Genomic DNA, 49,230 nt, shown 5'->3' with positions numbered 1-49,230 from the left:
TCAAAAAATGATGCTATCCATGCAACTAAAACATATTGAAACGCTAGATGAAAGTATTAAAGAATTGGATAAAGAAATAGCAGACCGTATGCGCCCTTTTGAAGAAGCCTTGGAGCTATTAGACACCATACCCGGTGTTAATCGGCGCAATGCAGAAGAAATCATTGCTGAGATTGGAGTAGATATGAGTCGCTTCCCATCCGCGGAGCATCTTTCATCTTGGTCAGGAATGGCTCCAGGGCATAACGAAAGCGCTGATAAGCGAAAATCAGGAAAAACCCGTAAAGGAAACCAACATCTGCGAACAACACTTGTACAATCAGCTCGCTCTGCCGCCCGCCAAAAAGATACTTATCTTGCGTCTCAATACCGTAGAATCTGTTCCCGTCGTGGTTCTAACCGTGCTGCAGTAGCTGTAGGACATAGCATTTTAATAATTGCCTATCATATTCTCAAGAAAAAACAGCCGTACATTGAATTAGGTGCCAACTACTTTGAACAGCGAAGTAAAGATGCTGCAATAAAAAGAGCACTTCAACTTTTACAAAACGCAGGAATTGAAATAAACCTTGAAAATATAGTTGCTTAAGATCAGTTTAAAAGTAAATCCTTCTTTACAAATGCCTACTATAAAAAACCTATAGAGTAGGCCTTGGGATCTCTTTGTCTCTATTCGAAGTAGTTGACATAAATTTTTGAAGTGAGTTTTCGGAGTAGGACACGGAGAAAATTTTTTATTCAATTCTTCGCGCGATGAATATCGCGCCTCTGTGCCCTCCGTGGTTGAATAACGGTTTTCATGTTTTGTGGTGCCAATTTATTGGCATGAATATCTTAGCGGTTTTGGCATGGTTTGCGGTTTTTTCCATCATAGAATATTTTCCCAAGCGGTGTCAAGGGGGAGCAGAGGCGGGATCAATTTATTAAGTTATGTAAACTATTTTTTATCGGTTTCCTAACAAATTTTTGCAGGATATTAAGAAAAGAGCGTTGAAATGAAAGGAGAATTTCGGATGCTATTTTGTATGCTCTGGGGTGAAAAAGTTGGGCAAAATTATTGCCATTGCCAACCAAAAGGGCGGTGTCGGCAAGACGACCACGTCGGTAAACCTGAGCGCCTGCCTGGCCGAGCTGGGGAAAAAGGTACTGCTCGTCGATATCGACCCGCAAGGCAATTCGACCAGCGGGCTTGGGGTCAATAAGGCCAGTATCAAGCACTGCGTCTACGATGCCCTGATTAACGACGTTCCGGTCGAGACCCTGCTGCTGCCGACCGAACTGCCTAATCTAATGCTGCTGCCGGCAACCATCCAATTGGCCGGCGCCGAAATTGAGCTGGTCTCGCTTATGTCGCGGGAGACTAAGCTCAAGCGGGCCCTTGATAAGGTGAAATATAAATATGACTATATTATCATTGACTGTCCGCCGTCGCTGGGACTCCTCACCATTAACTCCTTAACGGCGGCTAACTCTGTCATTATTCCCATCCAATGCGAATTTTACGCTTTGGAAGGGTTGACCCAACTGATGAATACGATCAGCTTGGTCCAGAAAAACCTTAACCCCGTCCTTACGCTGGAAGGGGTAGTGCTGACGATGTTTGACGCCCGGACCAATTTATCGATTCAGGTTGTGGATGAAGTTAAAAATCATTTTCGCCATAAGGTGTATCAGACGATTATTCCCCGTAATGTGCGGCTAAGCGAAGCTCCTAGTCACGGCAAGCCGGTTATCAAATATGATCCCAAGTCGAAAGGAGCGGAAGTTTATTTTGATTTAGCGAAAGAGGTGATTGGCGATGACTAAGGCCCGTGGCCTCGGACGCGGTTTGGACGCTCTTTTCCCCGCGGCGCCGGCCAGCGATGATGAACCAGTCAATGAAATTGCCATAAAAGAAATTACTCCTAACCGGTTTCAGCCGCGGCGCACTTTTGATCCTGAGGCGCTCGAAGAACTGGCCCAATCAATCCGGCAGTACGGGGTTGTGCAGCCCATTGTCGTTCGCAAAACCATGAACGGATATGAGCTGGTAGCGGGCGAGCGGCGGTGGCGGGCTTCCCAGATGGCCGGACTGAAGACCATTCCCGCGGTTGTACGGGATTATACCGACGCGGAAATGACGGAAATCGCCCTTATCGAGAATCTGCAGCGCCAAGACTTGAATCCTATTGAAGAAGCGAACGCTTACCGGCGATTAATGGATGAGTTTGGGTTGACGCAGGAGGAAGTGGCTCGCAAGATTGGCCGCAGCCGGTCGCTGATCGCCAATATGGTGCGGCTTTTGAATCTGGCTCCGGCGGTGCAGGACCATGTTTCACGTGGAACATTGACGGTGGGCCAGGCCAGGCCATTATTGGCTTTGGATAAAGAGGAATTGCAAATTGAGGCGGCGGAGATGATTATCGCCGAAGATTTATCGGCGCGCGATGCAGAGGAATTGGTTAAACGTCTCAGCAGCGCGCCGCGCAAGAAAAAACAGTCGCAGCCAGAGAAAAAGGAATTTTTTGTGGCGGAAGCCGAGGATCGGTTAAAATTGCTCTTGGGGACGCAAGTAAAAATCAAGCCAGGTAAGATGAAGAGCAAGATTGAAATTGAGTTTTACAGTATGGAGGATTTGGATCGTATTCTCGATATTTTGTCTGAAGCGCACCAACAGGCGGCAGTAACCCGCCGCCAGGGACCAATCGTTGTATAAGAATAATTGTTTCATGTGAAACATTGGTAAGGGAAAGGGGCAAAGAGAAAGTAATAAAGGAAAAGTGATAAGGGGAGAGAACCGCGGAGATATTCACGCCAATAAATTGGCACCACAAAAGCATGAAAACCGTTATTCAACCGCGGAGAGAGCGCGATATCCCTCGCGCTAAAGATTAAAGTAAAAAATATTCCTCCGTGTCCTCTGCGGTTTTAATCACTAAATTTCTATTGGTAAAATCGGCCAAACAGGGAATAATAAGGAGGATATTTATGCAAGACACACCACGGGGAGCAAGAATGCATATCGCCATCTTCGGACGGCGTAATGCCGGTAAGTCCAGTCTCATTAACGCTTTGACCAATCAAAATATCGCTCTCGTCTCTGATGTGCCGGGGACGACGACTGACCCTGTCTACAAGGCTATGGAAATACTGCCAATCGGACCGGTGGTCATTATTGATACGGCCGGCATCGACGATGAAGGTGAACTGGGAGCGCTCCGCGTTGAACGCACGCTGCAAGTTCTCAATAAGACCGACCAGGCCCTGGTGGTAATCGACCAGGCAGCAGGGGTTTCCGAGTGGGAAGAGCGGTTGGTTGCCGAACTTAAAAAGCGGCAAATTCCGGTCATCGGCGTGGTGAATAAGATTGATACCGGCCAGCCGGCGGCAGCAGAAACGCTGGACTGGGCCAAACGGTTAGCGATACCGATGGTAGCCGTAAGCGCTAAAACCCGGCAAGGGGTAGAAGAACTCAAACGGCAGATGATTAAACATGCACCGGACAACTGGGAAGGACCGCCGATTCTTGGCGACCTTATCGCCAGCGGCGATACCGTCGTACTGGTAACGCCCATCGATTCCGCGGCACCCAAAGGCCGGCTTATTCTGCCGCAAGTGCAGGCAATCCGAGATGTTATTGACCAAGACGCCATCGCGGTGGTGGTCAAAGAGACGCAGCTGGCCGATGCCCTTGCCAATTTAAAGCAGCCACCGCGGCTTGTTGTCACCGATTCACAGGCCTTCAAGCATGTGGCGGCCGTTACGCCGGACGAAGTGACGCTCACGTCCTTTTCCATCCTGTTTGCCCGCTACAAAGGCGACCTGGAGACACTGACGGCCGGCGCCAAGGCGATTGACAGGCTTAAGCCGGGCGACCGCGTTCTTATCGCTGAAGGCTGCACCCATCACCGCCAGAAAGATGACATTGGCACGGTGAAAATACCCCGCTGGCTGCAGCAGAAAGTGGGCGGCGAGCTCAAGTTTGAATGGGTGAGCGGCGGTAATTTTCCGACCGATTTAGAACAGTACCAGCTGATTGTTCATTGCGGCGCCTGTATGCTCAACCGGCGGGAAATGCTGTACCGCTTGGCCGTAGCCCGAGAAAAGGGCGTTCCCATTGTCAATTACGGCGTCCTGATTGCCTATGTCCACGGTATATTGCCCCGGGCGCTCATGCCGTTTCCGGCCGCGCGGCGGGTTTTGGAAGATAAGTGAATATAAAAAAGCACAGACGCTCCTTCTTAACAAAACCAGATAATCATGCCAATAAATTGGCGCCACAAAGCATGAAAATAGTTATTCAACCGCGGAGAGCGCAGAGAGCGCGATTTCATCGCGCTAAAGTAAAAATACGCTCCGCGTCCTCTGTGGTTTTATAATATAAATTCAAGCGCGACAACTGTCGCGCGCGTAGCCCTTTGCGTTCTTTGCGTCCTTGGCGGTTTAACGCTTTTCAGGGTAGAGATAAAAGTATTTTAAAAAACAACGACAAGTGAGTTAACGGAAAGAGAGTTTGCTATGATCTATCTTAATAACGCGGCAACCAGTTGGCCTAAGCCGGAGGAGGTTTACCAGGCGGTAGATGCGTGCCTGCGTCACCTGGCCGGCAATCCGGGCCGGGGCGGCTACAGCGCCGAATACCAGGCTGGCCGCGTCCTGTACGAGGCCCGCGAAGAGTTAGCTAACATGTTTGGGGTCGCTGATCCCAGTCGGATTGTTTTTACCCACAATGCCACCGATGCGCTCAACATGGCCCTTTTTGGGTATTTACGCCCAGGTGACAAGGTTGTCACAACTTCGATGGAACATAACGCTGTTGCCCGGCCGCTGCGGCAACTTGAAACCATGGGGGTTGACTTGACCATTGTCCCTTGCGACCAGACCGGTCAGCTTGATTTGGCCGCCATGGCCGCCGCGCTGCGGGAAGGGGTGCGGGCGGTGATCATGTGCCATGCATCCAATGTTACCGGTACGATCATGCCGGTGGCCGCGGTTGGTGAGCTGGCGGCCCGCTGTGGCGCCGCGCTTATTGTTGATGCGGCCCAGACCGCCGGGGTGGAAGAAATCGACGTTGCCGCGCAAAATATCGCCATGCTGGCCTTTACCGGCCACAAAAGCCTCTTGGGGCCGCAAGGAACCGGCGGTCTCTATATCCGGGAAGACATTGACCTTGTGCCGCTTCGCTACGGCGGGACAGGCAGTCTGTCTGAACTTGACCAGCAGCCTGAGTTTCTGCCCGACCGGCTGGAGAGCGGCACACCCAACACGCCGGGGGTGGCCGGATTAGCCGCTGGCGTCCGGTTTATCCGCCGGGTCGGGCGGGAGGTCATCCGCGCTCGCGAAGGACAATTGATCGAGGCGCTGCTTGGCGGGTTGGCTGCCATCCCGGGCGTGACGGTGTATGGGCCGCGGCAAACCGCAAAGCAAACGGCTGTTGTTTCCTTCACCGTAGACGGCCAGGACTCTGGCGAAGTGGCTTATCGGCTGGAAAATGAATATGGTATCATCTGCCGGGCCGGGCTGCACTGCGCGCCCTGGGCTCATCAGACGATTGGCACGATTAAGACCGGGACTGTCCGGTTCAGTCCCGGCTATTTTACGACCGAACAAGAGATTGAGGATGCCCTCCGGGCTGTCCGAAAGGTTGCCGCAAAGGGGTGAGCTGATGAAAGGTACGATTGTCAACACCGTCGCCGTGCTGGTCGGTTCGGGCGTAGGCCTGCTGCTTAAACGGGGCATCCCTGTGCGGTATCAACAGACCGTCATGCAGGGGCTGGCGTTGGCGGTGCTGCTCATTGGATTACAGATGGCGTTTAAAACACATAATATAGTGGTTGTCATTCTCAGCATGGTGCTCGGCGGCATTGTGGGGGAGGCAATCGACATTGACGAACGGCTTAACCGGCTGGGCGACTTTGTCACCGCCCGGTTGGGCAGCGAATACGGCAACGCCGGCCAAGGCTTCATAACGGCCAGCCTGGTGTTTTGCGTGGGCGCCATGGCGATTGTCGGATCCCTGCAGGATGGTCTGACCGGCGATGCCACAACCCTATATGCCAAGTCAACGTTGGATGCCATTTCGTCGATAGTCTTTGCCTCCAGCCTGGGTATCGGCGTTGCCTTATCCAGTATCGTTATTTTAGTTTATCAGGGAGGATTGACCTTGTTGGCCGGTTCGCTGAGCGCCGTGTTGTCGGAAAGTGTTATTGTGGAGATGACGGCGGTGGGCGGAGTGTTGATTGTCGGTATCGCTCTGATGATGTTGGAGATAAAAAAAATCAAGGTAGCTAATCTGCTGCCTGCCATTCCGGTCGCGGCCATCTTGACGCTGCTATGGCCGGCTTAGTATCATCGCAGGAGTGAAGATTATGGATTTAGCCTTTTTAAGCGGTTTGGTAATGACCAATTTGCATTATATCCTGCTGGCCATTACCGTGATTATTTTAATTGCCCTGATTTTCTTTATAAACATCAATATCAAACTTAGCCGCCTTAACCGGCGTTACCAAAAGCTCATGCAAGGCATGGAAGGGGCCAATATTGAACGGCTGTTGTTGGCCCATATTGATGAAGTGCGTGAGACGGTAGAAAAAGTCAATACGCTTGCCGCTCAGTGCCGCCACCTGGATGCCGTTACCAAGACCTGCATCCAGCGGGTTGGTATTGTCCGTTTCAACGCGTTTAATGACACGGGCAGCGACCTAAGTTTTGCCATCGCCCTCCTCGATGCCCAAGATAACGGGGTCGTTCTGTCCAGTATTTTTGGCCGCGATGATTCGCGCGTTTACGCCAAACCGATTGTCAACGGTCAGTCAAGCTATTTCCTGACCAATGAAGAAAAAGAGGCGTTGGACAAGGCCCGGACAGTACGGGTAAAAGAATAAAGGAGGAGAGAATATGTTGAAGGAACTGGTGCGGAAAAACCGCAGCTACCGCCGTTTTTACGAAGATGTTCCCGTGAGCCGCGAGGTGTTACTGGAGCTGGTGGATCACGCCCGGCTGTCGCCGTCAGGGGCGAACCGGCAGGCCATCAAGTATGTGCTGGCGAGCGACAAGGCCCTCAATGAGCGCATTTTTGCAACATTGGGCTGGGCGGCGTATTTACCCGATTGGCCGGGGCCGGCGCCGGGCGAACGGCCGGCGGCTTATATTGTTATGGTGGAGGACAAAACCATTAATTTGGCGGCGGTAGCAGACATTGGCATTGCTGCCCAAACGATCATGCTGGCCGCCGTGGAACGGGGCTTGGGCGGCTGTATGATTGCCAATATTCAGCGCAAAGCCCTGAAAGAAGTGTTGGCGCTGCCCGATCATCTTGAGATCGTCCTTGTCCTCGCGCTTGGTCGACCGAAGGAAGAAGTGGTGATTGACGAGATTGCACCCGGCGGGGATATCAAGTACTGGCGGGACGAACGGCAGGTTCACCATGTACCCAAGCGCAAATTGGCCGAGATTGTTATAGGTTGACATAATACAAACTGCCGTCCAACGATGGACGGCAGTTTGCTATATAGCTTGGTATTTTTGCTATAGCAAACAGCAGCGGTTTTTAATCGCCAAGATAATCTTACCGATTAATCGGCACCACAAATAATGAAAAACTATTTATAACTATTTATAACCGCAAAGATATCCATGCCAATAATTGGCATCACAAAGCATGAAAACATTGAAGTTTAACCCCACAGAAGGACACAGAAAGCGCGTGATATCTATCACGCGCTCTGTGTCCTCTGTGGTTCCCTATATTTTCCAACTTGAAGTCACTGATTTTTCAGGGTAGCGCACGAAGAGTGCGATAGATATCGCACTTTGAATTATCAATTAAATTTAAAATATTCTCTGTGTCCTCTGCGGTTCCAATATTCACCGTATGATTTTATCCGTTTTCATGGTAGGACACAGAGGCGCGATATTCATCGTGTTAAAGTTTAAAAAATATCCTCTCCGCGTCCTCTGCGGTTTCATATATCATCCCTTTTTAAGTTCCGATTTCCAAGGTAGTACACCAAGAACGCGGAAGCTCCGCAAAGTAGTTTTTTGGCGCGACATGCGTCGCGCTCAGTATGCCAATTGCGTCCTTAGCGGCCTTTGCGGTTTTGCCAAAAAGACGCGTCAGCGCTTATGTTTTTTAGCAACATTTTTATGGTAATTTGTGGAAAAAAGAAGGATTTTTATAAGAAAAGTTGAATTATATTCCAGCTTAGTATCTCTGTAAATTTTTAGCGAAAAAGAGGTGATGCCGTTGGCTAGCATACCGAACTGGCCCCGCCAGCCAGACCGGAGAGAGTACACCATTATGATAGTACCCCATCACGGGCAAGCCATAAAAAGCATTCGGATCCCTATCCGCGCGGTAAAAATTGCCGCCGCCATTCTTTGTTTGTTTTTGGTGGCAGTAGTCGGAGGGGTGATTAATTATCGGCATACCGTTAACGCGGCCCAGGCCGAACGGGCCGAACTGGAGCGGCTGCGCCAGGTCAACGGCGCTCAGCTAGCCCAAATTGAACAGCTGGCGAAAGCGACGGCCGCCCTGCAGGAGGACATGAACCGCCTCAATCAACTCGATGCGGAAATCCGCCGTCTGGTTAATACCGAGGAAACAGGACCTTCCCGTTCCGGCGTCAGCCGTCCTACGGCCGGCCATGGCGGTCAGGGTGGTCCAGTGGTGAAACCACAACTTAACGAAATTGCCGCGGTTGTGCACGACCTTCAGCAGGTCGCCAAAGCGCGGGAGCAGAGCCTGGAGACTCTAAGGGACCGTTTGATTGAGCGCAACGCCCGCCTGGCGGCAACGCCGTCGATTTGGCCGGCCAGCGGCGAGGTTACCTCTCGCTTCGGCTGGCGTAGTTCGCCTTGGGGTTGGGGTAGTGACTGGCATCCCGGCATTGACATTGCCGGTGATTATGGCATGCCCATTGTCGCTACGGCCGATGGGGTGGTGACTTACAGCGGCTGGTACGGCGGTTATGGTAAAATGGTGGAGATTGACCACGGCAACGGGATTGTCACCATCTACGGCCACAACAGCCAGAATTTGGTGGAAACAGGTCAACGGGTAAAGAAAGGCGAAATTATCGCCTATATGGGTAGCACGGGCATAAGCACCGGACCGCATGTTCACTATGAAGTTCGTGTCAACGGCACCGCGGTTAATCCTGCCAATTTTTTATAGTATGAATGAGGGGAGTTAAAGGCATGTTTGGCGGCAGTAATAAAAAGGCGGCGATTGAACAGGTCGAAACGATTATTGGCAAGGAAACGTGTATTAAGGGGACGATTACGACCAAAGGCGCGGTCCGTATTGATGGCCAGTTCGAAGGCGAAATACAGTCCCTCAGTGATTTTTTGGTCGGCGAAACTGCCGTTATCCGGGCGCAAATCAAGGCGCGCAACGGAACCATCGCCGGCACGATCAACGGCAATCTTGACATTGCGGAAAAATTGGAGCTGCTATCTACAGCCCGGGTTTACGGCGATATTAAAGTTGGAACACTGATTATCGGTGAAGGCGCCGTGTTCAAGGGCGCTTGCGAAATGCGCCGCGCTGGCGAAGAAGCCGCGGCAACCAAGACCAAGTAAATAGCAAAAGATTGACAGGCATGAAAAAAGCGCCTCTGCAAACACTATAAAAAAATGCAGGAGGTGCTTTTTATGTTGCGGTTGGTTTCGGTCGAAACCGGACTGGACGACATCAAAGCACATTTAAGTACCTGCGGCTATGAAGTGGTGGACATGGCCGACTGTGTGCGTCCTGTCGAAGCCGTGGTTTATACGGGCGAGCCCGGCGCCCAAGCGGCGGCCGGCAAGTTGGCGGAAAACACGGTGATGGTCAACGCCGCCGGTCTTACGGCGGAGCAGGTGGCCAGCGTCCTGGCCGAACGCCTCGGCTAAGTCCCTGCTTCCACCTTTTAACTATTTACCGCTTACTACGCTCCGTTTCCCCGTTTACTTCATACCTCATACTTCATACCTCATACTTTATTAAAAATACGGAGGTGCAAAGGCGTGCAAGGTATCGGTGTAATCGCAGTGGAAAAAAGTCTCTCCAACCTGGTCGATATTTTGGAAAGTGAAGGCTATGAAGTAGTAGACCTGGACGAGGCCAGTCTCCATGGCGTCGATGCCATTATTGTCAGTGGCGCCGATATCAACCTTATGAACATCCAGGACACGGTAACCGAGGTGCCGGTCATCAATGCCGCCGGCAAGACGCCCGAGGAAATCGTGGCTGAACTCGAGCGCCTGTAATTAGTGCGTGAGAGCTTCGCTATCTAGCGGAGCTCTCAATCTTATGTGTGCGCCTGTGCATAATTAATTGGTTACCTGTTGGATAACTTTGGCGCAATTAACTTTTTCTTCCGCCCAGGCCGAAGGCCAAGCCGTGGGCGATAATATCGGCCATCTTGATTACCAAATTGAGGCGGGTGCTCTGCAAGACCAGGTGTTCCATGAAGCCGCCCACGTTGACGATGCCGGTTATATAAGCGTCGCCGACGGGCGGCAGTTCTTTGTTGACGGCGGCACCAGGCTTCACGGGTCCGCGGCCGAGCGAGACGCAGCCAACACTTTCCAGCCGGCCCAGGCAGGCGTCGACGGCGATGACAAAGGGGTTGGCAAAATTGACTTCGATAAACTTAATCATCGCCGGAAGGTTGGTGGCATGGACCGGATCATCAAGCGTCCCGTAAATATACGGATGGTGGTGCAGCGTCTTCAGTTTGCTGCCGGTCAGCGGGCCGAGCGCATCGCCGGTCGAGCGGTCGGTGCCGATGCACAATATGACAACTTCGCGGCCGGCGGCCTCGGCTTCCTGGACATAGCTGCTAACCGTAGCCGCAACATCATGCAGGGCGCTGGGCAGGTAAATATTGAATTTTAATTCGGAGGGCTGCTTGGGAAGGTTGAACAGGTTATTCAGCATAAATACTCCCTGACAACTTTTATTTTACTATGATTATGCGACAAAATTGGCCGTCTTATTCGTGGTGGGCGGCAGAATAAGGAAAAACAGGATAATTTGGAGAGGGGCGGCAAAGTATAGTACAATGGAAAAGGAAAAGACAGACTAGGGAGGAACATATGCAGGAAAAACTTAAACTTATTCCGGCAATTGATCGGTTGCTGGCCGAAATGTATAAAGATCCAGCTGTGGCTGAATGGCCGCGCGACCTCGTCGTCACCGCCTTACGGGAGGCGGCGGCCCAGGCGCGACAGCGCCTGCGCGCCGGCGAGGACTGCGATATTAGCGTAGCGGCCTTAATCGCTGCCGCCTGGGCGCGGCTTAAGCAGACGGGCGGCCGGAGCCTACGCAAAGTAGTCAATGCCACCGGCGTGGTGCTGCACACCAATCTGGGCCGGGCGCCCCTCAGCGCACGGGCGGCATCCGCGGTCCGGGATGTCATGGAAGGGTACTGTACGCTCGAGTACGACCTGGCCACCGGCCAGCGGGGGACCCGTTACGCCCATGTTGTCGACCGGCTTTGCGCATTGACGGGCGCCGAGGACGCCCTCGTGGTCAACAACAACGCCGCGGCAGTACTGCTCGTCCTGTCGGCCCTGGCCAGCGGACGGGAAGTTATCGTCAGCCGGGGCCAGCTGGTAGAAATCGGCGGTTCGTTTCGCATTCCCGAAGTGATGCAGCAGGGCGGGGCCATCCTGGTCGAGGTCGGCACCACCAACAAAACCCACTTGGCCGATTTTGCCAACGCGATAACCGCGAATACGGCGGCTATCTTGAAAGTCCATACCAGCAATTACCGCATTGTCGGCTTTACCGCCCAGCCGGATACGGCTAAGCTCGTCAAGCTCGCGCATTCCCGCGGCATCCCGGTTATCGAGGACCTGGGCAGCGGGACCCTTGTTCCGCTTGCCGCCGGCGGCTGGAATGAGCCCACGGTGCGCGAATCCATCGCGGCCGGTGTGGATATTGTTACCTTCAGCGGCGACAAACTGCTCGGGGCCGGCCAGGCCGGCATTATCGCCGGCCGGCGCCGGTATATCGAAATCATGAAAAAACACCCGCTGCTGCGGGCGCTCCGCATGGACAAACTATCGCTGGCCGCCCTTGAAGGTACGCTGATTGACTATACCGTCGGCGATCCGCTCCGCGACGTGCCGGTGCAGCGCATGCTGCGCTTATCCCGGGACGAGCTGGCGGAAAAAGCGGCCGCCCTGAAAGAGCGGCTGACGCCGCTTCATGCCTATGGCTGGGACATTGACCTGGTGGAAATTTCCGCCCAGGCCGGCGGGGGATCGCTGCCAGCCGTCGACCTTGCCGGGTGGGGCGTAGCCGTCCGGCCGCAAGGGCTCAGTACCGCCGCCCTGGAGCGGTACCTGCGGCAGTGGCGGGTGCCCATTGTCGCCCGCATTCAGGACGACCAAGTCGTTTTTGACGTCCGGTGTCTGACCGACGAAGACGCTGGCCTGATTTGTCAGGCCTGTCTGGAAGTGGCGAAAGGAGCGGGACAATGAAATATATCATTATCGGCACCGCCGGGCACGTTGACCACGGCAAGACGGCGCTCATCAAAGCGTTGACCGGCACGGACACCGACCGGCTCAAGGAAGAAAAACTGCGCGGCATCTCTATTGATTTGGGTTTTGCCTCCCTGCCGCTGGCTGACGATATTGTCGCCGGCGTTGTCGACGTACCGGGCCATGAACGGTTTTTAAAAAATATGTTGGCCGGAACGGGCGGCATCGATATGGCCATGCTGGTGGTGGCCGCCGACGAAGGTGTCATGCCCCAGACGCGCGAACACCTGGCCATGCTCCACCTGTACGGCATCAGCCAGGGCGTGGTAGTGCTGAATAAGATTGACAAAGTCGATGCCGAATGGCTTGACCTAGTGGCCGAGGACGTGCAAAACTTGCTCACCGGCACCTTCTTGGCCGGCGCGCCGCTGTGCCGGGTTTCGGCGGTTACGGGCGAGGGCTTGGCCGAGTTGCGGGCCGTATTAAGACAGGTTGCCGAGCGGCTGCCCGGCCGGGACAATGACGCGCCGTTTCGGCTGTGGATTGACCGCGCCTTTACCGTGAAAGGTTATGGCGTCGTCGTCACCGGTTCGGTGCTGAGCGGGACGGCGAAAACCGGCGACAGCCTTACCTTATATCCGGCGGGAATAATGGTGCGTGTGCGGGGGCTCGAATGGCACGGACAAAAGGTGGAACAAATCCATGCCGGCCAGCGGGCCGCCATCAATCTCGCCGGCGTCGACCTTGGTGCGGTGGGGCGGGGGATGTGTCTCAGCTCACCTCGCCATGGCCAGGTCAGTGACGTCTGGGACGTAAAAGTTACCTGGCACAGTGAGGTGGAAAACGGCGCCCGTATCCGGCTGCATCTTGGCACCGGTGAGTCGATCGGCCGCATCTACTTTTTCCGGGACGCACCGAAAGACTATGCCCGGCTGGTTTTGGAAAGTCCCGTGGGAGCGGGGGCCGGCGACCGGGGCATTCTGCGTCTTTATTCACCGCAGCACCTGTTGGGCGGCGTGATCGTAGTCGCTCCCAGCCTGAGCAAGCGCCAGCTCGGCCAGGCGCGCCTGGCCCGGGCCGAAGCGCTGGGCGGCGATGTGGCGAAGCTGGTGTATGCTGTGCTGGCCGATAGCGGGTTGCCCCTGGAAGCCGGGGAATTGGCGCGGCAAGCCGGGTATTTGTCGGAAAAAACGCTTGATAGAGCGCTGGCGGCGCTGGTGGCCGGTGGCCGGATTGTCCAGCAGGGCGCCTACTATCTCACCGCCGAGCAGTTCGCGACGCTGCGGGAAAAATGCCATAGTCTCCTGGCGAGCTATCATGCGGCGCAGCCCGACCGGCCCGGGATGGCGCGGGAAGTGCTGCGCCAGCAGCTTGGCCTTGACGAAAAAGCCTTTAATCACCTGGTGGAGCATTGGCAGGCAGCTGGTTTTATTGTAGCCGGGGGCGCCGAGGTGGCCCTGCCCCACCATGCCGCGCGTCACCGGGACTGGAAACAAGACCTGGCGGCCAAAGTTGACCAGGCGCTGAGCGCCTGCGGGCCGATATCCATTGATACGGCCATGTTGGCCGCGAAGCTGAATTTGCCGCCGGCTAAAGCGGAAGCAGCCATGGAACTACTGCAGCGCGAAGGGCTGTTGGTGCGCATCGGCGGCGACCTTGTCCTTTACTATAAAGTGGTGCAGCAGGCGCTCGATGCTCTCAGGCGCCATTTTGCCAGCCAGCCGACGATCACCGTCGCACAGCTGCGCGACCTTTTGCAGACCTCCAGAAAAGTGGCGCTACCGCTCATGGAGTATTTCGACTTGCAGAAATATACCATTCGTGATGGCGATGTCCGCCGTCCGGGGGCAAAGTTGCATAAATAATCAGACGATGTATACATATGCAACATATTGACAAGGAAAAATGCTGTTTTTATAATAAAAATACACAGACAGGTATCCTATAAAAATACAAAAGTATATTGGGAGAGTGCCTAGGGTTCCGCGCCAAACGGCGGACTGGACCGAGCGGCACAGGTGCAGCGTGGCGCCAGCACTACACCGTGGGTATAAAAGACCCTGGCGGAAGGTCCCGGATAACCGGTATCTTTTGCCAGGGTCTTTTCCTTGCTATATCAGAAAGTATAAGTTTTTAACCGTGAAGAACGCAGAGTACGCGAAGATAATCATACCAATAATTTGGCACCACAAGCGATGAAAAGTAAGCTTTTGAACTAATCTCTCGCGCGACAATTGTCGCGCGCGTAGCCCTTTGTGTTCTTTGCGTCCTTTGCGGTTTTTACGCTTTCCAGGGTAGAGCAAGTTACGCAAATGGTAGACGGCGCGGGCGTTCTTCGCGCCCTTCGCTTTCACTAAAGGGCGCGGTTGCGCTTTTTAGCCTGTCTGTTATATTTTGCCATGTAATGAGGTGGTGGGAGAATGCTGGGACGAGACGAACGGATACCCTCAGGGTGTGCAATTGCCGGCTTTATTAACGAGGATGGCCGGCGGGAAAACGGCGAGCGCATCCGCAAATTTATCGCCAACATGCGGGAACGCTCCAACGGCCTGGGCGGCGGGTTTGCCGCTTACGGCATCTACCCGGAGTACAAAGACTATTATGCCCTGCACATGATGTATAGTTCCCGCAAGGCGCGGACAGAAACGGAAACCTTTCTGGCAGAAAAAGTCGTGGTGGTTAAGGATGAACCCATCCCCACGCGCAAAATTCCCGAAATCGGCGATTCGCCGCTGTTGTGGCGGTATTTTGTAGAAATTCCGCCGCTGCGCCGCCGGGAAATTATTCATGAAGAGTGTTATATCACTGACATCGTGATGACGATAAACTCAACTATCGACGGCGCCTTTGTCGCCTCAAGCGGCAAGAACATGGGCGCTTTCAAGGCTGTCGGTTATCCCGAAGACGTGGCCCGCTTTTACTGTCTGGAAGAATATGAAGGCTATATGTGGACTGCCCACGGGCGGTTTCCCACCAATACGCCGGGTTGGTGGGGCGGCGCCCATCCGTTTAGCCTGCTGGACTGGTCGGTCGTGCATAATGGCGAAATATCCTCCTACGGCATCAACTACCGCTATCTGGAGGAACATGGTTATAGATGCAGTCTCATGACCGATACCGAAGTAGTGGTTTATGCGTTTGATTTATTAGTGCGCAAACACGGCCTGCCGGTGACGCTGGCGGCCAAAGTGCTGGCGGCACCGTTCTGGAAGGACATTGACAAAATAGGCGATGACGACGAACGAGAGCTCCTGCGGACGCTGCGCATCGTCTATGGCAGTCTGCTGCTCAATGGGCCTTTTTCCGTCCTGGTGGCCCGCAGCGGCGAATTGATCGCCCTTACCGACCGCATCAAGCTAAGGCCCATGGTGGCGGCGCGGCAGGGGGCGACGTTATTGGTGGCTACCGAGGAAGCGGCTATCCGCGAAGTATGCTCAAGCCCTGACCGCATCTGGATCCCGGAAGCGGGCACGCCAATCATCGGCCGTTTGAAAGGAGGCGCTACTCATGCATAAACTGCCGGCAGAGTTCAAAGTGCATATTGATGAAACTTGTGTGCGCTGCGGCCGCTGCGCGCGCGAGTGCAGCTTCGGCGCCCTTAAATTCGAGGGCCGCGTCATAGCAGACCACAAAAACTGCGTGGCCTGCCATCGCTGCGTGACCACTTGTCCGGCGGAAGCCATCACTATCACCAAGAATCCCTGCGCTTACAAGGAAAATGCCTTATGGCAGCCATACCACCTGCATAATATTTACAAACAGGCCAATACGGGCGGAAAACTACTGACTTCCACCGGCTGCGACAAACCTTATCCCGTGTACTGGGACCATATTCTTCTCGACGCTTGCCAGGTAACCAATCCGTCCATCGACCCGTTGCGCGAACCGATGGAGCTCAGGACGTATTTGGGCGGACGGCCCGATCGGGTAAGGCTGGCGACCGACGGGGGAAAAGTGCGGCTGGTCGAGCCGCTGCCGCCGCAAATCCGCCTGGAAACGCCCATAACTTTTGGCGCCATGTCCTATGGGGCGATCAGCCTCAATGCCCATAAGGCCCTCGCTGCTGCCGCCAAACAGAGCGGCACGCTGATGAACTGCGGCGAAGGCGGCCTGCACCGCGACCTTTACGCCTATGGCGAGCATATCATCACCCAGTGCGCTTCCGGCCGTTTCGGGCTTCATGCCGACTATCTCAATGCCGGGGCGGTTATTGAAATCAAAATCGGCCAAGGCGCCAAGCCAGGCATCGGCGGCCATCTGCCGGGAGAAAAGGTAAGCGCCGCGATCAGCGAGACCCGCATGATTCCAGAACAGTCCGACGCCCTGTCGCCGGCGCCGCACCATGACATTTATTCCATTGAAGACTTGCGGCAGCTAATCTTTGCCATCAAGGAAGCTACCCATTACCGAAAACCGGTGGCGGTCAAAGTTTCGGCCGTCCACAACATTGCCGCCATTGCGTCCGGTATTGTCCGCGCCGGCGCCGACATCATTTCCATCGACGGGTTCCGCGGCGGCACCGGGGCGGCCCCGACCATGATCCGTGACAATGTCGGCATCCCGATCGAGATTGCGCTAGCCGTTGTTGACGAACGCCTACGGCGCGAGGGCATCAGAAATCGGGCTTCGATCATCGTGGCCGGCGGCATCCGTAACAGTGCCGATGTGGTTAAGGCCATCGCCCTTGGCGCCGACGCCGTGGCGATCGGCACGGCAGCCTTGGTCGCCCTTGGTTGTCATGTGTGCCAGCGCTGTCATACGGGCAAGTGCGCCTGGGGCATCGCTACTCAGCGCGACGACCTGGTCAGCCGCTTGGATCCAGAGATTGGCGCCAAGATGCTGACCAACCTGCTTAGAGCCTGGAGCTTGGAAATTAAGGAAATGCTCGGCGCTCTTGGGGTCAACGCCCTGGAATCGCTGCGCGGCAGCCGGGAACGCCTGCGCGGCGTGGGCCTTGATGCCCAGACGCTCGACATTCTTGGTATAAAACCGGTGGGGAGGTAATAGCTATGAACATAAGGGTGGTGGATGCGCATAAGTTGGGTTATCGGGAACTGAATAACGAGATTCGCGCCGCGGTGGCAGCCGGCGCCACTACGATAAAGGTGGAGGGCGCCTGTGGCCAGCGCTACATCGGCACCGGCGTGAACGCACCGGTAAATATCGAGATTTACGGCACGCCGGGCTCGGATTTGGCCGCTTTTGGCAACGGGCCGCGCATCACCGTCTACGGCAACGGCCAGGAAGCGGTGGGTAATACACTCAATGCCGGGGAAATCGTAATCCACGGTCATGTCAATGATGTCCTGGGTGTTTCGATGCGGGGCGGGCGCATTTTCATTCGCGATTATGTCGGTTACCGCGCCGGCATTCACATGAAAGCCTACCGGGAGATGAAGCCGGTCATCGTCATTGGCGGCGCCGCCCAACATTTTCTCGGCGAATATATGGCCGGCGGCGTCATCCTTGTTCTGGGCCTGGGGGCAAAGGATCGCCCGCCGGTCGGCGATTATGTCGGGACAGGTATGCACGGCGGGGTTATTTATATCCGGGGCCGCGTTGATAGCGACTGCCTGGGTAAGGAAGTGAGCGTTCTGCCGCTGACCGATGCCGACTGGGATACCATCCGGAATTTGGTAGAGGACTATTGCCGCTATTTTGGCGGCGATACACAGGCCATACTGGATGCGCCGTTCGTGAAGCTTGCGCCGGTGACCCACCGCCCGTACGGGCTGTTGTACGTGCCCTAAATTTAAATTGACGGCGGGTGTATAACGTCCCGCCCCGGCGAACATAATAAAATTTTACACTATTACACTTGACATGCCGCAAAGAGTCCTCGTATAATTATTCACGGGGAACAAATATCTGCGAGGAGTGTACCTTAGGGTTCCGCGCCGGTAGCGGCGGGCAGGTCCGAGCGGTACAAGTGCCGGCGCCGAAGACCAGGCATACACCGTGGGTAGAAAAGACCCTAGCGGAAAATCCTCCTGGAGCAGGAGTTTTTCTGCCGGGGTTTTTCCTTTATGAATATGAGCAGTTGTAAGCAGCGTAGCACCGGCCAAGGCGCAAAAGGAGGCGGTGGCAGACCTGACCTGGGCGAACGCAAAATTGCGGACTAATGTTAATAATTTTAATGACTTACGACGAGGAGGATTGCAAACGTGAAGAAGAAATGGCTGTCCTTTACGGGGCTGGCGGTGGCGCTGACGATGGTTGCCGGTCTTGTCGCCGGCTGCGGCGGCTCGTCCACGACCAGCAGTGATGCAAAAGAAATAAAGGTTGGCGGTAACCTTGAACTCACCGGTGGGGTCGCTACTTTTGGCAACTCCGTGGCCAACGGTGTAAAACTGGCGTTTAAGGAAGTAAATGCCGCCGGCGGCGTGCTTGGTAAACAACTGGTTTTCATCGCGGCCGACAATAAGTCGGAACCGTCCGAGTCGACCAATGCCATTACCAAACTGATCACCAAAGATAAAGTGGTCGCGGTTATCGGCGCGGTCGCCAGCACTAACACCCTGGCAGCGGTCCAGGTCGCTCAGGATAACAAGATCCCGCTGATTACACCAACTTCCACCAACCCGCGCGTGACGGTGGAAAACGGTAAGGTGCGCGAATGGGTCTTCCGGTCCTGCTTCATTGATCCCTTCCAAGGCTCGGTCATGGCCAACTTTGCTAGCAAGTCGCTTAATGCCAAGACAGCCGCGATTTATACCGATAACAGTTCGGACTATTCCAAAGGTTTGACGGAAGTGTTTGAGCAGACCTTTACCAAAAACGGCGGCAAAATAGTGGCCAAAGAAGCCTTCCTGCAAAAAGACCAGGACTTTAAAGCAGCCCTAACCAAGATTAAAGCCGCTAACCCGGATGTTATCTTTATCCCGGCGTACTATGAAGAAGTGGGCAAAATCGTGAAACAGGCCCGTGAACTGGGCATTACCGTACCGCTTCTGGGCGCGGACGGCTGGGATTCGCCTAAACTTGTCGAAATCGCCGGCGCCGCTGCCCTCAACAACGTCTACTTCAGCAACCATTACTCGCCGGAAGACAAAGACCCGCGCGTCGTGAAGTTCGTTGAAGCGTACAAGAAAGAATACGGCCAAGTGCCGGACGCCTTGGCGGCGCTCGGTTATGACGCCGCCATGCTCCTCGTCGACGCCATTAAGCGGGCCGGCAGCGCTGAACCCGCTAAAATAAAAGACGCGTTGGCGCAGACCAAAAACTTGCAGCTGGTATCCGGCGTGATTTCGCTTGACGCCAACCATAATCCGGTTAAGAGCGCGGCCATTATTGAACTGAAAGACGGGAAACAAATCTTCAAGGAAAAAATCAATCCTTAAGGGTGAGAAAATAACATAATCAAGCAGGAAAAAGCCTAAAACTGACGAATAAAGAAGCTCATACGGAAAATTTAACAAAACAACAAGAACATTAAATGCCAATTCAAACGAAAGACCACATAACCAATGGGGGTTAGGGGGGAGCCTAATCCCTATTCTTATGAAAAATTGTCATTTGCGGATGTTACAATTGGCGGGGTGTACCTTGGATACGTTTAACTACCGGATTTATGAGGAGGGGAGCACATGGAATTCAGCTCATTTTCCCAGCAACTTGGCCAGCAGCTTATTAACGGTATCTCCCTCGGCAGCATTTATGCCTTAATTGCTTTGGGCTACACCATGGTGTATGGTATCATCCGCCTGATTAACTTTGCTCATGGCGATATTTATATGCTGGGCGCTTATGCCGGTTTTTTTGCTACGACCGTATTTAAATGGCCGTTTATCCCGTCATTGGTTTTTGCCATGGCTGTTGCTGCCGCGGCCGGTATCATCATCGAGCGGGCTGCTTACCGTCCGCTGCGCCATGCACCGAAAATCGCCGTACTTATTACGGCCATCGGTATATCGCTACTGTTAGAGTACGGCGGCATCTTACTGGTGACGCCGCAGCCACGCACCTTCCCGGCCGTTTTCCCGGCCGAGCTGTATCATTTTGGTGGGCTGGTGGTCAATAACCAGCAGATCGTTATCCTTACCGTTTCGTTAATTCTAATGGTCGTACTGACCTATGTCGTTAACCGCACCAAAGTGGGCAAGGCCATGCGGGCGGTATCTTACGATACCGATGCGGCGCGCCTGATGGGTATCGACGTGGATCGCATCATTTCGGTGACCTTTGCCATTGGTTCTAGTTTGGCTGCCGCCGCCGGCGTGCTGGTAGGGGTGTATTATAACTCGATCGACCCGCTGATGGGTATCATGCCTGGTCTTAAAGCTTTCGTGGCCGCCGTGCTGGGCGGTATCGGCATTATTCCCGGGGCAATGTTAGGCGGAATTATTATGGGCATCATCGAAGCGTTGGTTAGTGGCTTCATTTCCTCCACTTTCCGCGATGCCGCAGCCTTTGCCATTCTGATCATTATTCTGCTCTTTAAACCGTCCGGCCTTTTAGGCAAAAATGTGCGCGAGAAAGTGTAGGTGAGAGAGATGACCATACTAGGTATGAACGCAAAAAGAAAGACCGATCTTGTCAGCCTCGCGGCGTGCCTAGGCCTTTATGCGGCCGTGCAGGCCATGATCGAGTTTGACATCATCGGTTCTTTCTGGTTGCTCAATATTATTCTTATCTGCATCAACATTATTCTCGCCGTCAGTCTCAACCTCATCAACGGCTTTACCGGCCAGTTCTCGATCGGACACGCCGGCTTTATGGCCGTTGGCGCCTACCTGAGCGCCGTGCTTACCGTCAAGTTCCAGGTTCCGTTTATTCTCGCCATTCTGGCCGGTGCCGTGGCCGCCGGGGTGCTCGGATTTGTCATCGGCCTGCCGACCCTCAGGCTGAGCGGCGACTATCTGGCAATTGCCACCCTGGGTCTGGGGGAAATCATCCGCATCACCATTTTGAACATTCCCTATGTGGGCGGCGCCTCGGGCTTCATGGGCATCCCCCGTTATACCAGTTTTACCTGGGTGTTTTGGGCCATGGTATTCACTGTTTTTGTGATCAAAAATTTAATCAATTCCAGCCACGGCCGGGCGTGCATTTCCATTCGCGAAAACGAAATTGCTGCCGAAGCCATGGGGGTTGACACCACGCGGTACAAGGTGCTGGCGTTTACGATCGGCGCGGCTTTTGCCGGCATTGCCGGCGCCCTCTTTTCCCACTACTTTTATATCGCCCATCCGGCATCGTTTACCTTCATGAAATCCTTTGATATCTTGACCATGGTGGTTCTCGGCGGTCTCGGCAGCCTTACCGGCTCCATTACCGCCGCCATATTGCTTACCTTTGTCTCGGCCGCGCTGGCCGGCTATCCCGAGTGGCGGATGGTTATTTACTCGCTGCTCCTCATCGCCCTGATGCTTTATCGGCCGCAGGGGCTGTTCGGCAACAAGGAACTCAGTCTTAAGGTATTTGGCAAACTGCGGGGAGGTGGCGTCCGTGGCACTGCTCAAGACAACTAAACTGACCAAAGTATTTGGCGGCCTGCGCGCCGTCTCCAACGTCAACCTCGAAATCCATCCCGGTGAGCTGGTTGGACTTATCGGCCCTAATGGCGCCGGCAAAACGACGGTGTTTAACCTGCTCACCGGCGTTTACGAGCCGACCGAGGGGGAAATCGAATTTGACGGCAAAAGCGTGGTGGGCCTGCGCCCCTTCCAGATAACCCAACGCGGTATTGCCCGCACCTTTCAGAATATCCGCCTGTTTGCCGACCTTACGGTGCTGGACAACGTAAAAATCGCCTATCACTTCCATGTGCGCTACGGCCTGGTCGAGTCCATCCTGCGCCTGGGGCGCTACTGGCAGGAAGAAGCGGAAATCGAGGCCAAGGCGCTTCGGTTTCTCGAAATTTTTCAACTGGCTGATAAAAAAGATGAAATTGCCAAAAATCTCTCCTACGGCGAGCAGCGCCGTCTCGAGATTGCCCGGGCGCTGGCCGCCCAACCAAAACTGCTGCTCTTAGACGAGCCGGCGGCCGGCATGAACCCCCAGGAAACTCAGCAGCTTATGGAAATGATCCGCTGGATTCGCCGCCAGTTTAACTTGACCATTCTGCTGATTGAACACGACATGAGCTTGGTCATGGGGGTGTGCGAGCGCATCTATGTGCTCGATTACGGCAGCGTTATCGCTCATGGCACACCCCAGGAAATAAAGACCAACCCGCGAGTCATCGAGGCTTACCTCGGCGAGGAGGTGCACTGATGCTCAAGCTCGATAATATCAGCGTATACTATGGCGCCATCCATGCCTTAAAAGGTATAAGCGTCGAAGTTAAAGAAGGCGAAATCGTCACTCTTATCGGTGCCAACGGCGCGGGCAAAAGCACTACCCTGCGGACCATTTCGGGCCTGCTTAAGCCTAGGGCGGGGCAAATCCTGTTTGAAGGCAAGAATATTGCCGGCCTGCCGGCCCAGGACATCGTCAAAATGGGTATTTCTCAAGTGCCGGAAGGCCGCCGCATTTTTGCCAATATGACGGTGCTGGAAAACCTGGAACTGGGCGCTTATACTCGCAAAGACAGCGCCGGCATTGCCGCCGACCTGGAGAAGGTGTTTGCCCGTTTTCCTCGCCTGGCCGAGCGGCGCAGCCAGATTGCCGGTACCCTGTCCGGCGGCGAGCAGCAGATGCTGGCCATTGGTCGTGCCCTGATGAGCCGGCCGCGCCTCTTATTGTTAGACGAGCCGTCCATGGGTTTGGCGCCTCTGTTGGTTAAGGAAATATTCGCGATTATTAAGGAAATAAATGCAAGTGGCACTACCATTCTGCTTGTCGAGCAGAACGCCCATATGGCCCTGTCCATTGCCCACCAGGCCTATGTCCTGGAAACCGGCCGCATTACCTTGGCCGGCAAGGCCGCCGATTTGGCGCAAAGCGAGGCGGTGCGCAAGGCCTATCTGGGCGGCTAGCAGGGCCGAATTGGCAAGCATATTTCGATAGATGAAAGGAGCGTGCAGTGTATGTTTGTGGCCAAACGGATGACTCCCAATCCCGTTACCATCAGCCCTACGGCGACGGTGGCCGATGCCTCCGAACTGATGCGGACCCATAAGTTTCGCCGTTTGCCGGTGGTGGATAAGGGGCGGCTGGTAGGTATTGTCACCGACCGCGACCTGCGGGAAGTCTCTCCCTCGCCGGCGACAACGCTCTCTATCTTTGAACTCAATTACCTGCTCGCCAAGATGCAGGTCAAAGAGGTAATGCGCACCAATGTTATTACCATTCGGGACGATGCCACGATTGAAGAAGCAGCCCTGCTAATGTATAACAACAAAATCGGCGGCCTGGTGGTGGTAAACGCGGCCGGCGCGGTGGTGGGCATTATCACCGAAACCGATATTTTTAAGACCTTTGTTGATGTTATGGGGCTACCGGAAGGAAAAACTCGCCTGACCATCAACGCAACCGACACGGTCGGGGTGATCCATGACATTACCGAAGTGTTCAAAGAACTGGGCATTAACATTGGCAGCCTGGCCTGTTATAAAAATGGCGACGACAAGGCCGAGATCGTCATCCGTGCCGATGTGCGCGATGTGACCGAACTTGCCGCTCGCCTGGAGAAGCTGGGCTTTAAAGTAGCCCATGTGGCAAAAATTGGCTGAGAACTTCTAGCGCTTCGGTCTTTACACATTTCCTCCGCCGTGTTAATATAATACAACAGGAACAGGCGGCTGCCGCGAGGCAGTGCAGCCGGGCGTTTGCAGCAGAAAGGCTCTGCGGGACCTGCACCTTAAGGGGGGCAGGTCTTTTTATTTTAACCGCAAAGATAATCATGCCCATAAATTGACACCATAAAGTAGGAAAACCGTTATTCAACCGCGGAGAACGCAGAGAGCGCGATATCCATCGCGCTAAAAAATAATTTTTCTCCGTGTCCTCTGCGGTTAAATACTAACTTAATCCTTTGTGGTTGATAGGTTGATAATAGACGGGTCTTTTGTGGAGGGAATGACGTGGGAAATGCGGAAGCGCTTAAACAGCGCACGGCGCGGCTGTCGGTAATTTCTAATACGCTCTTAGTGCTCCTGAAACTAGTCGTAGGTTTCTATAGCGGCGCGGTCAGCATTATTTCTGAGGCCGCCCACTCGGGGGTTGACCTCTTAGCCGCCCTTATTGCCTATTACGCCGTCCGCAAGTCGAGCCAGCCGCCTGATGCGCAGCATGCCTACGGGCATGGCAAATTCGAAAACTTGTCGGCGGCGGCCGAGGCCTTTCTCATTGTGTTGGCCGCAATCTGGATTATGTATGAGGCGGTGGAAAAGCTCACCGCCGGCCACGCGCCGGCCTATCTGGAATACGGCATCGCCATCATGCTGGTTTCGATTGGCGTCAACTATGTCGTGGCGACGCGGCTGATGAAGGTGGCGCAGGCGACTGGCTCCCAGGCACTGGAGGCTGATGCCATCCACCTTAAGGCCGATATCTGGACGTCGGCCGGGGTGCTCGGCGGCCTGGCGGTTATAAAAGTGACCGGTTTTAATTGGCTAGACCCGGCAATTGCCTTGGTTGTCGCCGTGATTGTCCTCAAAGCAGGCTACACCATGACGAAAAAGAGTTTGAACGAGCTGACCGATGTCAGTTTGCCGCCGGAGGAAGAAGAACTCATTGGCAATATTTTGGCCAGCCATCCCGGCGTCATTGCCTTTCACCGCCTGCGTACCCGCCGGTCGGGCTGTATGCGCCATATTGACGTCCACCTGGTGTTGCACAAAGACATGCATCTGGAGCAGGCCCATGCCGTGTGCGACGAAATTGAAGCGGCCATTAGAAATGTCTTTGGCTCGTGCGATGTCGTCATTCATCTCGAGCCGTACGGCTATCATGAAGAGTATGGCGCCTGACTGCGGCGGGCCTGGTCATAAGCCAAATTGCGTTTATACAGCAAAAACCCCCTGGGGAGATTAGCGGTGGTCTACCCAGGGGGTTTTGCCGTGGTTATTTTGCCAGCTTCAAATGCTCAATTTCGGCTTCATGCCGAATAGAACGGGCGGTCAACTAATTGCTGTTTTAGCAGCTCTTCCATATTTCACCCGCTTCTTATGTATTTAGCCGTTTTAGTCCTTATATTTATAATAGCACATTGCTGAGCGTTTGTCCGGTTAATTGGCTAAGTTAGGACTAACCCTCTTAGGCGGTACAGGACGATGATGTCCAAAATCTCTTGGTAATCGGACGGGAGGGCATAGCGGTCAAAACTGTTAATGACCGCGGTTTGGATTAAAAGCGGGTTAGCCGGGAAGATAAGACCGGCGGCGGGCGAGCCAAGCGCCGCCAGGTTTTGGATCAAAAAAACTTCCACGATATCGTGAATGTCGGCTGGAAGGGCCATCGGTTTTCTCCTTTTCGCAGCAGCTTTTATGAAGCGGCGTTACCGCTTTTTCGGCTTGTCGCCAGAATGCAAGTTGAGCAAATGGCGGGGGCGCAGGCGGCTTTTCGTCGGCTCGGGATCAGGCACGGTGTTAGCTGCCGGCTGCGTTTGGTGGGGAGCGGCTTTCGCAGCCGGCGCCGGCTCACGCGGCGAGAGCTGCTGTTCTTTGATGGTGCCGCCGGCAATCTCTTCAGTAAATACTACCTCGGCAATATCGCTGTTTGGCGGCGCTGCCGCCGGCGGCTTTGATGCCGATGGCTTCGGCGTGGGGGTGGGATAAACAACCGGATTATAAGGCAGGCAAGGTCCGTCCTGGCAATATTGCTGTAACACCCGGCGCACCGCTTCCAAAATGACGACCTGTTCTGCCGTGCAGTGGGGCGTAGCGGTGGCGGAATCGCGTGTGGCGAGCAGGCGGAAAAGGTCGACCGGCGCGCACGAGACGGTAAGGAACTGAGCGCTAAAGGCAATTTTACAGCATAAGAGTTCAATCAGAATGTCAATCAGGGTGCCGGTATTGTCATAGCGCCGGACGGCCCGTTCGAAAACATCGGGGCAGACGCCGCTCGTGCGGCGGATTTCCTCGGCGGCGCCGACCAGCAGCCGGTAGGAGCTAACAAGCGAATTAAAATTGGGAACAATAGCATTGACGTCCGCTAAAATTAAATCAATAATCGACGATGGGGGGGTTTGGCTGGCGCTGCTCATCTTCTTCGCCTCGCTTGCCGTATAATGCTGTATCATTATATGCGTAACTTGCCGGTTTGGCGAAACGTAGCAAAAAGGATTTTACCGGGCGAAGTATAAATAAAATATATAAGAAAGCATAGTTATATTTATATATCTACCCTGGAAAGTGGCAATCGGAAAGTAGAAAGTGGAAAGTAGAAAGTAGAAAGTGGAAAGTGGAAAATTGGTAAAATTGGTTTTCATTTCACGCGAAAGGATGATTGCTTATGGCAAAAGCCGACCGCATAATGCTCACCCATTATACCAAAAGCGGCGGCTGAGCGGCCAAAATCGGGCCGGGAGCCCTGGCGCAGGTTCTGCGTCAACTGTCGCCGCCGGATGACCCGCGGCTACTTGTCGGCGTCGATACGGCTGATGACGCCGGTGTCTATAAATTAAGCGACGATATTGCCCTTATTCAAACCATTGACTTTTTCACCCCCATTGTCGACGATCCGTATACCTTCGGCCAAATTGCCGCCGCCAACGCCCTGAGCGATGTGTATGCCATGGGCGGCCGACCGCTGACGGCGATGAACATTGTCGCGTTTCCGACGTGTTCCTTGCCGCCGGAAGTGTTGCTTTCCATCCTCCAGGGCGGTCAGGACAAGGTGCGTGAGGCCGGGGCCGTTATTGTCGGCGGGCATACCGTCGATGATGCCGAGCCCAAATACGGTCTCAGCGTTACCGGCATTGCCCGTCCTGACCGGATTTTGACCAATGCCGGCGCGAAAGCGGGAGATCTTTTAATCCTGACCAAACCGCTGGGGACGGGGGTGCTCGCCACGGCGGCCAAGGCCGATATGTTTGCCGAAGGGGTACGGGCGGCGACGGAAAGCATGGCCGCCCTCAACCGCTACGCCGCGGAGGCGGCGACAAGGTACTCGGTAAACGCCTGCACCGACATCACCGGTTTTGGCTTGCTCGGCCACCTCTATGAGCTGGCCAGCGCCAGCCGGGTGCAGGTCACGGTCCACAGCGCCGCCCTGCCGCTTTTGCCTGAGGCGGCGGCCGCGGCGGCGATGGGGTTTGTGCCGGCCGGGGCCTATGCCAACCGTGATTATCTTAAAACCGTGACGTTTGCTGATGCAGTGCCGGAAAACATACGCGATCTCTGTTTTGACCCGCAGACATCAGGCGGGCTGCTCTTCAGCCTGCCGGCGGCGCCCGCCCAGGAGCTGCTGGCCGCGCTCCACGAACGCGGCCTGGCCCATGCGGCCATCATCGGCGAAGTAACCAAGGAAGGAAGTGGCGAAATCTATGTCGATTAGTGTTGATGCGCGGGGGCTGGCTTGTCCCCAGCCGGTAATTGCCACCAAAAAGGCGCTTGACAGTATCGAGCAGGGGATAGTTACCACCATTGTGGATAACGCCGTCGCCAAAGAAAACGTGATTAAGTTCGCCACGGCGAACGGCTACGGTGTCCGGGTAGAAGAAAAAGACGGCCATTATTATCTTGCGATTACCAAAGGGCAGGGGACTCAGGCTGCCGGACCGGCCTCGTCCCCGTCCCCGGCGGCTGCCGCGGCAGGCGGCCCGGTGTATCTTTTGACCAACGCCGCACTTGGCCATGGCAGCAGCGAGCTGGGCGATGTGCTGATGAAGTCTTTTCTGTTTACCCTTACGGAGAAAGAGCCGCTGCCGCGGGCGGTGCTGCTGATTAACAGCGCCGTCCGGCTCGCCGTCGAAGGTTCGCCGGTGCTGGACCACCTGCGGACGTTGGCGGCGAAAGGTGTAACCGTGCGGGCTTGCGGCACCTGTCTCGACTATTTCGGCCTGAAGGAAAAACTGGCTGTCGGCGAAGTCACCAATATGTATACAATAGTGGACGAAATCACGTCCCACCGGGCAATTACCTTGTAGGCGGTGAATAACTACGTTTAGCGAATATGACCGGTTAATCACCTTTGATTCCGTACACCATGCCCTCCGGGCCGAAAAAGTTCTCACCGCGGCCGGCATCGCGGCCGCGGCGGCACCGACGCCGCGGGAAGTATCGCTAAGCTGCGGCCAGTGCTTGCTGTTTGCCGCCGCCGACGAAGCGGCCGTGTTGGCGACGCTGGCCGCCGCCAAGGTGCGGTGGTCGCGGCTATTCAGTCGCGACGCCGGCCGGAGGGTGTATGAGCTGCTGCACGAATACAAGTCGTCGGTAGCAGGAGGTAGCCTGTGAGCGATTTTTTATCATCGGCCTTTTGGCTGCAAATGGGCGGCAAAGTCATGCGGATTGCAGCCATCATTTTTACCGTCAGCCTAACTGTGCGCTTTGCCCGCGTTGTTATCGACCGGTTCTTTTTGGCCCAGGCGGGGCTCAAGTCGTTTAACGTGGATGAAAAGCGGGCGCGCACGCTGAGCGGCCTGGTTCAGAGCATTGCCCGCTACAGCCTTTACTTTATCGCCATCGTTCTGGTGCTGCAGGAATTCAGTATTGACACCACCTCGCTGATTGCCGGCGCCGGTATCGTGGGCTTGGCCCTCGGCGTGGGCGCCCAAAGCCTGATACGGGACTTTATGACCGGGTTTTTTATCATTCTCGAAGACCAGTACGCTATTGGTGATTATATCGAAATTGGTAACATCGCCGGCACGGTGGAGGAGATGGGCTTCCGGGTAACGAAACTGCGGGACGGCAACGGCGTGCTGCACATTATTCCCAACGGCCAAGTTTCCCGGGTAAGCAATCACACGCGAGGGACGATGCAAGCCGCCGTTAATGTGCCGGTGTCATATGAGGCCGACCTCGCCCAGGTGATGGCGCTGCTCAATCAGGCCTGCACCGAGGTTGCCGCCAAGCTGCCGGAGGTAATTGAGGGGCCCAAAGTGGTAGGGGTGGTTGACCTGCGCACCTATGACCTTGTTATTCGCCTGGTGGCCAAAACGGTACCGCTCGAACAAGTGAAAGTGGAAGCGGCGCTCAGGCAGCGCATCAAGGAGCTCTTTGACGCCGCCCAGGTGCCGCCGCCGGCGGCGCCTGCCATCCGTGACCTGGCAGAGCAGGGGGGAAAATGATGATTGTCCGTTATCAGGTCGGCGATATTGTGAAAATGAAAAAAGCGCATCCGTGCGGCTCAGACCGCTGGGAAGTCCTGCGGACCGGCATCGACTTTCGCATCAAGTGCCTGGGCTGCGGCCGGCAGGTCATGCTGCCCCGGCCCAAATTTGAAAAAGCCGTAAAAGCGATTATCCAGCCGGCGGCAGGCGGAGAAAGTTCATGCCCGACATCGTCGTAATCGCTACCCATGGCGAGTGGGCCAGTCTTACCCGCCAGCTGGCCGCCGGCGACAGTGCCGTAAGCGTTGTCCAGGCCCGGTTAGCCGCCGGGGTGGCCGCCGCCCGGCAGGCCGTGGCCGAAGGGGCGAGGGTGCTGATTAGCCGCGGCGTAACCTGCGGTATGATTGCCGCTGCCCTGCCCCAGGTACCGCTGGTGGAGGTAAAGTTTACCGGTTTCGATCTTTTGCGGGCATTGCTCGAAGCGCAGGCGGCCGGCGGGCCGGTGGCTATCGTCGACCGGCAGGAAGTGCTGGCCGGGCTGGCGGCAATTGAAGAAATTCTTGGCGTGCCCGATAAAGCCCGGAAGATTGCCATTGACGACTACCGGCAGTACCGGGCCGGGGTCGATCAGGCGGTTCGGGCGGGAGCGGCCTGTATTATCGGTAACCAGGCAGTGGTCGACGAAGCCGAAGCCTATGGCCTGCGCGGCATCCTGCTGCGGTCCGGGCCGGAGGGCATCCGCCACGCCCTGGAGCTGTCCCGGCAGATGCTCACTATCCAGCGAATGGAAGAGGCCAACGCCCGCCGGATTGAGACGATTATTAATTCGGTCGATTATGGCATTATCGCCGTCGACAACGCCGGGGCGGTGACGGCGCTTAACCGGGAAGCCCGCCGCCTGCTCGCGCTGGCGCACGGCGCTCCGGATAACCACCCTTTGCTGGTCAAGTTGCGCCGCCATGGCCAGCTGGGCGAGCGGCTTACCGGGTCGGTCGAGCGTCTGGAGGACGGGCGCGAATTGGTAATTAATTACTTGCCGATCACCATCGGCGGCGAAACGGCCGGAGCGGTGGCCACGCTGCAGGAACTGCGCCAGTTCCAGGACATCGAACGGCGGACGCGGCAGGAGCTGGCCCGGCGGGGCCGCCTGGCGCGCCATACCTTTTTGGAACTGGAGGAAACTGCCGCGCCGGCAATGCGGGCGGTTATCGACGAGGCCCGCCGCTTTGCGGCCGTCGATGCCACGATCCTTATTCAGGGGGAAACCGGCGTCGGCAAGGAATATTTCGCCCATGCCATTCATGCGGCCAGCCCGCGCCGGTACGGCCCGTTCGTGGCCGTCAACTGCGCGGCCATCCCGGCGACGGTGCTGGAAAGCGAGCTCTTCGGCTATGCCGAGGGAGCCTTCACCGGCGCGAAAAAAGGCGGCAAAGTCGGGCTTTTCGAACAAGCCCACGGCGGTACGATTTTTCTGGACGAAATCGGTGAAATGGCGGAAGAACTGCAGGCCAGGCTGCTGCGGGTGCTGCAGGAGCATGAAATATACCGTATCGGCGACGACCGCGTTATTCCTGTCGATATCCGGGTCATCGCCGCTACCAACCGTGATCTCCGGGCGATGGTCGCGGCCGGCCGCTTCCGCGAAGATTTATATTACCGCCTCGACGTGCTGGCCCTGGAAGTGCCGCCACTCAGAGCCCGCAAGCAGGACATCCCGCTCTTTGTCCGCAAATTCATCGACGAATTTAACCATAAATACCGCCGTGCTGTCCAGGGGATTGACGACGAGGGGCTGGCGCTCTTGGCTGCCTATGACTGGCCGGGCAATGTTCGCGAGTTGCATAATGTCGTTGACCGGTTGATGGCGCTGGCGGCCGGTCCGGTAATTACCGCGACTGAGGTGCGGCAATGTCTCGAGCGTCGCCTGCGTTCTTCCGACCGGCCGGCTGCGCCGGGGATGAAGGCGGCCGAGGCGGCCGCCATCCGGGACGCCCTGGCCCGTGCCAACGGCAATAAACAACAGGCCGCCCGCTTGCTCGGCATTGGCCGGTCGACCTTATGGCGCAAACTGCGCGAACTGGGAATAGCGGACGACATTTCAAAATGAACAGCATCGTTTCAAAATGAAACGATGCTGTTTTCGTGTTGTCCACTCGGACTACGGCTGTTCTCACCGGAGTTGCCCGCCCATGCTGCCTACTAAGAGGAAAGTTGGGTGGTTTGAAAAGTTGGTATGAAATTTGCATAGGAAGGGTGGCAAAGGTACTAAATATAGCGATGGTGAAAAGGAGTGGACGTCATGAAAATAGCGATTGTCGGCAGCGGCAAAGTGGGTGCGGCGATTGGCTATACGGCCATGCTGAAAGGGCTGGCGCACGAAATCGTGATGGTTGACGCCGCCCGGGACAAAGCCCACGGTGAAGCTCTCGACATGCTCCAGTGCCTGGCCTTTGCGCCGCCGGCGCGGATCCGCCATGGGGAGATGGCGGACACGGCCGGTGCGGACATTGTTGTCATTACCGCCGGCATCCCCCGCAAAGCCGATGAGCCGCGGGTGCTGCTCCTGTCCCGCAACGCCGCCCTCATTGCCGACCTGGTGCGCCAAGCTGTTCATTATAGTCCCAATTGCATTATTTTTATGGTAACCAATCCGCTGGATGTTATGACCCAATTGGCCTATCAGGTATCTGGCTTACCGGCAAACCGCGTTATTGGTATGGGCACGGTGCTGGATACCGCCCGCTACCGCTCCTACCTGGCGGTTGCGTTCGACGCCGACGCGCGGGACATTGATGCATATGTAGTGGGCGAACATGGCGAAACGATGGTGTGCCTCACTTCCCAGATTACGGTGCGCGGCGTGCCCCTTACCGCTCTGCCGGGTTACGACCAGGCCAAACTGGCCCCAATTATTGAAAATGTTGTACAGGCGTCCAGTCAGGTAATCGCTCTGAAAGGCGGCACCGTTTTTGCCCCAGCCACGGCGGCTTGCGCCGTTCTCGAGGCCATTGTCCGCGACAGCCGGGCCGTGCTGCCGGTCTGCACCTACAATCCGCAGTACGGGGTGGCGTTAAGCCTGCCTACCATTGTCGGCCGCGGCGGCGCCGGTCCGGTTCTGCCCCTCGCGCTGACGGCGGCGGAGCAGGAGCAGCTGGCGGCATCGGTAGCCAATATCAAAAAATATGTTAAGGAAATGGAACAGCTCCTGTAAAAAGTGCGAAAATTCTTCCCTGTTGACGCCGGCTGCTGCTGCCGCTTATAATTTAACCAGAATAATTTAACAGACAGGATACAGGACTGGCGGATTAGTGGAAGCAACCACGTGGACTGTATCCGAAGAAAAGCCGACCGCCTGGGCAAAAATTAGCCCAGGCGGTATTTATTTTTGGGGGTAAATGTATGAGGTATGAAGTATGAGGTATGAGGTATGAGGTATGAGGTAAAGGGAAAGAGGTAGGAGGAGTGATAGCAATGGCAGTGAATGCATGGCAGGGGTTTCGACCTGGACGGTGGACAGAAACGATTGATGTACGCGATTTTATTCAGCAAAACTATACACCTTACACCGGGGATGGCGCTTTTCTCGTCGGGCCTACTGCGCGGACGGCCGCATTGTGGGACAAATGCTGCCGCCTGCTGGCCGCAGAACGGGCCGCTGGCGGCGTGCTCGCCGTCGATACCGGGAAGGTTTCCACCATCACGGCCCATGCGCCGGGATATATTGACCGTGATCTGGAAATAATCGTTGGCTTGCAGACCGATGAGCCGCTTAAGCGCGGCGTCATCGTAAACGGCGGCATCCGGATGGCCGAACAGGCCTGCGAAGCCTATGGCTACCGGCTTGATCCGGCCATATCCGCAATCTATCATGAGCATCGCGTTACCCATAACACCGCCGTCTTCCGCGCTTATACCGAGGAAATGAAGCTGGCGCGGCGGGTGGGGATTATCACCGGCCTGCCTGATGCCTATGGGCGGGGCCGCATCATCGGCGACTACCGGCGGGTAGCCCTGTACGGCACGGATCGCCTGATCGCCGCCAAGCAAGCTGACCTTGGCCGGCTGGCCGCCGTGCCGATGACGGAAGAAGTCATCCGGCTCCGCGAGGAGGTCGCCATGCAGATCGCCGCCTTGGAGGACATGGCCAAAATGGCCGCCGCCTACGGTTTTGACATTACCCGCCCGGCGCTTGATGCGCGTGAAGCGGTGCAGTGGCTGTATTTCGGCTACCTGGCGGCCATCAAGGAGCAGAACGGCGCCGCCATGTCGCTCGGGCGCGTGTCTACCTTTCTTGATATTTACCTGGAACGGGACCTAGCGGCCGGCCGCATCAGCGAAGCCGAGGCGCAGGAGCTTATCGACCAGCTGGTGATTAAACTGCGGCTGGCCCGCCAACTGCGCACACCTGAATACAATGAACTATTTGCCGGCGACCCACTGTGGGTGACCGAGGCCATCGGCGGCATGGGCCTGGATGGCCGGACGCTGGTTACCCGCACTTCTTTCCGCATCCTGCAAACACTGTATAATCTGGGACCGGCGCCTGAGCCAAATTTGACGGTGCTGTGGTCAACAAACCTGCCTGACGGCTTTAAGCGGTTCTGTGCCCAAGTATCGCTGGACACGAGCGCTATTCAGTACGAAAACGACGATATAATGCGACCGGTCTATGGTGACGATTATGCCATCGCCTGCTGCGTGTCGGCGATGAAGGTAGGCAAGCAAATGCAGTTCTTCGGTGCCCGGGCTAACCTGGCCAAGGCGCTTTTATATGCTATCAACGGCGGCCGCGATGAGCTAACCGGCGAGCAGGTGGGGCCGGTCCTGCCGCTGCCGCAGGGTGAATATCTCGACTACGACGAGGTGCGGCAAAACTTTTCGCGTGTCCTTGCCTGGCTGGCCGGCCTGTATGTCAATACCATGAACCTTATTCACTATATGCACGATAAATATGCCTACGAAAGCGCGCAGATGGCGCTGCATGACACGGAAGTGGAGCGGTTGATGGCCTTCGGCGCGGCCGGCTTGTCGGTGGTGGCTGACGGTTTGAGCGCCATCCGGTACGGCAAAGTGAAAGCCGTGCGCGACGACCGCGGCCTGGCGGTAGATTTTGTCATTAGCGGCGACTATCCCTGTTTTGGCAACGACGACGACCGGGTGGATGCCATCGCCGCCGAGATCTGTCGCGAATTTATCGACAGGCTGAAGGAACATGCCGCCTATCGGGGCGCTGAGCATACCCTGTCGATCCTTACCATTACCTCTAATGTCGTTTATGGCCAGAAAACGGGGACAACACCTGACGGCCGCCAAGCCGGTGAGCCTTTCGCCCCCGGCGCCAATCCCATGCACGGGCGCGACCGCCGCGGGGCGCTGGCCGCTATCCGGTCGATTACCAAACTATCGTATGACGACTGCCGGGACGGTATTTCGTATACTTTCTCTGTCTTGCCTCCCGCCTTAGGCAAAACGGCGGCCGCGCGGCGGGATAACTTGGCAGGCATCCTCGACGCCTATGCCGCGCAGGGAGGACATCATATTAATATCAATGCCTTGGACCGCCGTGTTCTGGAGGACGCTATGGCCCATCCCGAAAATTATCCCCATCTCACCATCCGCGTCTCGGGGTATGCCGTTCACTTTACGAAACTGTCGCCCCGGCAGCAGCGCGAAGTGCTGGAGCGCACCTTCTATGAACGGTTGTAAGGAGGTAGTCATGCCGACCGGCATCTGCCATTCCTGTGAACCATGCGGCGCCGTCGACGGACAGGGTATCCGCTATGTCCTGTTTCTCGCCGGCTGCGCCTTGCGCTGTAAATTCTGTCATAACCCCGATACATGGCAGCCGACCGGCCGGCCGGTCACCGTTGACGCGGTGCTGTCCGACCTGGCCCGGTATGAGGCGTTTTACCGCTTTTCCGGGGGCGGGGTGACGGTGAGCGGCGGCGAGCCGCTCTTGCAGGCCGACTTTATAGCCGCTCTGTTTCGCGCCTGCCGCAAGCAAGGTATTCATACCACGCTGGATACAGCCGGTTTTGCGGCGCCGGCCAAGCTGGCGCAGGTGCTGCCCTATACCGACGCCGTCTTGTTCAGTATTAAGACGGCCATCCCGGACAAGCATGTGTGGCTTACCGGGAGGCCGCCGGGACCAATTCTGGAAAATTTGCGCGTTGCCACCGCCCGCGTACCGGTGACGGTGCGGTATGTCGTCATCCCCGGTTTAACCGACGGGGCGGCTGATTTAACGGCGTTGGCCGCCTTGCTGCATGGCCTGCCGCGGCTCGTCGCCGTGGAACTTTTGCCCTATCATACCCTTGGCCGGGCCAAATGGGAGGGCCTTGGTCGCCGCTATCCTTTGGACGGCATCGCGGGCGCCCGGCGCGAGCATATGCTTGCCGTGCAGGCAGCCTTAACAGCGCAAGGAATTAAGGTAATCGAGGCAGAATACTAACAGGAAATTATATTGGCCGGAGGTATGCATGCTTTCCCAATTATTGCTCGGTTTATCCACCTTTATTACGGGAATCGTCCTGGTGGCTATCGGCACCGATTTCGGCCGCATTATTAACGTCACCGTCGGCGTTATCGCCGGGTCGGTGTTTATTCTCCTTGGCATGGCCCGCCTGAAATACGTCTGGGTCAACTGGCGGCACAGGGAGAGATAGAAACCTTGCCAATACCCGCCCGAATGGTCTAAAATATATAGGTTACAGCGAGCATGGAAAGTGGAGGGGAACCGCGGAGGCGCGGAGAGAGATAATTTTTGCTTTAGCGCGATGAATATCGCGCCTCTGTGTCCTCCGTGGTTGAATAACGGTTTTCATGCTTTGTGGTGCCAATTTATTGGCATGATTATCTTTGCAGTAAGGTGGAGTTTACATGAGCACCAATTTGGAAGTAGGTATTGTTGGGCTGCCCAACGTGGGCAAGAGCACTTTGTTCAACGCCATTACCAAGGCAGGGGCGGAAGCGGCCAATTACCCCTTTTGCACCATTGAACCCAACGTGGGTGTGGTGGAAGTGCCGGACGAGCGGCTGTGGACGCTGGCCGAGATGTATAAGCCGCGCAAGACAACACCAACCGCCATGCGGTTTGTCGACATCGCCGGTCTGGTCAAGGGTGCATCCCAGGGTGAGGGGCTTGGCAACAAGTTTTTGTCCCACATCCGTCAGGTCGATGCCGTGGCTCAGGTGGTACGCTGCTTTGCCGATGCCAACATCACCCATGTCGAAGGAGCGCTTGACCCCTTGCGCGATATTGAGATTATCAACACCGAGCTGTGCCTTGCCGACCTGGAGACGGTGGCAAAACGATTTGAGCGCACACAAAAAATGGCCAAAGCCGGTGATAAAAAAGCCCAGAGCGAGTTTGCCGTCCTTGAGCGCCTGCGGACCGGGCTGGGTGAGGGCCAGCCGGCGCGACGGCTGGGCTTAAGCGAAGAAGAACAGGCGTTGGTGCGCGATCTCAACTTGCTCACCCTCAAACCGGTGCTATTTGTCGCCAATGTTAGCGAAGACGATGTAGCCGCTCCGGACGCCAACCCCTATGTGCAGGCGGTTAAACAGTATGCCGCCGGGGAAGGGGCAGAGGTGATCGCCGTTTCGGCCAAACTCGAGGCGGAAATTGCCGAGCTGCCCGACGAGGAAGCCAAACAGTTTCTGGTCGAGCTGGGCCTTGCCGAGTCGGGGTTGGACAAGCTCATTAAGGCCGGGTATAAGCTGCTGGGCCTTATCACCTTTTTCACCGCCGGCGAACAGGAAGTGCGGGCGTGGACCATCCGGCAGGGCACCAAGGCGCCGCAGGCGGCCGGCAAAATTCATAGCGATATCGAGCGCGGCTTTATCCGGGCCGAGGTAGTGTCTTATACCGACCTCATGGCCGCTGGCAGCTACGGCGCGGCCCGAGAAAAGGGCCTCATCCGCCTGGAAGGTAAAGACTACGTGATGCAGGACGGCGACGTGGTCTATTTCCGGTTCAACGTGTAAGAGGTGCAAAACCGCCATTTCCCGGGCAATATTTCGCCTGAATTTCCAATTTCAGACGGTGAAAGACCAGACCTCCTGCAGCAGCTTTAAGGCTGCGAACAGGAGGTCTTTGTCATATAATACCGTCCGAAACTCAGGCGGAGGTTCTGCAGTGGGCAATTGGCTAGCCAATCGCCCGGTGAGCAGTTTACCGGCGCTGCAGGCTGTCAAGGGCCAGGTGGCGACCGGGTCGGGCTCCGGTTGGGACAAAATTCCCAAAAATGGGACTTATTGCCCAAAAAAGGACTTGTCAAGGCCTGGAAGCTATAGTATGATAAAACAAAAGAGGTAGGTTTTCGACATATTTCGATATACATAAGTTGGGCAAACCCGGCGAAAGCCGGGGACGCAAAGCCATGGGTCTAAGGACATTGGGTGTCTATGATCGCCAGGTTGCCAATTAGCATTAGAGCTAATTGTTTGTATATTATGCAATGATGAAGCGATTATAAGCTGGTTGGCAGGCGGACAGCCTGCATTTTTGCTGTTTTTCGCGGACAACCTGGTTTCATTGCTTTCGCTATTATTTGGCGTATAAATTTTGCCGGGAGGGAAGCGCAATGGCCGGAACAGGCGGAAACGGCGGCTTAGAGACGGCAGGCAACATTGCCGAACGCGATATTTATGATGAGGACGGCGTCTTGCTGGTGGCCAAAGGCAAAGAAATAACGCCGCAGGTCTATCGGCGGCTGCTCGAGCGCAAAGTGGCACTCGAGCGAAGGGGGACCGAAATTACGTCCCCCCCCCCCCCCCGCGCATGCAAACGCACGATGATGGACTAGTAGTTGCTGCAGTCACTAGGCTAACTGAAACTATACACGGGTTGGACCAGGACTTGATCGCGGCCGCGGCGGCGCGGGTAGGAGCGTTTCTCGAAACCGCCCGCCACAGCGTTTGGGGCGTACACTTGGGCGCGCTGGTCGGGTATGCCGGCTGGGTTTATTCCCATTCTTTGAATGTGGCGCTCTTGGCGATAATGATTGGCGAAAGACTGGGGCTGGACAGGCAGGCTGGTCAGGCGCTCGGGCTTGGCGCGCTGCTCCATGACATAGGCATGGTGCTGGTGCCGCCGGAAGTTCTCAACCGACCTGGCCGGCTGCGGGCCGAGGAGTGGCTGCTGGTAAGGCAGCATCCCCGCGTCGGCTGCGACATGCTCAGACCGCTGGCGATGGAAGACTCGGTCTTGACAATTATTGCCCAGCATCATGAGCGCTACGATGGCAGCGGGTATCCGGCCGGGATACGGGGAAGCGAGATCAGCTTGCTGGCCGGTATCGTGGCAATTGCCGATGCCTTTGACGCCGTGACGTCGGAGCGGAGCTATCGACTCAGGCTGGAACCACGCCAGGCCTTTGCACTGATAAAAAAGGAGCAGCACCTGTTTTTGCCGGAAGCGGTGGCGGGGCTGGAGAGAGTCCTGCCACCTGCCTGGCATAGTGCGTCAGGCGGGCAAGAAGAATAGGTATAAATAATTTATAGAGAGGAGCGAGAGAAAGCGATGTTGCCGGAATGCGACAGACAAGCGCCTGACGCGGAGTGGGCAGTATGGACATGGCATCTTGACGATGATGTGTTCGTTTTCGGATCAGGCTGCAGCCTGGTTGGCGGAGAAATCTTGCGCGCCGACCTGCTGGCGCTGCTGCCGCCGCCCGAGGCGGCGCGGCTCAATGAGCATCTGGATGCTGCCGCTGATGGCGGCAGCATCAATATTGCCTTTACCGCCGCCGGCCGCCGCTGGCGGCTGCGGGGACAGGCCGCGCCGCCAGCGGCGGCCGGCAGCAGAATGGTTACCGGAATTATTGAGGCCACGGCGGCGGACGACAAGCTGGGGGAAAGCGATGCGGCCGGGGCGCCGGCCGAACGCCAGGCGGCGGTAAATAGCTGGCTGGCAGTTGTGAACAATGCGCTGACCGATTTGGTAAAAGATGCGGTGCTAACCGTTATACTCACAATGGTTCTGGAGGCCGCCGCCAATATTTTTCGGGCCAGCGGCGGGCAGTTCATTCTCTGCGGTCCGGACGGGCCGAAGGTGGTGGCGGCAGCCGACGTGGCCGCCGGCGTCCAACCGGAACCCAGTCTGGTGGAGCAAGTGTGCCAGAGCGGCTCAATCCGGTTTGATTGCGGTGGCGACGGCGGCGGGGTAACGGTTGGCATTCCGGTCTTTGACACGGCTGTTAATGTACACGGCATAATTGTCTTTTATGATTGCAAACTTCAACATGGTGAAAAAAGCGAGGCTATTTACCTCATGGGCCAATTGGCAGCGCTGGTCGCGTTGATTATGAAAAAGGTGCAGCTGCAGGCGCAGTTGGAACAGGCGCAGGCTAAGTGCCACCAGGCGGAAGCCGAGCTGCAGCAGCAACAGCGGCTGGTGGCGACGGTGTTTGAAAGCCTGCCGGGCTATGCTTTTTACCGCGATGTTGACGGCCGCTATCTTCTTGTCAACCAGCAGTTTGCCGCGGCGCTGGGTCTGCGGCCGGACGAAGTGATCGGGCGGACTATTTATGAACTGCATGAGCCGGCGCGGGCGCAGCGGTATGCCGCCGAGGACAAGCAACTGATTGACGGCGAGCTGTCGGTATGGGCCGACGAGGAGTTGATTGCCAGCGGCGGCCGCAAGCTCATCGTGTATATGCAGAAAGTGCCGGTGCGGGACGAAGCTGGCAGGGTGACCGGCATTATCGGCCTGGCGGTGGACATTACCGAACATAAGCAGTTGGAAGTGAAGCTGACCGAGGCGCTGGCCGCAGCGGAAGCGGCTAATCAGGCCAAGGACCAGTTTCTGGCCGCCATGTCGCATGAGTTGCGCACGCCGCTCAATGCCATCATGGGGTTTTCCGAAGTCTTGCTGGACCAGCATTTCGGGCCCCTTAACGATAAACAGCAGGTCTATGTTAACGATATTCTAGACAGCGCGCGGCATTTATTGGAAATCATCAATGACGTGCTCGACCTGGCCAAACTTAATGCAGGGAAAACCAACTTCTATCCCGAAACGGTCGATATTGCGAAGCTGCTGCGCCAGACGCTGGGCATCATTAAAGACCGGGCGGCGGCCAAAAACATTGCGGTGGAACTGGCGGTGGACGCCGGCGTCCCGCCACAAGTCCAGGTGGATGTCCGCCGGTTCAAGCAGATCATGTACAACCTATTGTCCAATGCCGTAAAGTTCACGCCGGATGGCGGCGCTATCAAAGTGGAATGCCGCGATGCCGGCGAGTGGTTGGAAATAAGCGTGGAAGATACAGGCATCGGTATCGCCGCCACGCATGCCGAACACATTTTTGAACCGTTTTACCAGGTAAGCGGCAACCTGACGGCCAAGACACCTGGCACCGGCCTGGGACTGGCGATCACCCGCCAGCTTGTCGAGCTGCACGGCGGCCGTATCTGGCTTGAACGCAGCGAGCCGGGCCAGGGAAGCCGGTTTACTTTCGTGTTGCCGGTCAGGCAGGACGGCGGCGAGTGTGGGGTGATAGTTCGTGAACGCTAAAGCGAAAATCCTGGTAATCGAAGATGACGCGCGCAGCGCCCGCCTGATGGAAGCCCTCCTTATGCCGGCCGGCTACGAAGTGCAGACAGTCGGCAGCGGTGCCGAAGGGCTGGCGGCAATAGAGACGTTTAAACCCCATTTGGTTCTCCTCGACATCATGCTGCCGGACATCGACGGGTTCGAAGTGCTGCGCCGGCTGAAGGCCGAACCGGCCGGGCAGGCCGTGCCGGTAGTGATGGTAACCGCCCTGGCGGATGCCAAGAGCCGGGCCCGCGGGTTTGAGCTGGGGGCGGATGATTTTATTATCAAGCCGGTCGAGAAAATCGAGTTGTATGCCCGGGTGCGGTCGCTGCTGCGCATTAAGGCGTATTATGACCAGCTGCAGGAGCAAAACCAGCGACTGGCTGCCGAGGTCGCCGAACGCACCCGCGAGCTGGAGCAGGCGCTGGAACAGGTGAGACATGCGTCGCTTGAAACTATTTACCGGTTGTGCCGGGCGGCCGAGTACCGCGATGAAGACACCGGCCAGCACCTGCGGCGCATCAGCCACTATGTCGCCGCGATCGCGCGGCAGCTCGGCCTTGATGCTAAGACCTGCGACCTGCTGCATCACGCCGCGCCGCTGCATGATGTCGGCAAAATCGCCATTCCCGACCATATCCTGCAGAAACCCGGGCCGCTTAATGAATACGAGCGGCAGCTGATGCAGCAGCACACCGTCATCGGCGCCCGCATCCTGGAAGGGTCGGAACTGGAGCTGATTGAGACCGGGCGGATTATCGCCTTGTCCCACCACGAGCGGTGGGACGGCGCGGGTTATCCCTATGGTCTGGCCGGCGAGGCCATTCCCCTGGCCGGGCGCATTGTTGCCGTCGCTGATGTTTTTGACGCCTTGCGGCAGCGGCGGCCCTACAAGCAGCCGCTGCCGCTCGAGCAGGTGCTGGTCATCATGCGGCAGGAGCGGGGCCGGCATTTTGACCCGGCAGTAGTGGACGCATTTTTGGCCATATTGCCGGAAATTCGCGAGATTGAAGGGCGTTACAGCGAACTGTTGCCGGATGACCGGCTGGCATGAACCCCTGCCGCAATGACGGCGGCCGAACGGGTATTAAGCCGTGGGTCAAGGCAGGCAGATGAATAGTGTGGCTGGCGGGAACAAAAAAATTAATGGCTTTTCCCCCCGAATTGAACAGGCGGACGCGATTTTGGAGGTAGTGTGATGGCTAAGGTATTGATAGTTGATGATTCAGGCTTTTCGCGACGTATTCTCCGCCGTATTCTAGAAGGAGCGGGGCATGAGGTAATTGAGGCGGATAACGGCATGGCGGCCCTGGAGACGTATTTCGTCAATAAGCCGGATTTGGTAATGCTTGATTTGACGATGGACGGCATGTACGGCCTCGAGGTGCTGGAACGGATTAAGGCGCTGGATAGTGCGGCTCGGATAATTATCGCCAGTGCCGATATTCAGGAGTTGACGCGCCAAATGGCGCTTAAAGCCGGCGCCGCGGCCGTGGTTAATAAGCCGTTTACGCCTGACAAGGTTATGACGGTGGTCAGCGAGGTCCTGGGGAGGTGAGCGAGTTGCTGCTTACACAGAAACAGGAAGATGCTGTAACCGAAATCATTAATATAGCGTTTCATCGAACAGCAGCTGCTCTCTCTGAGATTATCGGCCGCCGGGTGCTGCTGGACCGGCCGCAGTTGCGTCTCGAGACGGTCGGGCGGCTGGCAGAGGTGCTGAAGGAAATGGTCGGCGAGGAAGTAGCTACCGTTCAACAAATTTTTGAAGGTCCCTTTGCCGGCAGCGCATTGCTGCTTTTTCGTCGATCTAATGCCGTAGCGTTAGGCAGATTGTTTGCCGGTGAGGAGCCGAGAACGCCGGATCGAATTGATGAAATGACTGCCGAAGTTTTGACTGAGGTGGGTAATATTCTGCTCAATGCCTGCATCGGCATGCTCGGCAATTTGTTCAAAGTTCAGGTGTTTTTTTCGGTGCCGCGCCTCCGGTTGGAATCGCTGGACGCGCTGGTGAAGACGCTGGTTATTGGCGGTGAAGAACTGCGGTATGCCGTGGTCGTATTTACACGCTTCCATGTCGCTGACGCGACGGTGAACGGATACATAATAATCGTACTGGGGATAACCTCCCTGGAAAATCTGCTCGAAGGCATTGACCGTCTAGAGCAAGAGATCGTCTAGAGGTTGGGATGATTATGCAGGACTGGAGCAAGGCCAAGCTAGCGTGGCTCGAGACGAGCGCTGATTTTGGACTGATCATTACTGACCGGAATTTCATAATCTGTAGCTGGAACTATTGGCTGGAAATGCATTCAGGTATCAGCAGCAGGGCGGCGGTGGGCAAATGCTTATTTGAGCTTTTTCCCCAGCTGCGTGAACGGGGGATTGACGGCAAGTACCGCGAGGCGCTGACCGGCCGCACTATAGTACTGGCCCAGCGGTTTCACAGCTATCTGCTGCCATTGCCGGCGGTTAACGCGTCACGTGACGGCGCAATGATGCAGCAGACTGCGCAGATAATGCCGGTTAGGGATGAGGCGGGACAGGTCGTCGGCACGCTTACGGTTATCCACGACGTAACTGAACGGGTACGCCGCGAGGACGAGCTGCGCCAGCAGATTGCCGAGCTGGAAACAGTGCAGCGCATTAGTGCCAGTATTCTGTCACTTGATTTGCACGAATGCTTGCAAATGCTGGCGACCAAAATTCGCAGTATGCTACGCACGGATTTTGTTGCGGTATTCCTCTGTGATGGCGACGACTTGATCTTGAAAGCCAGCACAGGGCTGACAACCGCGGCTGTTATTTGCAAATCTGGCTGTCGGTGCTTGGCGGGACAAGCAGCAGCGCGGCGCCAGGCGGTTCTATCGGCCGACCTGGCCGGCGACGGGCTTAGCTCCTTAAGTGACGGCGGCGTTTCCGGCATGGCGGTACCGTTGTTTGCCGATAATCAACTAATTGGCGCTCTTACGGTGGAAGCGGCGGTCAAAGACGCATTTTCGTCTAACCAACTGCAGCAGCTGGAGCGTTTGGCGGCTTTGGCGGCGGTGGCAATTAGCCATGCCAAGATGTATGATATTACCCGCGTTTCGGAAGAACGGTACCGGGTTTTGGCCGAGGAACTGGCGGCAAATGTAAGAACATTGGGAAAACGTAACCAGCAAATGGTGTTGCTGCAGGAAGTCGGGCAGGCGGTACAGCGTTGTACAAGTACCGACGAAGCGTATCAAGTAGTTGCCGCCTATGGTCCCCAATTGTTTCCGGGCGTAAGCGGCGGGCTGTATGTTTATGAGGAGGACCGGGATTTTTTGCGGCTGGCAGCCGTCTGGGGCGACTATCCGCCGGAACTGGCCGGGTTTGTTGCGCGGCGTTGTTGGGACGAGGGGCGGATTGACTATTGCCGTTGGGGCCGGGACTGTGCGCTGTTATTGGCCAGCCGCGGCGACAGTTCCTGGTGCATCCCGCTGATAGCAAATGGCGAAAAGACCGGCGTCATCAACCTGGTGGCGCGCTCGGCTAGCGGCAGCGCGCCGGTCTGGCCGGAAGACGACAGCAACTTTGCCGTTACGGTGGCTGACCACTTGGCTTTGGCGCTGGCTAATTTGCGGCTAAAAGAAAAATTGTACGAGCAGGCGATTCGTGACCCGCTTACCGGACTGTACAACCGGCGCTATATGGAGGAAGTGTTGGCGATGGAGCTGGCGCAGACGGAGCGGACCGGGGGAACGATCGGCGTTATTATGCTGGATATTGATTTTTTCAAGCGTGTCAACGACAGCTATGGTCATGAGGCAGGCGACGTCGTCCTGAAGCGGCTCGGCCGGTTTATTGCCGAAAGCGTCAGGAAAGGCGATATTGCTTGCCGGTTTGGCGGCGAAGAATTTGCCGTCATTTTGCCCAACACGTTGGCCGAGGCGGTCTGCCGTCGGGCCGAACAACTCAGACAAGGGTTTGCCGGGCTGGCGATTATTTATCGCGAAAAAATAGTAGGCCCGCTGTCGTTGTCGGCCGGTGTGGCGGTTTATCCCGGCGACGCCACTAGCGGCGAGGACTTGGTGCGGCTGGCGGACAGCCGGCTGTATCAGGCGAAGCAGGCTGGCCGCAATCGGGTCGTTGGCCCGGCGGGGTGGCAAGACTGCTGTTGTTGGTGACGGCAGCCTTAACGATTGTCAGAGCGGACATAAAAAAGCAGGCCTTGGGCTACGACGGCCGGACCGCTGGAGCCAAGGCCTGCTTAATTTTGTTTTATGCTTTTACCGTTTGTGTCGTCTGGTTTTCATCAGCCGTAGACTTGTAGGTAAGCAAGCTGACGCTGACAAAGACAATCATGTTAACCACCAGGGCCACAAACCCGGCATTAAGGTTAAGTCCGGCAATGGCGAAGGGGTCCATTTTGTTGAGAATTAACGAGAAGACAATAACTTCGCCGACAATAAGGCCGGCATATGCCCCGATCTTGGTCGCTTTTTTCCAGAACAGTCCCAGGACAATCATGGGGAAGAACTGGGTTACGCCTGAGTAGCCGGTGAGCAGGAGATTGACCAGCATATTAGGCTTGTAGATCGCCAGGTACAAAGCTATGGCCGTAAGGATAAGAACAACTATCCGGGCTAAGCGGCCCATTTTTTCCGGGCTTGTGTCTTTGCCGATGGTTTTACCGTAAATATTGCGGGTAAATAGCATGGACGTAGATAGTAGCAGGTCGGCCGCGGGAATCATGCAGGCCAGGGCGCCGGCGCCGCCAACGAGGCCTAAAGCCCACCCGGGGAATACTTTTTGAACAATGGTCATAAAGGCCATATCCGGCGTTTTTAGTGGCGGCGTAATCACCAGCAGGGCAGTAAACCCAATCAGCATGGGGAAAATAAGACAATACTGATATAGCGGCAGGTATACGGCGTTGTGCCGCAGAACGTCGGGGTTCTTGGCGCTGAAGCTGTTGGCCGAGAAATGGGGCCACATATAAAACCCTAAGCTGGTTAAGACGAGGGTGGACATTACCCAGCTGACATCCAGGTTTTTCGTACCCCCTGGCAAAGCAAGAAAGCCCGGTTTGGCCGCGTCAAGCGCCTCAAACATGCCGCCGACGCTGCCAAAGTAGTGGATGGGCAGGTACAGCCCGAAAAAGACCACGGCGACCATCATGACAACGTCTTTGATAACAGCCGTTGCTGCTACGCCGCGCAGACCGCTGACGTAAACAAAGGTCGCCACCATGGTAAAGGCGATGAGCATTGCCGGAACGCGGGTAATCTGGCCGTAGGAACAAGTCTCAATAATGAGGCCCAACCCGGTGAGTTGCAGCTGCAGGTAAGGCAAAAGAAACGCAACGCCAATGCAGGCGGTCAAAATACCCAGCGGTCTGCTCTTATATAAATGTTCCACCAAATCCGGCTGGGTCATCAGGCCGTATTTGCGTCCCAGCGGCTGAATAGCCGGCAATAGGTAGTAGCCTACCAGATACGCCAGCGCGCCATAGCCGAGTATGTAAAAAGTGGGGCCGCCGCGGGCATAGGCCCAGCCGCTTGCGCCCAGAAACGCAAAAGCGGTGTAAATTTCGCCCGCCAGAATGAACCAGTTGAGCCACCGGCCGAAGTTACGGCCACCTACCGCCCACTCTTCGAGGTTCATTTTTTGCTTCATCCCGGGGATCATGCCGACAATTGTTGCGCCAATAACAAAAGTGAAGATGACAACAAGAGCAAGTAATTCGTTTGACATACTACACCAACCTTTCGCCGGTTACTTAGGTTAGATTTCGGAATCGTTTTTGTTCTTATCAAGGCGATAAAGGGCACTTATGCACAAAAACGCGACGACAATTCCGGCAATCAGCCAGAAGGCCAAAAACGGCAGTCCCAAGACAAAGGGCTTCACCCTGTTAACAAAGGGAATCATGCCAATAGTCCAGATAAACGGAATTAACGTCAGAATTACTTTAACCGAGTTCATACCTGCAGCTCCTTTCATGCTAATTTTATACAGCCAAAAGCGACGCGCTTTGGTACTATATTTTTATTCCAAATAGCGCTAAAATCCTGCCGCCGGTTGTTAATTTTGAACAGGTTGCAGCTAAAAACCGGGCCAAAAATGCAATTGCTTTAAACCAAAGTCCATGTCGGATAGGCACGGGTTTATTACGGAAAAACTTTCTCCGTGCCGCTTGGCAGCCATCCTCCCGTTTATGGGCGCCGGCAAAGCCGGTCCGGCTAATAAGGCGGACGCTTTATGAACAAGCGCGGATAAATAAAGGGCCATCACCGGAAAGCCCTTGATTACGCTGCCGGATAATGGTATAATATATCAGTCTAGGACAGGGCCTGGACGCAGGTTTCAATTTTACATTGCAAACCTTCCCTGCCCCTACGGGGGCCACTAGTCCATAGGAGGAGGTGATTTTCGTGAGAAAATACGAAGTCATATTCATTGTGAAGCCGCTCGACGAAGAGGCGACCAACGCGGTGATTGCCAAGTTTGAGAACCTCATTAAAAACAACGGCGGCAATGTGGAGAAGATCGACCGGTGGGGCAAGCGGCGCCTGGCTTATCCGGTGAAAGACTTCACCGAGGGCTACTACTGCGTCATCTATTTCGACGCCGAGCCCAAAGCCGTGTTCGAGCTTGAGCGCGTGATGAAGATTACGGACGAGATTTTGCGTCATATGGTTGTTAAAGAAGACGAATAGGCCAGGAGGATGTGCCATGAATAAGGTTATCTTAGTCGGTCGTCTCGCCCAGGACCCGGAAGTTCGCTATACGCAAACAGGCAAAGCGGTGGCGTCGTTTAATCTCGCCGTTAACCGCTATGTTAGCCAGGGACAACAGCAGACCGATTTTATTCCCATTGTCGCGTGGGAACGACTGGCCGAAACTTGTGGAAATAACCTTACCAAAGGACAGCGGATTTTGGTGGAAGGACGCCTGCAAATCCGCTCCTATGAGACTGCTGACGGCCAAAAACGGCGGGTTGCCGAGGTCGTCGCCCTGAGCATCGAGTTTCTGGAGCGCAAGCAGACGGCTGCCGCCGGCGGTGGCAGCGGTTCGTCCTTCGACGTGTCGTCCATTGGCAGCGACGTCTTCCCTCCTGAAGAGGAAATTCCATTTTAAAGGGAGGTAAAGGTTAGGTGAAACGCGAACGAGGCAGAAAACCGAAGAAAAAGGTTTGCAGTTTCTGCGTTGACAAGATAGAGCGTGTTGACTACAAAGATGTGCCCAGACTGCGCCGGTTTATCACCGAGCGGGGCAAAATCCTGCCGCGCCGCATCTCGGGCAACTGCGCCAGACATCAACGTCAACTCACGCTTGCCATTAAACGGGCGCGTAATATGGCCCTCCTGCCGTTTACGGCGGAATAAGACCAAAGAGCCGGAATTTTTTCTCCGGCTCTTTTGTTTTTACCAGGTCAAAGCTGCGCTACTACTCCGAAAACTCACTTCAAAAATTTATGTCAACTACTTCGAATAGAGACAAAGAGATCCCAAGGCCTACTCTATAGGTTTTTTATAGTAGGCATTTGTAAAGAAGGATTTACTTTTAAACTGATCTTAAGCAACTATATTTTCAAGGTTTATTTCAATTCCTGCGTTTTGTAAAAGTTGAAGTGCTCTTTTTATTGCAGCATCTTTACTTCGCTGTTCAAAGTAGTTGGCACCTAATTCAATGTACGGCTGTTTTTTCTTGAGAATATGATAGGCAATTATTAAAATGCTATGTCCTACAGCTACTGCAGCACGGTTAGAACCACGACGGGAACAGATTCTACGGTATTGAGACGCAAGATAAGTATCTTTTTGGCGGGCGGCAGAGCGAGCTGATTGTACAAGTGTTGTTCGCAGATGTTGGTTTCCTTTACGGGTTTTTCCTGATTTTCGCTTATCAGCGCTTTCGTTATGCCCTGGAGCCATTCCTGACCAAGATGAAAGATGCTCCGCGGATGGGAAGCGACTCATATCTACTCCAATCTCAGCAATGATTTCTTCTGCATTGCGCCGATTAACACCGGGTATGGTGTCTAATAGCTCCAAGGCTTCTTCAAAAGGGCGCATACGGTCTGCTATTTCTTTATCCAATTCTTTAATACTTTCATCTAGCGTTTCAATATGTTTTAGTTGCATGGATAGCATCATTTTTTGATGGT

General features: G+C 55.6%; 51 protein-coding genes and 3 riboswitches. Of the genes, 45 read left to right on the top strand and 6 right to left on the bottom strand.

Annotation, left to right across the window (positions count from 1 at the left end; all coding sequences use genetic code 11):
• The 12 genes from TCARDRAFT_RS10885 to TCARDRAFT_RS10830 all read left to right on the top strand — a co-directional run.
• Positions 1–589 (top strand): IS110 family transposase (locus TCARDRAFT_RS10885; protein WP_007290037.1); only part of this gene is annotated, 589 nt, incomplete at its 5' end.
• A 455-nt stretch (positions 590–1,044) separates the two neighbouring features.
• Positions 1,045–1,806 (top strand): ParA family protein, encoded by a 762-nt coding sequence (locus tag TCARDRAFT_RS10880; RefSeq protein ID WP_007290036.1) that lies wholly within the window; start codon positions 1,045–1,047, stop codon positions 1,804–1,806.
• The gene (locus TCARDRAFT_RS10875) at positions 1,799–2,695 is read left to right on the top strand and encodes a ParB/RepB/Spo0J family partition protein (RefSeq protein WP_007290035.1); all 897 of its coding nucleotides are present in this window, start codon (positions 1,799–1,801) and stop codon (positions 2,693–2,695) included. Before TCARDRAFT_RS10880 ends, TCARDRAFT_RS10875 begins: the two co-directional genes overlap by 8 nt.
• A 272-nt stretch (positions 2,696–2,967) precedes the next feature.
• Positions 2,968–4,194, top strand: coding sequence for a [FeFe] hydrogenase H-cluster maturation GTPase HydF (hydF, locus tag TCARDRAFT_RS10870; protein ID WP_007290034.1), 1,227 nt, complete (start codon positions 2,968–2,970; stop codon positions 4,192–4,194).
• Between the two features lie 303 nt (positions 4,195–4,497).
• Positions 4,498–5,640, top strand: a complete 1,143-nt coding sequence (locus TCARDRAFT_RS10865; protein WP_007290033.1) for an aminotransferase class V-fold PLP-dependent enzyme — start codon at positions 4,498–4,500, stop codon at positions 5,638–5,640.
• A gap of 4 nt (positions 5,641–5,644) precedes the next feature.
• On the top strand, positions 5,645–6,325 hold the full coding sequence (locus TCARDRAFT_RS10860; RefSeq protein WP_007290032.1) for a DUF554 domain-containing protein: 681 nt from the start codon (positions 5,645–5,647) through the stop codon (positions 6,323–6,325).
• A 22-nt stretch (positions 6,326–6,347) separates the two neighbouring features.
• Positions 6,348–6,863 (top strand): DUF4446 family protein, encoded by a 516-nt coding sequence (locus tag TCARDRAFT_RS10855; protein WP_007290031.1) that lies wholly within the window; start codon positions 6,348–6,350, stop codon positions 6,861–6,863.
• A gap of 13 nt (positions 6,864–6,876) precedes the next feature.
• Positions 6,877–7,446, top strand: a complete 570-nt coding sequence (locus tag TCARDRAFT_RS10850; protein WP_007290030.1) for a nitroreductase family protein — start codon at positions 6,877–6,879, stop codon at positions 7,444–7,446.
• A 778-nt stretch (positions 7,447–8,224) separates the two neighbouring features.
• Complete coding sequence (locus TCARDRAFT_RS10845) at positions 8,225–9,154, top strand: M23 family metallopeptidase (RefSeq protein ID WP_007290029.1); 930 nt, start codon at positions 8,225–8,227, stop codon at positions 9,152–9,154.
• Between the two features lie 23 nt (positions 9,155–9,177).
• Positions 9,178–9,561 (top strand): bactofilin family protein, encoded by a 384-nt coding sequence (locus TCARDRAFT_RS10840; protein ID WP_007290028.1) that lies wholly within the window; start codon positions 9,178–9,180, stop codon positions 9,559–9,561.
• Between the two features lie 72 nt (positions 9,562–9,633).
• Entirely contained in the window at positions 9,634–9,873 is a 240-nt protein-coding gene (locus TCARDRAFT_RS10835; RefSeq protein WP_007290027.1) for a YkuS family protein, read from the top strand.
• 114 nt (positions 9,874–9,987) lie between these two features.
• Positions 9,988–10,230, top strand: coding sequence for a YkuS family protein (locus TCARDRAFT_RS10830; RefSeq protein ID WP_007290026.1), 243 nt, complete (start codon positions 9,988–9,990; stop codon positions 10,228–10,230).
• A gap of 97 nt (positions 10,231–10,327) precedes the next feature.
• Here TCARDRAFT_RS10830 and yyaC read toward each other — a convergent pair whose 3' ends face one another.
• On the bottom strand, positions 10,328–10,903 hold the full coding sequence (gene yyaC / locus TCARDRAFT_RS10825) for a spore protease YyaC (protein ID WP_007290025.1): 576 nt from the start codon (positions 10,901–10,903) through the stop codon (positions 10,328–10,330).
• Positions 10,904–11,061: 158 nt separating this feature from the next.
• Here yyaC and selA point away from each other — a divergent pair, with 158 nt between their 5' ends.
• The 12 genes from selA (at position 11,062) to TCARDRAFT_RS10765 (ending at position 25,310) form a co-directional block, all read left to right on the top strand.
• A complete protein-coding gene (selA, locus tag TCARDRAFT_RS10820; protein ID WP_007290024.1) occupies positions 11,062–12,453 on the top strand; it encodes an L-seryl-tRNA(Sec) selenium transferase in 1,392 nt (463 codons plus the stop codon).
• Positions 12,450–14,321, top strand: coding sequence for a selenocysteine-specific translation elongation factor (gene selB / locus TCARDRAFT_RS10815; RefSeq protein ID WP_007290023.1), 1,872 nt, complete (start codon positions 12,450–12,452; stop codon positions 14,319–14,321). The genes selA and selB overlap by 4 nt, the downstream gene beginning before the upstream one ends.
• Before the next feature lie 555 nt (positions 14,322–14,876).
• Positions 14,877–15,971: a class II glutamine amidotransferase gene (locus TCARDRAFT_RS10810; RefSeq protein WP_007290022.1), complete on the top strand. Its 1,095-nt coding sequence runs from the start codon at positions 14,877–14,879 to the stop codon at positions 15,969–15,971.
• A complete protein-coding gene (locus TCARDRAFT_RS10805; RefSeq protein WP_007290021.1) occupies positions 15,964–17,460 on the top strand; it encodes a glutamate synthase-related protein in 1,497 nt (498 codons plus the stop codon). The genes TCARDRAFT_RS10810 and TCARDRAFT_RS10805 overlap by 8 nt, the downstream gene beginning before the upstream one ends.
• Before the next feature lie 5 nt (positions 17,461–17,465).
• Positions 17,466–18,206 (top strand): GltB/FmdC/FwdC-like GXGXG domain-containing protein, encoded by a 741-nt coding sequence (locus TCARDRAFT_RS10800; protein ID WP_007290020.1) that lies wholly within the window; start codon positions 17,466–17,468, stop codon positions 18,204–18,206.
• Positions 18,207–18,620: 414 nt separating this feature from the next.
• The gene (locus tag TCARDRAFT_RS10795; protein ID WP_007290019.1) at positions 18,621–19,796 is read left to right on the top strand and encodes an ABC transporter substrate-binding protein; all 1,176 of its coding nucleotides are present in this window, start codon (positions 18,621–18,623) and stop codon (positions 19,794–19,796) included.
• Positions 19,797–20,042: 246 nt separating this feature from the next.
• On the top strand, positions 20,043–20,939 hold the full coding sequence (locus TCARDRAFT_RS10790; protein WP_007290018.1) for a branched-chain amino acid ABC transporter permease: 897 nt from the start codon (positions 20,043–20,045) through the stop codon (positions 20,937–20,939).
• 24 nt (positions 20,940–20,963) lie between these two features.
• On the top strand, positions 20,964–21,926 hold the full coding sequence (locus TCARDRAFT_RS10785) for a branched-chain amino acid ABC transporter permease (RefSeq protein WP_040683349.1): 963 nt from the start codon (positions 20,964–20,966) through the stop codon (positions 21,924–21,926).
• Positions 21,904–22,671: an ABC transporter ATP-binding protein gene (locus TCARDRAFT_RS10780; RefSeq protein WP_007290016.1), complete on the top strand. Its 768-nt coding sequence runs from the start codon at positions 21,904–21,906 to the stop codon at positions 22,669–22,671. Before TCARDRAFT_RS10785 ends, TCARDRAFT_RS10780 begins: the two co-directional genes overlap by 23 nt.
• Complete coding sequence (locus TCARDRAFT_RS10775) at positions 22,671–23,375, top strand: ABC transporter ATP-binding protein (protein WP_007290015.1); 705 nt, start codon at positions 22,671–22,673, stop codon at positions 23,373–23,375. The genes TCARDRAFT_RS10780 and TCARDRAFT_RS10775 overlap by 1 nt, the downstream gene beginning before the upstream one ends.
• Positions 23,376–23,426: 51 nt before the next feature.
• Positions 23,427–24,071, top strand: a complete 645-nt coding sequence (locus TCARDRAFT_RS10770) for a CBS domain-containing protein (protein WP_007290014.1) — start codon at positions 23,427–23,429, stop codon at positions 24,069–24,071.
• Between the two features lie 47 nt (positions 24,072–24,118).
• A riboswitch (NiCo riboswitch) is annotated at positions 24,119–24,196 on the top strand.
• A 226-nt stretch (positions 24,197–24,422) separates the two neighbouring features.
• Entirely contained in the window at positions 24,423–25,310 is an 888-nt protein-coding gene (locus TCARDRAFT_RS10765) for a cation diffusion facilitator family transporter (RefSeq protein WP_007290013.1), read from the top strand.
• A 266-nt stretch (positions 25,311–25,576) separates the two neighbouring features.
• Here the strand turns inward: TCARDRAFT_RS10765 and TCARDRAFT_RS10760 are convergent, their stop codons facing one another.
• Both TCARDRAFT_RS10760 and TCARDRAFT_RS10755 read right to left on the bottom strand, forming a co-directional pair.
• Positions 25,577–25,798 carry a hypothetical protein gene (locus TCARDRAFT_RS10760; protein ID WP_040683344.1) on the bottom strand — a complete coding sequence of 74 codons (222 nt, stop codon included), beginning with the start codon at positions 25,796–25,798 and terminating at the stop codon, positions 25,577–25,579.
• A gap of 39 nt (positions 25,799–25,837) precedes the next feature.
• A complete protein-coding gene (locus TCARDRAFT_RS10755) occupies positions 25,838–26,545 on the bottom strand; it encodes a hypothetical protein (RefSeq protein ID WP_007290012.1) in 708 nt (235 codons plus the stop codon).
• A 248-nt stretch (positions 26,546–26,793) separates the two neighbouring features.
• Here TCARDRAFT_RS10755 and selD point away from each other — a divergent pair, with 248 nt between their 5' ends.
• The 18 genes from selD to TCARDRAFT_RS14675 all read left to right on the top strand — a co-directional run bounded on the left by selD (position 26,794) and on the right by TCARDRAFT_RS14675 (position 45,244).
• Positions 26,794–27,837 carry a selenide, water dikinase SelD gene (gene selD / locus TCARDRAFT_RS10750; protein ID WP_083795424.1) on the top strand — a complete coding sequence of 348 codons (1,044 nt, stop codon included), beginning with the start codon at positions 26,794–26,796 and terminating at the stop codon, positions 27,835–27,837.
• Entirely contained in the window at positions 27,827–28,429 is a 603-nt protein-coding gene (gene yedF, locus TCARDRAFT_RS10745; RefSeq protein ID WP_040683342.1) for a sulfurtransferase-like selenium metabolism protein YedF, read from the top strand. The genes selD and yedF overlap by 11 nt, the downstream gene beginning before the upstream one ends.
• A gap of 7 nt (positions 28,430–28,436) precedes the next feature.
• Positions 28,437–28,736, top strand: a complete 300-nt coding sequence (locus tag TCARDRAFT_RS15345) for a DUF3343 domain-containing protein (protein WP_083795423.1) — start codon at positions 28,437–28,439, stop codon at positions 28,734–28,736.
• The gene (locus tag TCARDRAFT_RS10740) at positions 28,733–29,572 is read left to right on the top strand and encodes a mechanosensitive ion channel family protein (protein ID WP_007290009.1); all 840 of its coding nucleotides are present in this window, start codon (positions 28,733–28,735) and stop codon (positions 29,570–29,572) included. The genes TCARDRAFT_RS15345 and TCARDRAFT_RS10740 overlap by 4 nt, the downstream gene beginning before the upstream one ends.
• Positions 29,572–29,793, top strand: a complete 222-nt coding sequence (locus TCARDRAFT_RS10735; RefSeq protein ID WP_156784689.1) for a DUF951 domain-containing protein — start codon at positions 29,572–29,574, stop codon at positions 29,791–29,793. Before TCARDRAFT_RS10740 ends, TCARDRAFT_RS10735 begins: the two co-directional genes overlap by 1 nt.
• Positions 29,775–31,661: a sigma 54-interacting transcriptional regulator gene (locus TCARDRAFT_RS10730; RefSeq protein ID WP_007290008.1), complete on the top strand. Its 1,887-nt coding sequence runs from the start codon at positions 29,775–29,777 to the stop codon at positions 31,659–31,661. Before TCARDRAFT_RS10735 ends, TCARDRAFT_RS10730 begins: the two co-directional genes overlap by 19 nt.
• 192 nt (positions 31,662–31,853) lie before the next feature.
• The gene (locus TCARDRAFT_RS10725) at positions 31,854–32,765 is read left to right on the top strand and encodes a malate dehydrogenase (protein ID WP_007290007.1); all 912 of its coding nucleotides are present in this window, start codon (positions 31,854–31,856) and stop codon (positions 32,763–32,765) included.
• A gap of 72 nt (positions 32,766–32,837) precedes the next feature.
• Positions 32,838–32,919, top strand: a riboswitch (ZMP/ZTP riboswitch).
• Between the two features lie 106 nt (positions 32,920–33,025).
• Entirely contained in the window at positions 33,026–35,260 is a 2,235-nt protein-coding gene (gene pflB, locus TCARDRAFT_RS10720) for a formate C-acetyltransferase (protein ID WP_007290006.1), read from the top strand.
• Positions 35,247–36,005, top strand: a complete 759-nt coding sequence (pflA, locus tag TCARDRAFT_RS10715; protein WP_007290005.1) for a pyruvate formate-lyase-activating protein — start codon at positions 35,247–35,249, stop codon at positions 36,003–36,005. The genes pflB and pflA overlap by 14 nt, the downstream gene beginning before the upstream one ends.
• A gap of 28 nt (positions 36,006–36,033) precedes the next feature.
• Positions 36,034–36,219 carry a hypothetical protein gene (locus TCARDRAFT_RS10710; protein ID WP_040683340.1) on the top strand — a complete coding sequence of 62 codons (186 nt, stop codon included), beginning with the start codon at positions 36,034–36,036 and terminating at the stop codon, positions 36,217–36,219.
• A 214-nt stretch (positions 36,220–36,433) separates the two neighbouring features.
• Positions 36,434–37,540, top strand: a complete 1,107-nt coding sequence (gene ychF / locus TCARDRAFT_RS10705) for a redox-regulated ATPase YchF (protein WP_007290004.1) — start codon at positions 36,434–36,436, stop codon at positions 37,538–37,540.
• Positions 37,541–37,892: 352 nt separating this feature from the next.
• Positions 37,893–37,980: riboswitch (cyclic di-GMP riboswitch) on the top strand.
• Positions 37,981–38,139: 159 nt separating this feature from the next.
• Positions 38,140–38,361 carry a hypothetical protein gene (locus TCARDRAFT_RS10695; RefSeq protein ID WP_007290003.1) on the top strand — a complete coding sequence of 74 codons (222 nt, stop codon included), beginning with the start codon at positions 38,140–38,142 and terminating at the stop codon, positions 38,359–38,361.
• Between the two features lie 53 nt (positions 38,362–38,414).
• On the top strand, positions 38,415–39,041 hold the full coding sequence (locus tag TCARDRAFT_RS14685; RefSeq protein WP_198003929.1) for an HD-GYP domain-containing protein: 627 nt from the start codon (positions 38,415–38,417) through the stop codon (positions 39,039–39,041).
• Positions 39,042–39,077: 36 nt separating this feature from the next.
• Positions 39,078–41,072 carry a sensor histidine kinase gene (locus tag TCARDRAFT_RS14680; RefSeq protein ID WP_007290001.1) on the top strand — a complete coding sequence of 665 codons (1,995 nt, stop codon included), beginning with the start codon at positions 39,078–39,080 and terminating at the stop codon, positions 41,070–41,072.
• The gene (locus TCARDRAFT_RS10680; protein ID WP_007290000.1) at positions 41,062–42,147 is read left to right on the top strand and encodes an HD domain-containing phosphohydrolase; all 1,086 of its coding nucleotides are present in this window, start codon (positions 41,062–41,064) and stop codon (positions 42,145–42,147) included. The genes TCARDRAFT_RS14680 and TCARDRAFT_RS10680 overlap by 11 nt, the downstream gene beginning before the upstream one ends.
• Before the next feature lie 144 nt (positions 42,148–42,291).
• Positions 42,292–42,651: a response regulator gene (locus TCARDRAFT_RS10675; RefSeq protein ID WP_007289999.1), complete on the top strand. Its 360-nt coding sequence runs from the start codon at positions 42,292–42,294 to the stop codon at positions 42,649–42,651.
• Entirely contained in the window at positions 42,648–43,274 is a 627-nt protein-coding gene (locus TCARDRAFT_RS10670) for a hypothetical protein (protein ID WP_007289998.1), read from the top strand. The genes TCARDRAFT_RS10675 and TCARDRAFT_RS10670 overlap by 4 nt, the downstream gene beginning before the upstream one ends.
• Before the next feature lie 14 nt (positions 43,275–43,288).
• Positions 43,289–45,244, top strand: a complete 1,956-nt coding sequence (locus TCARDRAFT_RS14675) for a diguanylate cyclase (RefSeq protein WP_198003928.1) — start codon at positions 43,289–43,291, stop codon at positions 45,242–45,244.
• Positions 45,245–45,338: 94 nt separating this feature from the next.
• Here the strand turns inward: TCARDRAFT_RS14675 and TCARDRAFT_RS10660 are convergent, their stop codons facing one another.
• Both TCARDRAFT_RS10660 and TCARDRAFT_RS10655 read right to left on the bottom strand, forming a co-directional pair.
• Complete coding sequence (locus TCARDRAFT_RS10660; protein WP_007289996.1) at positions 45,339–46,814, bottom strand: sodium:solute symporter family protein; 1,476 nt, start codon at positions 46,812–46,814, stop codon at positions 45,339–45,341.
• A gap of 30 nt (positions 46,815–46,844) precedes the next feature.
• Positions 46,845–47,045 (bottom strand): DUF3311 domain-containing protein, encoded by a 201-nt coding sequence (locus TCARDRAFT_RS10655; protein ID WP_040683337.1) that lies wholly within the window; start codon positions 47,043–47,045, stop codon positions 46,845–46,847.
• 449 nt (positions 47,046–47,494) lie between these two features.
• Here TCARDRAFT_RS10655 and rpsF point away from each other — a divergent pair, with 449 nt between their 5' ends.
• The 3 genes from rpsF to rpsR are packed head-to-tail and all read left to right on the top strand — an operon-like array spanning position 47,495 to position 48,448.
• A complete protein-coding gene (rpsF, locus tag TCARDRAFT_RS10645) occupies positions 47,495–47,779 on the top strand; it encodes a 30S ribosomal protein S6 (protein ID WP_007289995.1) in 285 nt (94 codons plus the stop codon).
• 16 nt (positions 47,780–47,795) lie between these two features.
• A complete protein-coding gene (locus TCARDRAFT_RS10640) occupies positions 47,796–48,200 on the top strand; it encodes a single-stranded DNA-binding protein (protein ID WP_007289994.1) in 405 nt (134 codons plus the stop codon).
• Positions 48,201–48,217: 17 nt separating this feature from the next.
• Entirely contained in the window at positions 48,218–48,448 is a 231-nt protein-coding gene (gene rpsR, locus TCARDRAFT_RS10635; protein ID WP_007289993.1) for a 30S ribosomal protein S18, read from the top strand.
• 189 nt (positions 48,449–48,637) lie between these two features.
• Here the strand turns inward: rpsR and TCARDRAFT_RS10630 are convergent.
• Positions 48,638–49,230, bottom strand: a 593-nt coding sequence (locus tag TCARDRAFT_RS10630; RefSeq protein WP_007289992.1) for an IS110 family transposase, incomplete at its 5' end; no start/stop codon positions are given.

It is taken from the genome of Thermosinus carboxydivorans Nor1 (assembly GCF_000169155.1).
Classification (GTDB): Bacteria; Bacillota; Negativicutes; order Sporomusales; family Thermosinaceae; genus Thermosinus; species Thermosinus carboxydivorans.
Note: the sequence above shows the minus strand (reverse complement) of the source record. Positions and strands in the feature narration are given on the sequence as shown.

Bases quoted from the DNA above. Each gene is read 5' to 3' on its own strand.
- ychF (WP_007290004.1), top strand. From the start codon at position 36,434: ATGAGCACCAATTTGGAAGTAGGTATTGTTGGGCTGCCCAACGTGGGC.
- TCARDRAFT_RS10660 (WP_007289996.1), bottom strand. From the start codon at position 46,814: ATGTCAAACGAATTACTTGCTCTTGTTGTCATCTTCACTTTTGTTATT.
- TCARDRAFT_RS14675 (WP_198003928.1), top strand. From the start codon at position 43,289: ATGCAGGACTGGAGCAAGGCCAAGCTAGCGTGGCTCGAGACGAGCGCT.
- TCARDRAFT_RS10875 (WP_007290035.1), top strand. From the start codon at position 1,799: ATGACTAAGGCCCGTGGCCTCGGACGCGGTTTGGACGCTCTTTTCCCC.
- pflB (WP_007290006.1), top strand. From the start codon at position 33,026: ATGGCAGTGAATGCATGGCAGGGGTTTCGACCTGGACGGTGGACAGAA.
- TCARDRAFT_RS10695 (WP_007290003.1), top strand. From the start codon at position 38,140: ATGGCCGGAACAGGCGGAAACGGCGGCTTAGAGACGGCAGGCAACATT.
- TCARDRAFT_RS10850 (WP_007290030.1), top strand. From the start codon at position 6,877: ATGTTGAAGGAACTGGTGCGGAAAAACCGCAGCTACCGCCGTTTTTAC.
- hydF (WP_007290034.1), top strand. From the start codon at position 2,968: ATGCAAGACACACCACGGGGAGCAAGAATGCATATCGCCATCTTCGGA.
- TCARDRAFT_RS10735 (WP_156784689.1), top strand. From the start codon at position 29,572: ATGATTGTCCGTTATCAGGTCGGCGATATTGTGAAAATGAAAAAAGCG.
- TCARDRAFT_RS10725 (WP_007290007.1), top strand. From the start codon at position 31,854: ATGAAAATAGCGATTGTCGGCAGCGGCAAAGTGGGTGCGGCGATTGGC.
- TCARDRAFT_RS10805 (WP_007290021.1), top strand. From the start codon at position 15,964: ATGCATAAACTGCCGGCAGAGTTCAAAGTGCATATTGATGAAACTTGT.
- TCARDRAFT_RS10710 (WP_040683340.1), top strand. From the start codon at position 36,034: ATGCTTTCCCAATTATTGCTCGGTTTATCCACCTTTATTACGGGAATC.
- TCARDRAFT_RS10760 (WP_040683344.1), bottom strand. From the start codon at position 25,798: ATGGCCCTTCCAGCCGACATTCACGATATCGTGGAAGTTTTTTTGATC.
- TCARDRAFT_RS10835 (WP_007290027.1), top strand. From the start codon at position 9,634: ATGTTGCGGTTGGTTTCGGTCGAAACCGGACTGGACGACATCAAAGCA.
- TCARDRAFT_RS10810 (WP_007290022.1), top strand. From the start codon at position 14,877: ATGCTGGGACGAGACGAACGGATACCCTCAGGGTGTGCAATTGCCGGC.
- TCARDRAFT_RS10655 (WP_040683337.1), bottom strand. From the start codon at position 47,045: ATGAACTCGGTTAAAGTAATTCTGACGTTAATTCCGTTTATCTGGACT.
- TCARDRAFT_RS14680 (WP_007290001.1), top strand. From the start codon at position 39,078: ATGTTGCCGGAATGCGACAGACAAGCGCCTGACGCGGAGTGGGCAGTA.
- TCARDRAFT_RS10790 (WP_007290018.1), top strand. From the start codon at position 20,043: ATGGAATTCAGCTCATTTTCCCAGCAACTTGGCCAGCAGCTTATTAAC.
- TCARDRAFT_RS10840 (WP_007290028.1), top strand. From the start codon at position 9,178: ATGTTTGGCGGCAGTAATAAAAAGGCGGCGATTGAACAGGTCGAAACG.
- TCARDRAFT_RS10785 (WP_040683349.1), top strand. From the start codon at position 20,964: ATGAACGCAAAAAGAAAGACCGATCTTGTCAGCCTCGCGGCGTGCCTA.
- TCARDRAFT_RS10675 (WP_007289999.1), top strand. From the start codon at position 42,292: ATGGCTAAGGTATTGATAGTTGATGATTCAGGCTTTTCGCGACGTATT.
- TCARDRAFT_RS10860 (WP_007290032.1), top strand. From the start codon at position 5,645: ATGAAAGGTACGATTGTCAACACCGTCGCCGTGCTGGTCGGTTCGGGC.
- selA (WP_007290024.1), top strand. From the start codon at position 11,062: ATGCAGGAAAAACTTAAACTTATTCCGGCAATTGATCGGTTGCTGGCC.
- TCARDRAFT_RS10865 (WP_007290033.1), top strand. From the start codon at position 4,498: ATGATCTATCTTAATAACGCGGCAACCAGTTGGCCTAAGCCGGAGGAG.
- TCARDRAFT_RS10755 (WP_007290012.1), bottom strand. From the start codon at position 26,545: ATGAGCAGCGCCAGCCAAACCCCCCCATCGTCGATTATTGATTTAATT.
- TCARDRAFT_RS10770 (WP_007290014.1), top strand. From the start codon at position 23,427: ATGTTTGTGGCCAAACGGATGACTCCCAATCCCGTTACCATCAGCCCT.
- yyaC (WP_007290025.1), bottom strand. From the start codon at position 10,903: ATGCTGAATAACCTGTTCAACCTTCCCAAGCAGCCCTCCGAATTAAAA.
- yedF (WP_040683342.1), top strand. From the start codon at position 27,827: ATGTCGATTAGTGTTGATGCGCGGGGGCTGGCTTGTCCCCAGCCGGTA.
- TCARDRAFT_RS10730 (WP_007290008.1), top strand. From the start codon at position 29,775: ATGCCCGACATCGTCGTAATCGCTACCCATGGCGAGTGGGCCAGTCTT.
- pflA (WP_007290005.1), top strand. From the start codon at position 35,247: ATGAACGGTTGTAAGGAGGTAGTCATGCCGACCGGCATCTGCCATTCC.
- TCARDRAFT_RS10855 (WP_007290031.1), top strand. From the start codon at position 6,348: ATGGATTTAGCCTTTTTAAGCGGTTTGGTAATGACCAATTTGCATTAT.
- TCARDRAFT_RS10800 (WP_007290020.1), top strand. From the start codon at position 17,466: ATGAACATAAGGGTGGTGGATGCGCATAAGTTGGGTTATCGGGAACTG.
- TCARDRAFT_RS10640 (WP_007289994.1), top strand. From the start codon at position 47,796: ATGAATAAGGTTATCTTAGTCGGTCGTCTCGCCCAGGACCCGGAAGTT.
- TCARDRAFT_RS10775 (WP_007290015.1), top strand. From the start codon at position 22,671: ATGCTCAAGCTCGATAATATCAGCGTATACTATGGCGCCATCCATGCC.
- selB (WP_007290023.1), top strand. From the start codon at position 12,450: ATGAAATATATCATTATCGGCACCGCCGGGCACGTTGACCACGGCAAG.